Genomic DNA, 43,266 nt, shown 5'->3' with positions numbered 1-43,266 from the left:
TGACCGGTACGATCTTCGATTCTCTTTTTTTCACGGGCATATGTTACGAATGAGTCCTTTTAACGATCAAGCGAATCTCGGTTCGCGTGGTCGGGAGGTAAGCTGTCGCTGCAATCGGGAGAGCGATCACGAGCACGCCATCGGTGTAGCTCGCAACCACTTCGCCGTAATCGACCGCGACCGGGAGGGCGATACGCTTGGCAAAATCGCCGTACGAAATCTCTTTTTGAACGAACGAGCCGCGGTGCAGGCGATTCGCCGCCGAACGGCGCCCGCTGATGAGCAGATAGCGCTCGTCGACCGAGACGTGAAGGCTCTGCGGGTCGGCGCCGGCGACTTCAATCGCTACGACGACCTGCCCACGCTCCTCGTCGACGACGACGTCGGCGTTCGGCTCGAAATGCCCCAATCGGGGCCGCAGTACGAAATCCATGTATTAAGCTGAAACCCATACTTTTAGCACTCGGATGCGCACAGTGCTAGTGTACCCCGAAGGCGCCGCGGCGTCTACATCGAGGGGTCGGGGAGCGCTCGCCCGGCCGGCCAAGCCACGCACGGGTCGAGCCGGATATCCAGGCCGCCCAGGGCTGCCGCAGGGATATTGACTCGGAAAAATTGCTGGTATTTGGTGGCTACCCCGAGCTTCATCTCAGGCGGGAACGCCTTGAGGTCCTGATTCGGCAGATGCGTCGAGGAGAGCACCTGGTTGATCGCGGTGGCGTCGGCCGCCGACATATAGTCGCTCGTCCGCTGCCCGAGCCACGTGGTGCCGTCCTGCAACGTGTAGAGGTAGCCGATCACCTCGTCCTGCAGCATGCTGCTGGTCGAGACGACCTTATCGATCCGCACGATTTGCATCGACCGGACGGCCGGCGGCTGCAGGGCCAGCGGCACCGCCCGCGGCGAGTCCATGCAGGCCCCGTTATTCAGAATATCCGCCGGTAGCGGCGCGCTAGCCGCAGCCGGCGGCGCGATCGGCGGCGCGGCCTGAGCGAACGTCAAGTTGCCAAGGACCGCTGAAAGAAGCAGAGCAAAAACATGCATGCTTCCCTCATTCGCAACGCGCCGAAGAATTCCGCGCGCGGCCCAAGATCGTGAAACCGCCCAGTACTCCGTTTAGGTTACTACCCTCGATGAAAGCTACCGTGTATCATGGGGCGCGGGACGTGCGGCTCGAGAATGTGCCCGATCCTTCGATCAAGGAGCCGCTCGATGCGATCGTTCGCGTCGTCCGAGCTGCGATTTGCGGCTCCGATCTGTGGTTCTACCGCGGCGTGACGGAGTGGACGCCGGGCGACCGCACCGGACACGAGTTCGTGGGCGTCGTTGAAGAGGTGGGCGCCGGCGTTCGCAGCCTCAAGCCGGGCGACTACGTCATCGCGCCGTTCGTTGCGAGCGACGGAACGTGCGAATACTGCAATCGCGGCTTGCAAACGTCGTGCGTGCACGTGAGCAACTTCGGCGACGACGCGAACGGCGGGCAAGCCGAATTCGTGCGCGTCCCGTATGCCGATGGAACGCTGGTGAAGATGGCCGACGGCATGGCGTCGGATCCGCAAAAATTGGCCGCATCCGCAGCGCTCACGGACGTGATGGCGACGGGGCACCACGGCGTCGTGACGGCGGGCGCGCAGCGCGGCGGAACGGTGGTTGTCGTCGGCGACGGCGCGGTCGGCTTGTGCGGTGTATTATCGGCAGCGCGCGTGATCGGTGCGGAGCACGTCATCGCCGTCGGCCACAACGATGCGCGGCTCGCGCTTGCGCGCGAATTCGGCGCGACGCGCACGTTCAACTCGCATGCCGAAGGCGTCGGCGCGGAGATTCTCGAGCTCACGCGTGGCGGATCGCTCACCGTGGTCGAAGCGGTCGGCAACCAAGAATCGATGGAACTCGCGCTCGAAGTCGCGCGGCCGGGCGGCATCGTGAGCTTCGTCGGCGTGCCGCATAACGTGAAGCAAGTGCCGCTACGGTCGCTCTTCCTCAAGAACGTCTCGTTGCACGGAGCGCTCGCTCCCGTGCGAGCGTATATCGATACGTTGATGGCGCACGTGATGGACGGATCGATCGATCCGTCGCGCGTCTTCGACTTGCACCTTCCGCTCGAGGCCGTCGCGCAGGGATACCAGGCGATGGACGAGCGGCGCGCGATCAAAGTTCTGCTTGAAGTCGGCGCGTAGACTTGGTGGATATCGAGCGCGCATTCACCGAATACGGCGACCCGGCGAACCCCGCCATCGTCATGGTGCACGGCATCCGCCTGGGACGCGCGATGTGGGAGCCTCACGCTCGTGCGTTAGCGCGGCGATTCCACGTCATCACCCTCGACCTGCCGGGACACGGCGCACTGGTGGATGTATCGTTTACCGCCGAGCATGTCGGCGCCGTGCTCGACCACGCGGTCGCACGCATCGCCACGTCGCCGCCGCTGCTGGTCGGCTATTCGCTCGGCGGTTTCGCCGGGATGCAGTATGCCGCAGCGCTTCCCGAGCGCACGAGCGGACTCGTCTTGGCGGGTTGTACGCTCGATTTCGATGCGTGGAAGAGCTGGCCGTACGAAGCTAGCGTCGGCTTCTCGAGCCTGCTGCCGCAATCGTGGCTCGACTACGCGCTGGATCTCTCGCTGCATATGGTGCTGCCGCGCGAGTGGGCCGATACGATCGCGCGCATTCCGTTCAATCGCGACGTGCTGACCCGTACGAATGCCTACACGCGCGATCACGCGCGCTTCAGCACCTCACTCGCCGGCTACCCGGCGCCGATTCTCTTTATCAACGGCGAACACGACCTCGTCTTTCGCCTCGACGAACGCCGATATCGGGAATCGGCTCCCAACGCGGCGTTCCACTTGATTCGCGGCAGCGACCACACGGCGCCGATGCGCAAGCATCGCGAATTCGCCGCGGCCGTCGAAGGCTTCGCGAACGGGGTCTTCGCCCAAGAGGTGTTTGCCTAACCGACGCCAACCGCGCCAACACGGATGTCGACGCTACTGCGCCGTTTGGGCGTTCGCGATGCCGCCCTGATCGTGATGGGCGGTATTATCGGTTCGGGCATTTTCATGAACCCGTCCGTGGTTGCGCGCCACGTGCACAGCGTGTGGGCGATCATGCTCGCATGGATCATCGGCGGTGCCGTCGCCCTTTTGGGCGGCGGCCTCTTTGCAGAATTGGCGGCGCGGCGCCCGCACGACGGCGGCCTCTACGCCTACATTCGCGACGCGTTTCATCCGTCGCTGGCCTTCCTCTACGGCTGGACGCTGCTGATCGTTTCGCAGAGCGGCGGCATGGCGGCGTCGGCGGTGACGTTCGCCGCGTACTTCGCACCGCTTACCGGCCTACAGGTCGATCCGCGCATCCTTGCGGTACTCACGATCGGGGGCTTCACGCTGATCAACTGCTTGGGCGTGCGCGAAGGCGCATCGACGCAGAATGTGTTCATGGCCGTCAAGATCGCTGCGATCGCGGCGTTCGTATTGGTCGGCCTGTTCGCACCGCACGCCGCGCCCGTCGCTGCCGTGGCGACCGCCTATCCGTCGGGCGGCGTGCTCGCCGCGATGGGGTTGGCGCTGGTTCCGGTGTTGTTCGCATACAGCGGGTGGCAGACGTCGAGTTTTATGACCGCGGAGATGAAAGATCCGGCGCGCACGCTTCCGCGCGGATTGATCGTCGGCGTCGTCGGCGTGGTCGTGCTCTATCTTGCGGTAAACGCGGTGAGCGTTATGGCGCTCGGAACGGGCGGCCTTGCTGCGACCGATACGCCCGCCTCCGCAATCGCGCAGCTCGCGTTCGGGCCGATCGGCGCGCGCATCATGGCCGCCGTCGTGGCGCTTTCGACGCTCGGATTTTTGAGCAATCAAATGCTGGTCTCGCCGCGCGTATACTTTCAAATGGCCTCCGACGGGATTTTCTTTCGCCAACTCGCGTGGGTCAACGCGCGGACGCGCGTACCGGTCTTGGCGATCGCGCTGCAAGGCACCATCGCGATTGCCGTCGCGGTCTCCAACCGCTACGGCGCGATCCTCAATTACGTCACCAGCATCGACTACGTGTTTTTCGGGCTCGCCGCGATCGCGCTCTTCGTCTTTCGAGCGCGGGACGCGCGCGATCCGCAAGCCCCGGCCCCGGGCTTTCGCATGCCCGGGCACCCGTATAGCACGGCACTCTTTCTAGCGGTTGCTTGGGGTGTCGTCGCCGACGTGCTCTTCAAGGCGCCCCGCGATGGAGCGATCGGCTTGGGCATCCTCCTCAGCGGTCTGCCCGTCTATGCGATCTTCACGCGGCGCCGCCGTACTTCGACGTAAGTAGAACGCGAAGGGCTCGCGCTTAACCATCGGGCGGATGCCGGCGGCGGCCGGATACGATAACGTCCCTCTATGGAGAAGCTGAATGCGGGCGATACGGCCTGGGTTTTAATAAGCGCAGCGCTGGTCATGCTGATGACGCCGGGGCTGGGCTTTTTCTACGGCGGCCTCGTTCGGCAAAAGAACGTCCTCTCGACGCTCATGCACAGCTTTTTTGCGCTCTGCGTGATCTCGGTGCAGTGGGTGCTCTGGGGATATACGCTCGCGTTCGGCCCGGATTGGCACGGTGTTATCGGCACCTTCGCGTTTCTCGGTTTCAACGGCGTGGGCGCGGCGCCGAACCCCGATTACGCTGCGACGATCCCTCACGCGGCCTTCGCGTTATTTCAGATGATGTTCGCGGTGATTACGCCGGCGCTGATTACCGGGGCGTTCGCCGAGCGCAAGCGTTTCGCGGCGTTCGTGCTCTTCACGATTCTCTGGGCGACGCTGGTGTACGATCCCATCGCGCATTGGGTGTGGGGGCATGGCGGTTGGCTTGCGTCGCTCGGCGCGCTCGATTTCGCCGGCGGCACCGTCGTGCACATTTCCTCCGGCGTCGCGGCGCTGGTCGCAGCGTGGGTCCTCGGCCCGCGCATCGGGAGCGGCAAGGAACACGCACCGCACGATCGCACGATGATGCTGCTGGGCGCGTCGCTCGTATGGTTTGGATGGTTCGGCTTCAACGCCGGTAGCGCGCTTGCGGCCAACGGCCTTGCAGCGATCGCCTTCGTGAACACCAATGTGGCCGCCGCCATGGGCGCCCTTGCATGGATGACGATCGCGTGGTGGCGCGAAGGCGCACCGAGCGTCACCAGCGTCGCCGCCGGCTCCATCGCGGGCCTCGTCGCGATCACGCCCGCAGCGGGTTACGTGACGCCGGCGGCGGCGATTCTCATCGGCGGCATCGCCGCAGTCGGTTGTTATATCGCGGTGCGCTTTCGCGAGCGCATGCACGTCGACGACGCGCTCGACGTCTTTCCGGTGCACGGTATCGGCGGGACCATCGGCGCGCTGCTCACCGGCGTCTTCGCAACCACCGCCATCAATGCCGCGGGTTCGAACGGTCTGCTGTACGGCAACCCGCGCCAACTGCTGATCCAACTGCTTGCAGTAGCGGTCGTATGGATCTACACCGGCGTCATGACGTACGCCGTGCTCAAAATCGTCACGTCGATCATGCCCCTGCGCGTGACCGAACGCGAAGAGCAACTCGGGCTCGACGTTTCACAGCACGCCGAAGCCGCATACGCCAACTAACCTGAAAGGAGGTTCATCGTGGATATCGCCCTCGCACTCGGCAGCTTTCTCGTACTGATCGCCGCGTGGGTCGCAATCGGCCGCCGCGCGGAGCCGTTGCAACTCGTCGCCGCGCTCGAAGAAGAACAGCTCGATGCTGCATAGCTAGCCTGCCCGGCAACCGCCCGTAGGCCAGCTCGGTTTACGGGGGTATGCTGCGACGGCTTGGAAGTATCGATGCCGCCCTGATCGTAATGGGCGGCATCGTCGGGTCTGGAATTTTCTTGAATCCGGCGATCGTCGCCGGTGAATTACACTCCGCGCGAGCAGCCATTGCGGCATGGATCGTGGGTGGGCTGATCGCGCTGCTGGGCGCCGGGCTCTTTGCCGAGCTGGCCGCACGGCGGCCGAGTAACGGCGGATTCTACGCCTATCTGCGAGATGCGTTTCATCCTAGCGTCGCGTTCGTGTACGGGTGGACGCTGCTGCTCGTGGCACAGAGCGGCGGCATCGCGGCGGGAGCGGTGACCTTCGCCATCTACGTCGTGCCCGCATTGGGTTGGCACGTTTCAACCGGCGTTGTGGCCGCGGTCATCATCGCGCTCTTTACCGGCGTAAACTGCATCGGCGTGCGCCAAGGCGCCACGACGCAGCATCTATTCATGGGGCTCAACGTCGCGATGATCGTGCTGATCGCGATCTTGGCGTTCGGATTCGCGCACCCGGCACATGCGGCAGCGCTGCCGCCGGTACCGCCGACTGCGCTGCTGGGAGCGATGGGGCTCGCTCTGGTCGCGGTGATGTTCGCGTACGACGGCTGGCATACGGCGAGCTTCGTTTCAGCGGAGATGCGCAACCCGCAACGCAGTTTGCCCCGCGGGCTCTACATCGGCGTGATTGCGGTGGTCGCGCTCTATCTCATCGCAAACGTCGCGTTCGTTCACGGCCTGGGGCTGGCCGCACTCGCGCGTTCGCAGACGCCCGCCGCCGATCTCGCATCGCTTACGCTCGGCCCCGTCGGCGCAAAGATCGTCACGCTCCTGGTAGCGGTCGCAACGATGAGCACGATGAGCCAGCAGATGCTCGTTTCGCCGCGCGTGTATCATCAAATGGCGAGCGACGGCACGTTCTTCTCCTGGCTGGGATTCATCCATCCGCGCACGCACGTGCCGGTCGTCGCGGTCGTCGCACAGGGGACGACCGCCATCGTCGTCGCGCTCTCGGGTAGCTACAACCAAATCCTCAACTACGTCGAGAGCGTCGATTTCGTCTTTTTCGGCCTGGCCGCAATCGCGCTGTTTATCTTCCGCAAGCGTGACGGCGGCGCGAAGGCCGCATTCTCGATGCCCGGCCACCCGTGGACGACCGCGCTGTTCTTGGGCGTCTCGTGGGCGATCGTCGCCGATGTTGCCTGGACTTCACCCAGGGATACGCTCGCAGGCTTGGGTATAATGACTCTAGGGTTACCGGTTTTTGCATGGTTTTATCGTAGGAGAGAGACATCATGATCGACTCTACAGCGCCTTCGGCGAACGACCGCGTAGCTGCGATGCTCACCCACCTCGGCGGGATCTTTTTCGGGTTCATCCCCTCGCTCGTCGTGTTACTGGTGGCGAAGGATTCCACGCCGTGGCTGGTCGCGCAGGTGAAGGAAGCGCTGAATTTTCAATTGACGATGCTCATCGCGCTCATCGTCTCCTGCATCTTGATCTTCGTGCTCGTCGGCATCTTTCTGATCTGGGCGGTCGGTATCGCCATCGTCGTCTTTAGCATCATCGCCGCCGTGAAAGCCAATCAGGGCGAGGCGTACAGCTATCCGCTCACGATCCGCATGGTGAAATAGGGCGGTTTATACCGCCATCAATTTCGTCCAGTCGTCACGCCCGATGCGCAGTTCCTCTTCTTTGAGCTGCGCTAAGGGCGTTTGGGGCAGATGCTCGCGTTCGCAGAGATCCGGCACACCGGTATCGACGTACAACAGGCCGGTGACGAGTTCGCCCCGGGCGCGCGTCTCGCCGATGGTGCGCAGCGCCCCGATGCGATCGGTCACGTCGTACTCGCGCTCGAGCTTACGCAGCAATATGTGCGAGCCGTCTTCAAATTCGATATCCTGCACCGCGCCGGGCTCGTAATCGACCACGATTTCTTCGCTGCCGCGAATGAAATCCGGCGTGTGCAGTAAGAAGCCGTGCTCCTTCACGTACGAGTAACTCTTGGTCGAACCGACGTGATCGTTGAACGTCACGCACGGGCTCACGATATCGAGAACCGCCGTGCCGCGATGCGAGAGCGCCGCTTCTAACAGCGGTACGAGTTGTTTGCCGTCACCCGAGAACGAACGCGCGACGAACGTCGCGCCTAGTTCTACCGCCAGGCCGCACACGTCGATCGTCGCGTATTCGTTCACGGCGCCGTTCTTCTGCTTCGACCCGGTATCGGCGGTGGCCGAGAACTGCCCTTTGGTCAGGCCGTACACGCCATTGTTTTCGACGATATACGTAAGATCGACGTTGCGGCGCAGCATGTGGACGTACTGGCCGAGGCCGATGCTCGCCGTGTCGCCGTCGCCGCTGATGCCGAGCACGATCAAGTCGCGGTTCGCCACCTTCGCGCCGGTCGCCGCCGAGGGCATGCGGCCGTGCACGCCGTTGAACCCGTGGGCTTGTTCGACGAAATACGCCGGTGTTTTCGAGGAGCAGCCGATCCCGCTCATTTTAGCGAGCATGTGCGGCGCTACGCCGTATTCGTACAGCGCCTTGATGAGGTGATTGGTAATCGAGTTATGCCCGCAGCCCGCGCAGAGCGTGGTCGGGAGGCCTTTGTAGACCTCGCGCGTGAGCCCGATGAGGTTGACGTTGGTGGCCGTCATATCAGCAGTTCCTTACTCCGCCACGACGGCGGGTGCGCGCTCGGCGGCAAGCAGCGGGTCGACGACCGCGTAGGCGTCGATCGGCACGCCGTTGTAGTGCCGCACCGAGTGCAGCTTCGCGAGCAGATGCGTCGGCAATTCCTGGCGCAGGATGCCGTAGAGTTGGCCGTCGCGGTTCTGTTCGATCACGTACACGCGTTCGTGCCGGGCGATAAAGCTTGCCAGCTCGGCGGAAAACGGTAACGCGCGCAACCGCAGATAATCGAAATCGATCCCCTTCTCGTGCAAGATGTCGCGCGCTTCGAGCACTGCGTGGTGGGTCGTGCCGTAGGCGATGATACCGGCGGATTGTCCGCTCTCCTCGACGACCGGCGCGGGAACGTACGTGCGCGCCGTTTCGTGCTTGCGAACCAACCGATCGAGATTGCGGAGCCACACGTCGGGCAATTCGGAGTATCGCGCTTCCTCGTCGTGGCCCGTGCCGCGGGTAAAGAATCCCGCATTCGGATGATTGGTACCCGGGAGCGTACGATAGGCGATGCCGTCGTGGTCGATGTCGCGGTAGCGTCCCCACGATTGCACCTTGTTCAGATCTTCGGCATCGAGTACCTTACCGCGGTCGAAGGGCTTCTCCGGATACGGCAGCGGCTGCGTCATCCAGGCGTTCATGCCCAGATCCAAATCGCTGAGCACGAAGACCGGCGTTTGGAAGCGATCCGCCAGATCGAAGGCGTCCATCGCGCATTCGTACGCCTCGCGCACCGTCGCCGGAAGCAGCACGATGTGTTTGGTATCGCCGTGCGAGAGCGTGTACGCAAACGCGACGTCGCCCTGCATGGTGCGCGTCGGCAACCCGGTCGACGGGCCCGCGCGCTGCACGTCGAAAATGACGGCCGGCAGTTCGGCATAGTATCCGTACCCGACGTACTCCGCCATCAGCGAAATGCCGGGGCCGGAGGTGGAGGTCATCGCGCGCGCGCCGGCCCACGTGGCGCCGAGCACCATGCCTATGGCCGCAAGTTCGTCTTCGGCCTGGATGATGGCCGCGCGCCGTTCGCCCGTCGCCGGATCGGTTCGATAGCGATCGGCGAGCGCGATGAACGATTCGCAGAGCGACGACGACGGCGTAATGGGATACCACGCGGCAACCGTGCAGCCGCCCATGACGCATCCGAGCGCCGCCGCGCGGTTGCCGTCCATGAACATCGTGCCGTCGGTCTTTCCGCTCATCGGCTCGAGGCGATACGGGTCGCGCTTGGTGAGATGTTCGCGCGCATACTCCATGCCGAGCACGACCGCTTGCATATTCGTCGCTACGGCCGCCGGTTTGCTGCGAAACTGTGTGCCGATTGCGGCTTCGAGCGTCGCCGCATCGATATCGAGCAGCGTCGCGACGACGCCCACGTAAATCATGTTCAGCAAGTACTTCCGCAGCGCGCCGTTTTCGATGTGCGCCTTCGCGAGTTCGTTAAACGGCACCGCGTAGTAGGTGATGTCGTCGCGCAGCGTTTCGCCCGCTACCGGATAAGCGGCCTCGTGAATAACGACGCCGCCCGGTTTAATGCTCGCAATGTCGGTCCGCCACGTCGCCGCATTGAGCGCGACGAGGATATCGACCTCGCGCGTTCGGCATTGATAGCCCTTCGCGGTGACGCGAACGTCGAACCACGTCGGCAACCCTTCGATGTTCGAAGGGAACACGTTCTTCGGCGCAACCGGAATGCCGAGGCGAAAAATGGCGTTGGTGAGTACGAGATTCGACGACTGGCTGCCCGAGCCGTTGACCGTCGCTACTCTGATCGTAAAATCGTTGACCGCGCGGTGCTGCATAAAGACGAGGTTACACGAAGCAGCCCGCTATCCTCGAAGCGTGTGAATGTGGCGGCCGAGCGGAGCGTGCGCCCGGCGCGGCACGGACGCCGGAGCAACGCTCCGAACGGCAAAGGCTAGAGCGAGGGTCAGCGCAGCCAGCACGACCCCGACGGCAAAGGCCGCCGTGAATCCAAAGGCAACGCTGGCGGCCGCGGCCGAGGCAACGCCGATGCTCATTCCCACCTGGAGCGTGCTGCTGAGCATGCCGGACGCCATGCCGCTGTCCGCGGGGTCCACGCGCGCGAGCGCGGAGATGACGCCGACTTGGTACGCCAGCATACCGCCGAACGCCAACAATACCGTTCCTGGAAGCAGGCCCGCCCAGTAGGGCGTCGCCGGTTGCATTGCCATCAGACACGCCAAGCCTGCCACCATTGTCGCACCCCCTAGCACGCAGGTGGCGCGGGCTCCCACCCGACGCATCATCGGCGCGGTGAGCGGCCCCGCGATCACCGTGGTCGCAAGCGCCGACGGCATGAACGCCATGCCCGTCAGCAACGGCGAGAAGTGGTTGACTTGCTGTGCGAACGAAGCGCCGAAAATCATGGCAGCCGCATACGCACCGCCCTGAGCCAGCACGACCGCGCATCCGACGAGCAGCGCGGGGTATCCGAACATCCGTAACGGAACCAGCGGCGAATGCGAGCGCAGTTCCGACGTGACGAACCCGCCCAACAGCGCTGCGGCAATCGCCAAACTCATCCACGTATCGGGGCCGGCGACGCGATCGGCCAAGCTTTCGATCGTGTATACGAGCAACACCAACCCGCCGCTCAGTAACGCCGCGCCGATGAGATCGAGCTTCGAACGCTGCGATGCCGGAACGTCGGCGGGCAAGATGCGCGAGATGACGCCGAGGATCACGATCGCTACCGGAACGTTGACGAAGAAGATCGCACGCCAGCCCGCAAACTGCACCAACGCTCCGCCGACGAGCATGCCGACGGCGATCCCTGCGGTGCCGATCGTATTCCACCACCCGATCGCGCGATTGCGTTCCTCGCCGCTGTAGAGCGAAGCTACGATCGCCAGCGCGCACGGCGTCACGATGGCGGCGCCTAAGCCTTGCAGCGCGCGCATCCCGATCAAAACGGCGATATTCGGCGCGAGCCCCGCGCCGCACGACGCCACGGTAAAAGCCGCCAGACCGATCGTAAAGAGCCGCCGGCGGCCGTAGAGATCGCTGAGCCGTCCGCCGAGAATCTCAAATCCGGCGAGCGCGATCGCATACGTGCTGATCACCCACTGCATCGTCGAAGCCGCGGCGTGCAGGTCGGTCTCCATCGACGGAAGCGCGACGTTCACGATCGAGAAATCGAGCAACATCAGAAAAAACGTCACGCAAAGCAGCGCAAACGACAACCGAGAATTCATCGCCCGTGCGTTCGTCACCATGCGTCACAAGGCCCCGTACGACCGCCGCTAAGGAGCCCGCAACGCACGACAACGAAGCCCGTGCCATGAAAAAACAAGCCCCGCATTACTGTGGGACTTGTTCTGTTTCGCAAGTGCGATTGCGACATTTGGGCCCAAGGGGCCCGGATTGGGGCGGCCTGTCGTGGCCGCCCCAATCCCTACATCATGTCGTAGCCGCCCATGCCGCCCGGCATTCCGCCGCCGGCACCGCCGCCGTCCTTCTTCGGTTCCGGCTTATCGGCGATAAGCGTTTCCGTCGTGAGGACGAGGGCTCCGATCGAGGCTGCGTTCTGCAGCGCCGAGCGCGTGACTTTGAACGGTTCCACGATACCGGCTTTGAACATGTCGACGACGTCGCCCGTCATCGCGTCGAAGCCCAGCGGAGCGTTCTTCAGCTTGATGTTGTTGACCTCAACCGAGCCTTCAAAGCCCGCGTTGTACGCGATCTGACGAAGCGGCTCTTCGAGCGCCTTCTTGATGATGTCCAGGCCGATCTTCTCGTCCACCCAGGTTGCGCCGTGACCGTTGGTCTTCGGTGCAGTCGCGATGTACTTCTCGATCGCCTTGATCGCGTGGACGAGGGACGAACCGCCGCCCGGGATCATGCCTTCTTGCACGGCAGCGCGCGTCGCCGAAAGGGCGTCTTCGATGCGGTGCTTCTTCTCTTTGAGTTCGGTCTCGGTTGCGGCGCCGACTTGAATGACGGCCACGCCACCGGAGAGCTTGGCAAGACGCTCTTGCAGCTTCTCGCGATCGAAATCGGAGTCGGTCTCTTCGACCTGACGCTTGATCATCTCGATGCGGCCCTTGATCTCTTCTTGCTTGCCGCCACCGTCAACGATGGTCGTCTCTTCCTTGGTAACCGTGACGCGCTTGGCGGTGCCGAGCTGGTCCGGAGTCACCTTGTCGAGCTTGAGGCCGAGCTCTTCGGAAATCACGGTCGCGCCGGTGAGCGCGGCGATATCCTTGAGCATCTCTTTGCGGCGGTCGCCGAAGCCCGGCGCCTTGACCGCAACCGACGTGAACGTGCCGCGCAGCTTGTTGACGACCAGCGTCGCAAGCGCTTCACCTTCGACATCTTCGGCGATAATGAGCAACGGCTTCTGAACCTGAACGACCTTCTCGAGCAGCGGAAGAATGTCGGCAATTGCCGTGATCTTACGCTCCGTCACGAGAATGAAGGGGTTGTCCAGAATCGATTCCATGCGCTCGCTGTCGGTCGACATGTACGGCGAGATGTAGCCCTTATCGAACTGCATGCCGTCTTTGGTTTCGACTTCGGTCTTGAGCGTACGCGATTCTTCGACGGTAATGACGCCGTCTTTGCCGACCTTCTCCATCGCTTCGGAGATCAGGTGGCCGATTTCCTTATCGTTCGCCGAGATCGATGCGACCTGAGCGATCTTCTCTTTGGTGTCGACGATCTGCTTGAACGATTCCATCTCGCCGACCGCGACTTCGACGGCCTTCTCGATGCCGCGCTTGATGAGCAGCGGGTTGCTGCCGGCGGTCACGTTGCGGAGGCCTTCGCGGATGATCGCCTGAGCGAGCACCGTTGCGGTGGTGGTGCCGTCGCCGGCGATATCGTTGGTCTTGGAAGCGACTTCCTTAACCAGCTGCGCGCCCATGTTTTCGAACACGTCGGGCAGTTCGATTTCTTTGGCGATGGTGACGCCGTCGTTGGTGATCGTCGGCGAGCCGAATTTCTTGTCGAGGACGACGTTACGACCCTTGGGGCCGAGCGTCACCTTCACGGCGTCGGCGAGCATGTTCGCGCCGCGCTCGAGCGCGCGACGCGCATTTTCGTCAAATATGAGTTGCTTTGCAGCCATGATTTAGTTCAACACTCCTTAAGCGTGAGCCGGGACTTTGTCAACGATGGCGAGGACGTCTTTTTCAGACACGATCAGCAGCTCTTTGCCGTCGATCTTGATCTCGCTACCGGAATACTTGGAATAAATGACGCGATCGCCGACCTGGACGCTCATCGGAAGCGTCGTGCCGTTGTCGAGCACGCGGCCGGTGCCAACCGCACGAACCATGCCCTCTTGCGGCTTTTCTTTAGCAGTGTCGGGAAGGAAGATACCACCGGTGCTCTTCTCATTCTGTTCGACGTGCTCGATGACCACGCGATCGCCCAAAGGCTTGAGATTCACGAAAACCTCCAAACGAAGTTACAAATACTTAGCATTTCTTTGCATTGGCAGTCTTAGCAAAAGAGTGCCAGCCCAGCGATTCTAGCAGACTCGCTCGGTGACTGCAAGCTCTTAATGTCGGGCGGAAGGAGCGTTTTGCGGGGCGATTAGACCGTGAGGTGGGCGAAGCTGGGGCTGCCCAGCACGAAGCCGGCCACCAGAGCCACCGCAAAGACAATGAGGAAGACGCGCGGGAGGGCGCGGGGGCTGGCAAACCCGATCAGCACGAGGCCGACGCCCAGCGCGACGATCCCGGCGGTGAGCACCTGCATGGCGGCGCTCTCTCGCAGGGCCATCCACAGCACGAAAGCGCTGCCTAATCCGAGGACTGCCGCCAAGAGGCCCGAGGAGCCCCAAATCACCATGTCGGTTCGAGCGCGTAAGGGTTCGCGTTCCATCATAAGGCCATGGTACCCAACCAACCCTGCGCTAATCCTTAGAGCAACGTAAACCTGAGAGCAAGCATGGGCACCGGGCGTCAAGGCGCATCGAACGCCTGGTCGAAGCATCGGCTCATGGCTACTTCTCGCGCCCTACCCTGGGGCTCCATCATCACGCAGGCCGTGGTTGCCGGCCTCGTCGCCGGCATTTTCATCGAGGCCTACCTCTGGGCCACTATCATCGTCCCCGCCCACGGCAGCCTGCTGCAATCGTGGCAGTGGGTCGCCTCGACGGTCATCGGCAAGCAAGCGTTCACCAGCCTCTCGTTTGCCTGGCTTGGCCTGCTGATCCATCTGCTAGTCGCTATCGGCTGGGCCGGCGGCTATGCCTACCTCGCATCGACGCGCCCGTATATGAACGAGCGCTGGTACATTTCCGGGCCGATCTATGGCTTCGTGGTGTACATGTTCATGGAAATCGTGCTTTTGGGCGACAACAACTTCGTCTGGCCCGCATCGCTGCCCGCATTCTTCAACTATGCGATCGGCGCGCACGTCATCTTCTTCGGCATGCCGCTCGCATTCGTCGTGGCGCGCATGGATCGATGATCGGACGGCTCGAGATTTCGCTGCCGGCGCTGCGTCGCAACGCAACCGCGCTGGCAGCGCTCGTCGGAGGCCGCAACCACGCCGCATTCGTCGTGAAGGCGAATGCCTACGGGCACGGCGCCGTGCAAACCGCGCTCGCCGTGGAAGCCCTGGGCACGAAGCTTTGCGTCTATGCGTTCGAAGAAGCGCTCGCGCTGCGCGAGGCCGGCATCACCGCTCCCATCTTGGTGTTGGGCCCGGTCCCGCCCGACGCGCTCGAAGCGGCCGTCAATGCGAAGCTGGAATTGGCGCTCTGGGATACCAAGCACTTCGCCCATCAACTCGCGGCGGCGGCGCGCAAGCGTGCGCGGCTCGCGCGCGTGCACGTCAAAATCAACACCGGGCTGAACCGTTTGGGCATCGAGCCGAGCGATCTTGCCGACACGGTGGAAGACTACGTGCGCATCGCCGATATCGAAATTGCCGGCATCTTCTCGCATCTCGCCGCGGCCGAAGAGATCGATTCCCCGTACACGATGTTCCAACTCGAGCAATTCGACCACGCGTGCGCGCAAGCGCACGCCGCGCTCAGCACGCGCCACTTCACGCCGACGCGACACATCGCGGCATCGGCAGCCGCGATGCTGTGGCCGGCGACGCGCCTGGATATGACGCGCTTCGGCATAGCGCTTTATGGCCTTTGGCCTTCGCCGCAGACGCGCGAAGGAATGGCCGGGCACGGCTTAGCGCTCGAGCCGGCGCTCTCGTATCGTTCTTCGCTGGTCGTCACGCGAACGATCGCCGCCGGGGCCGCCGTCGGCTACGGCAACACGTTTCACGCGCCGCGCGAGATGCGCATCGGCATCGTGCCGCTCGGATATGCCGACGGCATTCCGCGCGCGCTCTCCAGTCGCGGAGCGTTTGTCGTCGACGGCATTCGCTGCCCCATCGTCGGGCGCATCGCCATGAACATGACATTCGTCGATATCACGCACGCGCCGCGCGCGCATGTGGAAACGCCGGTGACGCTGATCGGCACCGACGGCGAAGCGAACGTCTCCGCAGACGATTGGGCGCACTGGGCCGAAACGATCAACTATGAAATCGTCGCACGCTTACCAAGCGAACTCCCGCGCGTCTACCTTACCGGCTAACGGCCGCGATCGCCTCGGCGAGATCCATCGTTCCCTTATAGAGCGCGCTGCCCACGATGCACGCATCGACGGCAGCCGGCGCTTGTGCGGCAAGGAGCTGCAGGTCGGCCAGATTGCGCGCACCGCCGCTCGCGGTAATCTTCACGTCCGCGGCCGCCGCCACCGCGCGCAGCGCGTCGATATCGTATCCTTCGCCCATACCGTCGCGCGCGATCTCGGTGAAGATGACGCGCGTCACGCCCCATAACGCGACCCGTTTTACCAGGGAATCGCGATCGACGGGCGTGCGTTCGCTCCAGCCGCGCGTCGCGACGAACGATCCGCGCGCGTCGATGCCGGCGATCACGCGGTCGCCCAGCACGGCGATGATGTTCCGCGCGGTGCGCTCCTGCTCCACTAAAATCGTGCCGATGATGACGGCCGCGGCGCCCGCATCGAGACGCGCCTTCGCGTGGTCGAGCGTGCGAATGCCGCCGCCCGTCTGCACCGGCACGTCGACCGCCTTACAGATGCGCGCGATCGCCTGCGTGTTCTCGCCCGAGCCGAACGCCCCGTCGAGATCGATCACGTGCAAACGCTGCGCCCCGGCTTTGACGAACGCCTTCGCGCGTTCGACGGGATCCTCGTCATAGACCGTAGCGGTGGCCAACTCGCCCTGCTCCATTCGCACGCATTTACCGGCTTGCAGGTCGATCGCGGGTATCACCATCATGGTCGTCATTCTCCTCGGACAATTGCTAAAAAGTTACGCAACAGCGTCGCGCCGGTCGATTGGCTCTTCTCGGGATGAAACTGCGTCCCCATCACATTCCGTTGCGCGACCACCGACGAAAAGCGCTCGCCATGCTCGGTGATCGCGGCCGTCGCCGGCCCAACCGCCGCCCGGTACGAGTGCATGAAGTATGCGTACTCGCCATCGGCCAGCCCCGCGACAAACGGATGATCGCTCGTGGTTTCCAGGCGGTTCCAACCCATGTGCGGGATGCGCGGCGCATCCTTGAAACGCTCGATCGGGCCGGGCAAAATGCCCAAACCATCCACCGTACCGAACTCCAGCGAACGCTCGAAGAGAATCTGCATGCCGACGCAGATCCCCAGAAACGGGCGTTCGTCCTCGATCGAACCACGAATCGCATCGTCGAGGCCGCGCTCGTGTAGAGCCGCCATCGTCGCACCGAACGCGCCGTCGCCGGGAAACATCGTCGCGCGCGCCGCGCGCACGACCGCGGCGTCGCCGCTTACGGTGTAGTCGACACCTTCGCGTTCGAGCGCGGCCAGCAACGACCCGAGGTTTCCGCCGCCATAATCGATGACGACTACTTCCGAGGCACGCAAATGCTACTCGATAACGCCCTTGGTCGATGGGACATCGGCCGAAGAGCCAACGCGCTTGGCCTGCGCGAAAGCGCGCGCGAATGCTTTGAACGTCGCCTCGCACACGTGGTGCGCGACGTGCCCGTTCATCTGCACCAGATGGAGCGTGATTTTCGCGTTATCGGTGACCGCGCGAAAGAATTCGCCGATCATCTCGGTGGGCAGCGCGCCCAAATCCTCGCGCAGAAACTGCACCTGGAAATTCAGATACGGCCGGCCCGAAATATCGACGCTGGCGGCGATGAGCGCCTCATCGAGCGGCACCATCACCGACCCGAACCGCTCGATTCCGCGCTTCTCTCCGAGCGCCTGATGGATGGCCTTGCCGAGCGCGATGCCGACATCCTCGATCACGTGATGGTTGTCCATGCCGTCGCCGGTCGCGCTCACGCGCAGCCCGCAGCCGGAGTGCTTCGCAAACGCCGCGAGCATATGATCGAGAAAATCGACGCTCGAAGCGACCTCGACGGCGCCGCCGTCAAGATCGATTGCAAGCTCGATCGTCGTTTCGCTCGTGGCGCGGGAGACCGCGCCGACGCGCCCCCCGCCGGGCACCGTTTACGCCCCGGCCAGCGCTGCGGAGCGCTGCTCGATTGGAATGAACGGCCCGGGCGGCGGGCCGGTGTAGGCAGCTTGCGGCCGAATCAGACGATTATCGTGTAATTGTTCGAGCGCATGCGCGCCCCAGCCGGCGACGCGGCCGCACGCAAAGAGACACGTGAACTCATCGCCCGGCAACCCGAGATCCGCCAGCACCGGAGCCGTGTAGAAATCGACGTTCGCGTAGATCTTGCGATCCGGCTTGGCCTCTTGCAGTACTTTGTTGCTCGCGTCTTCGAGCGAGCGCGCGATCGCGTACCAATTCGTATCGCCGCGATAGTTGCTGAGCTTCTGCGCGATCGCTTCGAGATGGCGCGCGCGCGGATCGCGCACGCGATACTCGCGATGCCCCATCCCCATGATGCGATTGCCTTTGGCCAGTTCGTCGCGAACGAACGCCTCGGCGCGAGCGGGCGACCCGATCGCAACCAAATTGTTGTACGAGGCGCTGGCGGCGCCGCCGTGGAGATCGCCGTTGAGGGTGGCGAGCGCCGAGGTAACCGACGCGTAGAGGTCGGCGCGCGTCGACGCGGTCACGCGGGCCGCGAACGTCGAGGCGTTGTACGAGTGGTCGGCCAGCAGCACCAGATACGTGTTGACCGCCGCCTCTTCGATTTGAGCCGGCATCTTGCCGGTGCGCATGTAGAGGAAATTGGCGGCGTGGGAGAGATCGGCGCGCGGTTCGACCGGTTCGAGCCCGCGGCGAATGCGATCCCACGATGCCAAGATCGTGGTCATCTTGGCGATCAGCTCGATCGCACCGTGAATATCGCAGACGTGCTCGCCTTTGTTGTTCACCGGGGAGAAGAGCGCGAGCCCGCTGACGATCGTGCGCAGAACGTCCATCGGCCAGGCCGTCTTCGGCACGCTCTGCATCGCCGCGACCAGCGGCTCCGGCAACGCCCGCCGGGATGCGAGTTCGTGCTTGAGCGCGTCCAACTCGTCTCGCGTCGGAAGGTGACCATACAAAAGCAAGTGCACGACTTCTTCGAACGACACGTTCGGGGCGAGATCGTCCATATCGTAGCCGCGGTACGTGAGACGACCGATCGTCCCTTCGACATTACTCAGGACGGTGGAACCGACAACCACACCTTCGAGCCCACGATCGACGACCAAACCGGTGGTAGACAAGCATTCCTCCAGCGGGCATATCCCCCGCGATTAGCTAGGCAGCATTCGATAATTTTGAGGGTCGCAAGGCGCGAGCCTCCTTAGCATGATACCCGCTATCAATGCTAACGGGTAATGCTACTTTTGTTGCACGATGGCGAAAACGTGCAAGAACGTGACGCTCTCACGGTAAAGTTCCCCCGCATGAAGCCTCTGAACCTCACCAAGAGCCCGCCCCGGAGCCCTCAAGAGAAGCTGGGCGGCCTGCTCATGCTCGCCCGAACCATCGATAAGCTCCGCGCATCGCTGCCCGGCGGCGACCTCGGCGCCTACCAAGTCCCAGGCTTCAGCACCCGGCTGCTCAGCGAGCTCGGCATCGCCGAAAGCGCGCTCCAGGAAGCGGTCGCCAAGGCGGAGACCGAGGACGAAGTGGTCGCATTCGTGCACGCGAATAGCGACGCGTCGAAGTACCCGGGCATCAACGAATCGTTCGCGAGCCTGCGCATCGCGGATCGCCTCGGCAACGAGAGCTTCGTCGCCAAGTATCCCATCACGCAGAAACTCCCGCCCGAAACGTCGCTCCTCGAAATGCTCGAGTACGACGACTGCGACGCCTTTCTGCAGTAGGGGCTAGACCGCCAACTCGCCGATATCGATCCGGGCTCCGGCCCGCATCAGGAGGACGGGCAACGCCTCGATCGCATCGATATTGCTCGACGGATCGCCGCTGAAGGCGACGATATCGGCGCGTTTACCGGGCGCCAGCGTCCCGCGATCGTTCGCGCCGATGAGCGCGGCCGCGTTGCTCGTCGCCGACCTGAGCACGTCGATGGGATGCATGCCCATGCGGACCAACAGGCCGAAATCGCGCTTGTTTTCGTGATGCGGAAAGACGCCGGCGTCGGTGCCGTACGCAATCGGAACGCTCGATGCGATGGTGCGTTGCATGCCTTCGTCGCGCAGTTTCTTCGCGTACTCGGCCTTCTGTAGCGACCCCGGCGCGATGTGGTTGGGGTTGCCGGGCTGTAAAATCGAATCGAGCGCCCAGATCGTCGGGGTCATGTGGGTGCCGCGCTGCTGCATCTTGGCCAGCGTCTTCTCGCTCACGCCGGTGCAATGCTCGACGCAGTGCACGCCGCCGTCCACCGCTACCGCAATGCCCTTGTCGCCGTGCGCGTGCGCGGAGACTTTGCGACCGAACTTGGTGGATTCGTCGACCACGGCCTGAATCTCGTCGAGATTCATTTGCGGAACGTCCCACACGTCGCCGTACGAGAGCACGCCGCCGGTTGCGAGGATTTTGATGTGATCGACGTGATTCTTCACGTGCTCGCGGACGATTTCGCGAAAACCGTACGGCCCGTACGATACGGCGCCGAACCCGACGCCGGAATCTTCGTGGACCCAGTCGGGGATATCGTTCGTATCGCCGTGACCGCCGGTGATCGAGAGTGCGGTGCCGGCGGCAAAGATCGCCGGGCCGACGATCGCGCCGTCGGCGATCGCGTTGCGCAGCGCTAAATCGATACCGGCACCGCCGCCGACATCGCGAACCGTGGTAAATCCGTTGCGCAGCATCGTCTGCGCGTTGCGAATGCTGTAGAGCGTGGCTTCGGGCACGTTATCGGCAGCCGAGTTCTTCCCCATCATCGAAACCATGTAGTACGACGGGACCACCCGCGCCGCAACGTGCGTGTGGCAATCGATCAGTCCCGGCATCAGCGTCGCGTCACCCAGATCGATGACGTGCGCGTCGCTCCCCGCATCGCCCGCATGCATCGAAACGATGCGGTCGCCCCGCAGCACCAAGACGCCCGGCACGTGCAACGCACGGCCATCGAAAAGACGAGCGGCTTTGAGCACCGTCACCTGCTCGGCTGCGCGCGCGCGGCCCGGAATCAGCAACGACGCAACGGCCGCGCCGGCTCCCGCTAGAAACGTTCGGCGGCCGAAGGCCTGCGTCGCCTCGCTGAAGATGCGGCCGGAGTAGGGAACGTGCGGGCAACGGCAATCGAGCCCGTGAGTACTATCGTGCATGGTGTTCCTCCAGAGAGAGAGCGGCGTTAAGCAATCTGCCGGACGTCGGTGCGCGCGAGCGCGTACCCGATCAGTCGTTCGACCAGCGCTTCGTAAGAAATGCCGATTGCGGCACAGGCATCGGGAACGAGGCTCGTTGGGGTGAGCCCGGGCAACGTATTCACTTCCAGGATGTACGGGCGTCCTTCCGGGCTGACGATGAAGTCGGTGCGCGAGTAGTCGCGCAAGCCCAGCAGCCGGTGCACCGAAAGCGCGAGCATCTGCAGACGCGCCGCTAAATCTTCGTCGATCTGCGCGGGCACGATATGCGTGCTTCCACCGGGTTGGTATTTCGCATCGTACGAATAGAATTCACCGCCGTTCGCTATGATTTCGATCACCGGTAGCGCTTCTTCGCCAAGTACGACGCACGTAAACTCGCGCCCCGATAAGAATTCCTCGGCCATGATCTGCGCGTAATTGCGCGCGGCGCCGATCATCGCGTTGGTCCATTGCTCGTGCGTGGTGACGATCTGCACGCCGACCGATGAGCCTTCAAAGCGCGGTTTCACCACCAACGGCAGATCGAGTACTCCCGGTAACAGCGGCAACGTCCCACCCGAGAGATCGAACAGGTCCCAGGCTGCGGTCGGCAGGCCTTCGGCGGCGAGCAATTTTTTCGTGAGGTGTTTATCCATCGCGAGCGCCGACGCTTCGACGCCGGACCCGGTGTAGGGAACGCCGAGATACTCGAGGATGCCTTGAATTTGGCCGTCTTCGCCGCCGGGGCCGTGCAAAGCGTTGAAGACCACGTCGGGTTTGATTTCGCGCAGCGCGTCGATGAAGCGCGCGTCGTAGTCCAGCGAGTGCGCCTCGTATCCGAGCGACAGCAGCGCGCGCATCACGCCCGACCCGCTCTGGATCGAAACTTCGCGCTCCGAACTCGAGCCGCCCATAACGACCGCCACTTTGGCTTCGCGGATCTTCACGTTCGCGCTATCGTAACCCATATCGCGCCTTACTCCTCTTCACGATCCACAAAAACCCCTACTAGGTGCACTTCCAATTGTAACTCTACGCCGAATCGATCGTTGACGGCACGCCGTATGCGAGCCAGCAACGTCGCTACGTCCTTCGCGCTCGCGCCACCGGTGTTGTTGATGAAATTTGCGTGGAGGGGGGATACTTCCGCACCACCGGCGCGCCACCCCTTGGCGCCCGCCGCCTCGATGAGCCGGGCCGCTTTATCGTCGGGCGGATTGCGGAAGCACGATCCCGCGTTCGGGAGCGCGATCGGCTGCGTGCTCTTGCGCCGCACCAAGCGTTGCTGCATCTCTTCGCGCACCGTCGCGACGTCGCCGCGCTCGAAGCACAGCGTCACGCGCGAAACGATCGCGTCGCGCGCGAGCGTGGTGTGGCGATAGTAATACTGCACCGACACCGCATGCGGTTCGGGCCGGCTGGGCGATTGCACCCACACGTCGCGGACGAAATCGCCCATCTCACGATCGGTGCCCGCGTTCATGCGGAGCGAACCACCGGCGGTGCCGGGAATGCCGGCCAGCGAGCCGATGCCCAGCGCGCCCGCCGAAGCGGCTTTTGCGGTCATCGCGGCCATGCCGGCCGACGCTCCCGCTTCCACCAATACGGTATCGGCTTCGGTGCGTACCGCGACGTCGGCGAACGCACCGCCGAGCCGAATGACGATACCGCGTATGCCGCCGTCGCCGACCAAGAGATTGCTGCCGCTCCCGAGCACGAACCACGGGAGTTTGCGCCTGAAGCACAGGCGCATCACCGCCGCCACGTCGTTCTCGCTGTGGCAATGCACCAACGCATCGGCAGGGCCGCCGATTTTCCACGAAGTGAACGGCGCGAGCGATTCGTCGAAGCGCACGCGGTCGCCTAATATCGCTTGCAACGCTTGGCGATCGCCGTCCTCGAGCAGGCTGGCCGTGGCCGAAGCGGTGGTCGCGCTCATGCCGGTGCGCCCACGCCGTTAACGCGCTGTGCTAGACGGGCCGCGATTTCGGTGATGTTGCCGGCCCCGAGCATGAGCACGAGCGAACCGGGAGGCGCTTCGTCGAAGATGCGCTCCTCCAAATCGTCGACGCGCGCGACGTAGCTCACGCGCGTTCCCAGCGCTCCAAGCAACTCTCCGATCGAGCGTTCGCTCACGCCCGGGATCGGCGCCTCGGATGCGGCGTAGATCGGCGCGAGATAGACGCGGTCGGCCCCGCGCAGCGAATCCGCGAAATCGCGCGCCAGAAACGCCGTGCGCGAATAACGATGCGGTTGGAACGCGACAACGACCGGGCCGCGGTGGTACTGCCGCGCGGCCGCGATCGTCGCGCGGACCGCGGTCGGGTGGTGCGCGTAGTCGTCCACTACCATCATGCGATCGCTCCGAGCCAAAATATCGAAGCGTCGCCGAACCCCGCGAAACGCGCGCAACCCGTCGGCGATGCGCGGGAACGGCACTTCGAGTTCGCGCGCCACCGCGATGGCCGCGAGCGCGTTTTGCACGTTGATTTCGCCGGGGACTTGCATCTCGATCGTGCCCAGGCATACGCCACGCACGATCGCATCGAACGTCACGCCCAAGCCGTCGAACCGTAAGTTCACCGCGCGCACGTCGGCTCGCGGGCCGAACCCGAACGTGACCGTTCGCGAGCGACGTGCGCTTTCAACCAGCGAAGCGGTGAGGGCGTTATCGACGCCGACGATGGCGGTGCCGTCATCGGGCAATTTCGCAAGAAAGGCTTCGAAGGCGCGCACCAAATGCGGCAACTCGTCGTCGCTCTGCAAGTGATCGTTTTCGATGTTATTGAGGACGGCCATCGCCGGTTCGAGCAACGCGAACGATCCGTCCGATTCGTCGGCCTCGGTGACGAACCAAGGTGACGCCCCGTCGTGCGCGTTCGTGCCGAGCGCGCCGTCGATCCCGCCGAGCACTAAGCTCGCGTCGATTCCGCCGGCCCGCAGCACCGCGTGCGCCATCGCGGTCGTCGTGGTCTTCCCGTGCGTACCGCAGATCGCGATGCCGCGCCGTTCGCGCACGAGCTGCGCGAGCATCTCGCCGCGGTGCAGGATCGGGACGCCCGAACGCTGCGCCGCGACGTACTCCGCGTTGCGACGATCGATCGCCGAGCTGACGATGACGGTGGTCGCGCCGGCGATATTTTGCGCGTCGTGCCCGATGGTTACGAGCGCGCCCTCTTGGCGCAGTTGTTCGAGCAGCGGGGTAGCCTTCATATCGGATCCGCTCACGCTCTGGCCGCGCGCCAATAGAATGCGCGCGATCGCGCTCATGCCGATCCCGCCAATACCGATAAAATGCCAGCTCGCCGTCCCCATTACCCGAGCGTCTTTCGCGCCGCGAGCGCATCTATCCGGGCGAGAATCGTCGCAATCGGCGAACCATTTTGCAAGCCCAGCGCGGCGGCGCGCATCGCATGCAAGCGTTCGGGCACGATCGCGCGCTCGAGCGTCGCCGCAAGCTGCCCGGCGGCCAGTTCCCGATCGGTCATCAGGATGGCGGCGCCGGCCTCTGCGAAGACTTCCGCGTTGCGCGTTTGATGGTCGTCGGCAGCGTGCGGATACGGTACGAGGATGGAAGGAAGCCCGACGGCCATGAGCTCGCCGAGCGTCGACGCGCCCGCACGCGCGAGCACGAGGTCGGCCGCGGCGTATGCATCGGCAACGTCGTTCAGGTAGGGGCGCACCGCCGGGCCCGCGTCGGCGCCGAGCGCGGTGCGAACGCGATCGTACTCGCGCTCGCCCGTCACGTGGATCAGTTGCCACCCCGACGGAAGCGCGTGCCTCGCAATCAGGCCGGCGAGCGCGTCGTTGATCGAGCGGGCTCCTTGGCTGCCGCCCATCGCCAGCAGCGTTTTGCGTTCGGGCGAGAGCCCGAGGCGCGCCAGCGCCGCCTCGCGCTGCGGCAGCCGCGCGAGCGAAGCCCGCACCGGGATGCCGGTATGCACGTACTTGCCCGCAAAGCGCGGGTCGGCCTCGCGAAAGGCACCCCACACTTCGTCGACCAGCGGAGCCAGCAACCGGTTGGTCAGCCCCGGGCGAGCGTTGGGTTCGAGCAGCGCGATCGGCGCGTGAAGCCTCCGCACGATATGCAACCACCGCGCCGCGAGTACGACGGGGAAACAGACGTAGCCGCCGGTCGCGATCACGAGGCGCGGCTTTAAACGAGCGAGTAAAAAAGCGCTCTGCCACGCCCCGCGCGCGTTCGCGACGAGCGTGCGCAGGAGTTCGAACGAGAGTTTGCGCGTGAGCGGACGGCTACGCACGGTATAGAGGCGGTAGCCGGCCTCGGGAACGATCGTGGCCTCGAGCCGATCGGCCGTTCCGATGAAAGCGATGCGATCCGGCGACCCCAACGCCTGCGCGATGGCGATCGCGGGATAGAGATGCCCGCCGGTTCCGCCGCCCGCAAACACCACCGCGCCGTCACGCGCGTTCATTCAGCGCTGACGCGGCGGTGGCGGCCGACGTTCGCGATGAGTGCGACGGCGACCAGATTGACGATCAGCGAACTTCCGCCGAACGAAATAAACGGGAGCGGCACGCCGGTTACCGGCCACGACGACGTGACGACGCCGATATTGATGAAGGCTTGAATCACGATCAGGGCCGTGCAGCCCGCCGCGAGAAAGAAGCCGAAGCGATCGGACGCGGCAATCGCAATGCGAATCGCGCGGTAGGCGAAGAGCAGAAAGAGCGCGACGACGGCGAGCGCGCCGAGCAACCCCAGCTCCTCGCCCAAAACGGAGAAAATAAAATCGGTGTATTGCTCGGGCAGGTAGAAGAATTTCGCACGCGAGGCGCCTAAGCCGACGCCGAACAGGCCGCCGCTCCCGAGCGCGAGCAACGACTGCACGATGTGAAAACCGGTGTTGAGCGGGTCGCGCCACGGGTCGATGAACGCGAAGATGCGCGCGCGCTTATACGGGCTGGCAAGGATCGTTAGCACCACCGGCGGTACCGTCGCGAGAAAAATCGCGAACAGGTGCGCGATGCGCGCTCCCGCCGCAAAGAACATCGCAAACGCGATCATCGCGAGCAAGCTGGCAGTGCCCATATCCGGCTCTTTGAGGATCAGCACCGACATGATCGCCACCGGAATGCAGAGCGGAATCAGCCCCTTGGCAAGCGATACGATGCGTTCGCCTCGCTGCGCCAGCATCGCGGCCAGGTAAACGACCAGCGCGAGCTTCGCAAATTCCGAGGGCTGGAAGCTGAGCGAATGAATGCCGATCCAACGCCGCGCTCCGTTGACGACGAGCCCGACGTGCGGCACCAATACCAGCAACAGGCTCAAGATCGAGGCCACCAAAATGTACGGCGCCGCGCTCTTGAGTTTGTGGTAATCGATGCGATAGGCGCCATACGCGACGGCCGCACCCACGACGAGCCATACGAATTGGCGCTTGACGAAATAGGCCGTATCCCCGTTCTGCGCGTACGCGGTCGCGCTCGATGCGGAGTAGATCATAACCAGGCCGATACCCACCAGCGCCACCACGGCGAGAAAGAGGAGCGTATCCGGCGGCGTCGCGATGTACGGGCGCGAGGTTGTCGTCGTGCGTTGCTCGCGCGCGGAACGCGGCTGAACGCGCGCGGCGTTACGCATCGGCGTGCTCCTTGAGCGCTCTTACCGCGCGGCTGAATTGGTCGCCGCGATCCTCGGCCGAACGAAACATATCGAACGACGCGCAGCCGGGCGAGAGTATCACCACGTCGCCCGGCTGCGCGAGCTCCGCGGCACGCGCGACCGCGGCAATCATCGTCGCGGCGCGCTCGGTCGGGACGCCTTGTGCGCCGGCCGCAATCTCGTCCGCCGCCTCGCCGATCGCTACGAGTGCCTTGGCGCACCGGCGAATCTCGGCGCCCATTTCGGCAAAATCCGTGCCTTTCGAACGCCCGCCCGCAATCAACACCACGGGCCGATCGTAGGCATGCAATGCCGCGACGACCGAGCCGGGATTGGTGGATTTGGAATCGTCGACGTAGAGCACGCCGTCCACTTCGGCTACGGGTTCGAGCCGGTGCGGCATCGCCCGGAAGGTTTTGACGCCCTCGCGCAACGCGCGTATATCGCAGCCGATCGCCAACGCCGCCAGCATCGCCGCCATCACGTTCTGCACGTTGTGTTCGCCCGCGAGCGGAATTTCGCCGCGCTCGATTGCAACGATGGGGCGCGGGTCGCCGGCGATCGGCGCGTACACCACCGCATCGCCGTGGCAGTACATCGTTGCGGGGTCGCGGCGTTCTCCCAGCGTGAACCACAGCGGCCGGGCTTGCAACCGCGATTCGGTCGCGGAGTTCTGCAACGCCGCGATGCGCTCGTCGTCCAAGTTGCCGACGAACGTATCCGTCCGCGACTGGTTGGCGAAGATGCGAAACTTCGCTTCGGCATATTCATCCATCGAGAAATAGCGGTCGAGGTGATCGGGCGCGAGGTTGAGCAGCACCGCGACGCGCGGCTTGAACGAGCGGATCGTTTCCAACTGGAACGACGAGACCTCGGCTATCACCCACTCGTCGGGTGCGGCATCGACGACCTCGGCGATCAACGGGTTGCCGATGTTTCCGCCCACGCGCACGCGCAGGCCGCAGGCACGCAGCAAGTGGCCGATCAGCGCGGTCGTGGTGGATTTGCCCTTCGTCCCCGTTACCGCAATCATCGGCGCGCGGCAGAGCCGGTAGGCCACTTCGATTTCGCTGAATACCGGAACGTTCGCGGCTTGCACCGCGCGTACGACCGGCGAGGTGAGCGGGACGCCCGGCGAGAGCACGGCGGCGGTGAACGACGGCAGCAACGGTGCGAGCGCGCCGGCTGCGACAAACTGCGCGCCCGCGCCTTCGATCCGCGCGATGGCATCGGCGAGCTCGGCGGCCGGTTTTTCGTCGGTCGCGTGCACGCTCGCGCCGCGCTCGCGCAGCACCCGCGCGCTCGCAAGGCCGCTCTTCCCGATGCCGATAATCAGCACGCGCTCCGACGCGCCAAAGGTTCCGAGCGCGCTCATCGCACCACCGCCAGCGCGACGACGGACAAGAGGAACGACGCGATCCAAAAGCGCGCGGTCACCTTGGTTTCAGCCCATCCGCCGAGCTCGAAATGATGGTGGAGCGGGCTCATGCGAAAGATCCGCTTGCCGCCGCTGGCCTTGAAATACAGCACTTGCACGATCACCGAGAGCGCCTCCGCGACGAAAACGCCGCCGATCAGGAGCAGCAGCAGCATCTCGCCTTCCACGATCGCGATACCCGAGAGCAGCGCTCCCAGGGCCAGCGACCCCGTATCGCCCATGAACATGCGCGCCTTGTAGCGATTGTAGATGAGAAAGCCGCAACCCGCGCCGATGCCGAGCAACGCCGCTTCCGTCGGCGCGCGCAGCCCAAGTTCGAAGCCGACGACGGTGAGGACCGCGAGCGGCGGCAACATGGTGCCGGTTGCCAAGCCATCCAAACCGTCGGTGAGATTGACCGCGTGAATCGTCCCGGTTACCGCAAGGATGCCGAGCAGCAACCACAGCCAATGCGGCGCGACCAGCGAGTAGGTGCCCGCGTGAAAGAGCACGTCGCGCGGAAAGAAATCGTACGATTCCGAGAGCGCGCGCAAGAACACGATCGCGATGAGCGCCGTCGCCAGGTACTTCGTGCGCGCGCGCAGCCCGCGGTTGCGTCCGAAGCGGATGCCCAGATAGTCGTCGATAAATCCCACGGCGCCGCAAGCCAAGACGAGCAGAAACAGTTCCAGGGCAAATGGGATTTTCACCCCTGCGAGCATTGGTAAGAGCGCAACGATGAAGAGGATGCCGCCCATGGTGGGCGTGCCGGTCTTTCCTTGATGCGTCTCCGGCGCGTCTTCGTAGGCGCGCTGGTTGAACTGCAGCCGGCGCAGCGCCGCCAGCAGCGCCGCGCCGCCGAACGCCGCAATCAGAAACCCCACGGCGAGCGAGACGAGCATCCACGGAATCGTCATGGCGCCGCCTCGTACAGCGGGTTCGCGCCGGCGCCACGCCATTTGAGCACGACGATCGGCGTTTGTTCGTCGGCGTTGCCGTGCGGGTTATCGAGCAAGGCGTTCTCGACGACGGTACGCCGGACGTCGAGCGACGCGCCCAGAATTTTCGCCTTCTCCAAATCGTTGGCATCGACGACGACGCAGCCGATGCCGGTGCGTTCGAGGACCGATTGCGCGAACGCGTCCGGTTCGCGCGGGGCCAGCACGATGGCGCGCTCGAACGGCGGCAGCGTACCGGTATATCCGTCGATGGCCGTAATCGCTTCGCCCATCACTTCGTAGAAGACGCCGCGTTTGCCGCGCAGGCGCCCGAGGACGTGAGCGACCGCCGCATAGAGGACGCGCCATTGGCCGACTTCGTCGATAACCAATTGCAGCGACTCCGGCTGGTTGACCGTTGCGAGCGCGCCCGCGCGCCGCGCGAGCACGTACGCGAGCTTCGAGGGCCGCACGAATTCCGCCGGAACGAACGCGCCCTGCGCGATGGCGACCGCCGTCTCGGAAATCGCGATCACATCGCCGGGGCGCGCGATGCCTTCGACGGCACGCTCGACGATGCCGATCAAATCGTCGCCCGAGCGCACGAGTTGCGTGCGCACCGGGAGCGCGACCAGCCCGGCGGGGACTTCGGAGCGTGCGACCAACAGAGGGCGGCTCATACCTGCAACCCCTGTAAGACTTCCTCTAACTTGTACTTGCGCGAACCTTTGAGCAACACCACGTCGCCGGTGCGCGAGCGCTCTCGTAGCCATCGCACCGCGTCATCATTCGTCGCGAACGTGGCGATGCGCTCCCAGGAGAGCCCTGCGTCGCGTGCGCCGCGCACCAACTCCTGCGCGTACTCGCCGCCGGCAAGCAACCAATCGACGTTCGCCGCCGCGGCATGCGCGCCGACGCGCTCGTGCAACGCGGGCGCTTCACTCCCTAGCTCCGCCATGCTGGCAAGCACGGCGATATGCGTGGCGCCCGGTTCCTGCGCGAACGCATCGAGCGCTGCCATCATTCCGCTCGCGTTCGCATTGTACGCATCGTAGATCACGCGCACGCCGTTGCGCAGCAGGACCGATTCAAAGCGGCCGGGCGGAAGATGCAGGCCCGGCACGAGCGGGAGCATGGCCTCAACCTCAACCCCGAGTTCGCATGCCGCGGCGAGCGCGGCCGCAAGGTTGTACCGATTATGCTTGCCGGGCAGTAGCACGTCGATATCGTAATCGCGTACGCGTTGCCCATCGCGTTCGCGCAGGAGCGTGCGCCCGACCAGCGTGGTCGAACGTCCCGGAAACTCGAGCGCCGCGTCGGTATCGAGCGCCGCGAACCAGTGCGCATCCCGCGGGAGCGACGAGGCTCGCTCGCGGGCGACGGCATCGTCCAGATTCAGCACGGCGCGCGCGCCTTCGCCAAAGATCGCCCATTTCGTTTCGGCCAAGCGCTCGCGCGACCCCATGATTTCCAAGTGGGCTTCGCCGACGTTGGTGAGGATGCCGACGTGCGGCCGCGCGATCGCCACCAACGCGGCGATATCGCCGTAGTTACGCGCGCCCATCTCCACGACGAGCACGTCGTGCTCTTCGTTCGAGGCCGCCAGCAGCAACTTGCTCACGCCGATTTCGTTGTTTTCGTTGGCCGGCGAGGCGAGCACGCGTTCGCCGAATCGTGCGGCCAACAATTGCGCGGCCAGCACTTTGGTCGTCGTCTTGCCGGTGCTTCCCGTGATCGCCAGCACGCTTCCACGAAAGGCCGCTCGCGCCGCGCCGGCCAGCGCCATGTAGGCTCGCAGCGTGTCGGGTACCAAGAGCGTCGCCGTGCCGGGGACGCGTGCTTGCGGGTCGTCGATGATCACCGCCGCCGCACCCTTGGCGATCGCTTGCGCCACATACGCGTGCCCGTCGAAGTTTTCTCCGCGCAGCGCCAGAAACGTATCGCCGCGCTCGATCGTGCGCGTATCGGTGACGATGCGCAGCAGCGCGGGTGCTAGAGCTCCGTCGAAGAGCTCGGCCTTCGTCGCCGAGAGGGCGCTATCGAGCGAAAGGCTCATCGTTGGAGCACCTCGCGCGCGACCGTTGCATCGTCGAACGGCAGAACGTCATCGCCGACGAGCTGATACGATTCGTGGCCCTTCCCGGCGATCAGCACGACATCGCCCGGGGCGGATTCATCGATCGCCTGCGCGATCGCCGCGCGCCGGTCCAACTCCGCAACGAACGCGTGGGAGCCCAGGCCCGGAATAATCTCGTCGAGAATCGCACGCGGATCTTCCGAGCGCGGATTGTCGCTCGTAATGTAGATGCGATCGGCGACGCGAGCCGCAACGGCCCCCATCTCGGGGCGCTTTCCGCGGTCGCGATCGCCGCCGCAGCCGAATACCACCGCTAACTTTCCGGTCGATGTCTCGCGCAACGCGGCCAGCGCATTTGCCAGCGCGTCGGGCGTGTGCGCGTAATCGATCACGACGTCGATATCGCGTCCGCGCAAGTGTTCCATGCGCCCGGGCACCCGCACCAACTCCGCCAATCCGCGCGCGCTGGCCGCATCGCCGACGCCGAGCGTGCGCGCCACGCCGATGGCGGCGAGCGCGTTGGCAACGTTAAAACGCCCCGGCAGCTTGACCGCGAACGCCGTACCGTCGAGCGTGAACGTGCTGCCGTTTGGTGCGATGCGCACCGCGGTAGGATGCAGATCGGCCGGCGCATCGAGCGCGTAGGTGAGGGTGGGAATGCGCGCGCCCACATCGGTGTGCCACTGCCTGCCGTGCGCGTCATCGAGGTTCAATACGGCAGCATCAGCCATGGTGAAAAGGTGCCGTTTCGCCGCGGCGTATGCTTCGAGCGTTTGGTGAAAATCGAGATGGTCGCGCGTCACGTTCGTGAGCGCCGCCACCCGAAAATGGACGTCTTCGACGCGGTCGAGCGCGAGCGCATGCGAACTCACCTCCAACGCCACGGCCCGCGCACCCGCGCCGCGCATCTCGGCCAGGATCGCGTGCAGCTCCGGCGGCTGCGGCGTCGTGTGTTCCAGCGGCCACCGCCGCTCGCCGAGCTCCGCGCCGACGGTGCCGATGATGCCGCACGAAATCCCGCCGGTTTCGAGAATGGCCGCGATCATGCGCGTGGTGGTGGTTTTGCCGTTCGTACCGGTAACGCCGATCACGTCGAGCTCGCGCGACGGATCGCCGTAAAAGGCGGCGGCGATGGCCGAGAGTGCGCGACGCGCGTTCGGCACGTACAGGTAGGTGACGTTCGGGCGCTGCGGCACCGACGCGCCCATCTCGAGCACGATGGCGGCCGCACCGCGCACGAGCGCCTGATCGACGAACGCGTGCCCGTCCGCGTGTTGCCCTCGCAACGCGACGAAGAGCGCGCCGATCACCACGCGCCGCGAATCGATCTCCAGCGACGTGACCGCGCGATCGCGGTCGCCCACCACCAGCGTGCTCGCCGGAAGGCGCTGCAACACATCGGCAACGCGGACGCTATTGGGCATGCGGCGTCACCATCACTTGCGTACCGTCGTCCGCGCGCATGCCGGTGGGCAAGATGCCATCGTGCAACATCGCCGCGCGCGCGATGCGCACGAACGCCGGCGCCGCGACGACGCTGCCGTAATACGACCCGACCGGGCGCGAAATTTTCACCAAGATTACGTACTTGGGATGATTCGCCGGAATCATGCCGATGAAGGATGCGACGTACGCGCCGGGTTGGTATACGCCGTTCTCCACCATCTGCGCGGTGCCGGTTTTGCCGGCGGTCGTGTACCCCGGGATCTGCGCGGACGGATCGCCCGTACCGCGCACCACCACGGCGCGCAAATAGCCGCGCAGAATCGCCGCCGTCTTCGCCGAGAAGATGCGCCGTTCGATTTCGGGCCCGTATTGATAGATGAGGCGGCCCTTCGCGCTGAGGACCGCGTGCAAGATGCGCGGGCGCAGCAAAATGCCGCCGTTCGCGATCGCGCAATAATAACGCGTGAGCGCCAGCGGCGTGATGGAGACGCCCTGCCCGAACGACATCGTCGCAAGCGACGAATCGCTCCACTGCGACGGCGGCGGGACGATGCCGGGGTTTTCGCCGGGCAAGCCGATGTGGGTGGACGTGCCGAAGCCCGCTTTCCGCTCCATCGCATAAAACGTGTGCGCGCCGATCGACATGCCCACTTCGGCCGCGCCGACGTTATGCGAGTATTCGATGATCTGCTCGAGCGTCTCGCTGCCGCCGGTGCCCGCCATGAAGCCGTCTTCCGCGTTGTGGATGACGTGGCCGCCGACGGCAAGCGTATCGTGCGCCGGGAAGCGCGATTGCGGCGTTACTTTACCCGACTCGATCGCGGCGGCCGCGGTAACGAGCTTGAAGGTGGAGCCCGGCTCGTAGGCATCCATCACCGCGCGGTCGCGCTCTTGGTTGTACGAGTACTTCCAGAAATGATTGGGATCGAAGTGCGGGACGTTCGCCATCGCCAGCACCGCGCCGGTCTGCGGATCCATCACGATCGCGGTGCCGTCGCTCGCGTGGAACTTGCGCACTTGCTGATCGAGCGCTTCTTCGGTTTCGAATTGCAGATACGAATCGATCGTGAGTTCGATATTGAGCCCGGGCTGCGCGGGCTTGATGATCGTCTCGCGCCCGAACGGGAGCGGACGGCCATACTCGTCGGTCTCGAGCGTTACCTTGCCGGAGCGACCCTTGAGATAGCGATCGTAATAATATTCGACGCCGTCGAGCCCGTTCTCATCGGTACCGACGAAGCCCAAGATCGTGGAAGCCATATCGCCGACGATATCGATGCGGCGGCCGGTATCTTCTTGCTTGAGCTGGATGCCCGGCATATCGAGCGCGCGCACCTTGACCGCGACATCGTGTTTGACCTTACGCGCGACCCAGTAGAACCAGACCCGCTTATCGTGGATGGTGGCGACGAGCGTAGGATCGAGTTTGCCGAAGATGCCCTGCAGCTTTTGGACCGCGAGATCGGGATCGGTGATGTCGTGCGGGACGACATACACGCTTTCGGACGGCAACGAACGCACGAGCACGGCGCCGTTGCGATCGAGAATGCTGCCGCGGCGCGCGAACACATCGACGGTATCGGAGCGTTGCGCGAGCGCCTCGCGCGCAAGCACGGGGCCTTGCATCACCTGAACGCTATAGAGCCGCCATGCAAGAAAGACCGCGACGGCGGCCATGATGTAGAAAAAGACTTTCGCGCGCATCGGTGCGATGCGCGCGAACGCACGGTTATGCACTAGGCGGCGCTCCGGCGCGTGATTTTACCGCTCCTGCACGTGCGGATTGCGATGCAGCCACCCGGCGAGCGACGAGAGCATGGTAAGGTGTGCGGTGCTCTGCGCGACTACCGGCGGCGTGCCCAGGGTGACCAAGGCGAATTGCTGCGGTTCGTGCATGTGCAACTGGCGGGCGATGCGAGCGAGCCGTTCCTCGGAGCGCAGATCGGCCAAGCGATCGTCCAAGCGAGCGGTCTGCTCCTGGAGCGCGTCGCGTTGCTCTCGAGCGTTTGCCAAGGTGTACGTCATGCTCGTGACATTCGACGTGAGCATCACGTAGCCCATCAGCATCGCCAACACGACGCCGAGCACCGCGCTGACGCGGACGATGTTCGCATATCGGGCCCGCCCGTTGCGAACGATGCGCGTTTGCGTAGCGGTGCGGGCGCTGCGCGGATTGCGAATCCGCGGTTCGGCCTCCAGTTGCCTTGCGTGTACCATTAGCTCGCCTTCCGTTGCGCCGCGCGCAGCTTTGCGCTGCGTGCGCGGGGATTTTCGCCGATCTCATCGTCGCTTGGGCCGATCGGTTTTTTGGTTAACACCTGTAGGCGCTCGTCGTCGCGGAACGTCTGCTTGACGATGCGGTCTTCGAGCGAATGAAAGCTGATCGCGACGATGCGCCCCGCTTCGTGCAGCGCGCCGGTCGCCGCATTCAAGCCCTCTTTGAGCGCCCCGAGCTCGTCGTTGACGGCGATGCGCAACGCTTGAAAGACGCGCGTCGCCGGGTGCACGCGCTCGCGATGCCCCGGCCGATGCACGACGCCCGCGACCATCTGCGCAAACTCGGTGGTGGTTTCCGGAAGCCGCCCGGAATTGCGCCGATCGACGACCGCGCGCGCGATGCGCCGCGCCGCGCGTTCCTCGCCGAAGTGAAAGAAAATATCCGCAAGTTCCGTTTCGCTCGCGGTTGCAAGCACATCGTAGGCGCTGCGCCCTTCATAGGGATTCATGCGCATATCGAGCGGCGCAGACTTGGAGAATGAAAAGCCGCGTTGCGCTTCATCTACTTGCATCGACGACACTCCTAAATCGAAGAGCACCCCATCGACCGACGGAATGTTCAGGCCCGAAAGGACGCGCGAGAGTTCGCGGAAGTTGGCGTTGACGAAGGTGAGACGCGGGTGCGCGATCTGCGCTGCGCGTTCGGCCGCACCCGGGTCGGCATCGAGCGCAATCACTCGCCCACCCGAGATCCGCTGCAGCATCGCCGCCGTGTGCCCACCCGCACCGAAGGTCGCATCGACGTAAATCCCATCCGGCCGGATCGCTAAATACTCCAGCGCCGGTTCGAGCATGACGGAGATATGACTCATGCGCGCACACTAGTACAACCCGAGGTCGGCCATGAATTCGGCCACCTCGCCCTCCGGAGCGGCGTAGGCGTTATAGCGTTCCTTGGCCCAGATTTCGACACGGGTGAGGGTGCCGATGGAGATAACCTCGCGGTCGATCGAGGCGTAGGCGCGGAGCTGGGCGGGGATGAGCAGCCGCCCCTGGGCATCGCACGTGACTTCCTCTGTATGGGCGAACAGATGGCGCACGAACCGGCGGAAGCGCTCGTCCTTACGAGGGGCCTCCTCTAAGCGGGTGCAGAACGCGGCCCAGGTGGCGCTAGGAAACAGGGCCAGGCACGGGTCGGGCTCGGCGATCGTGAGCACGAAACCGGCCCCCAACCGCTCGCGGAAGCGGGCAGGAACGATCAGACGCCCTTTTTCATCAAGAGCGTGTTCGACCGATCCCGTAAACCGCGGTAGCTCCGCGTGCACCTTACCCCTCCCTGTGGCACCACTTTCCACCACTGCCCACCACTATACGGCTTGCGGTAGGCGAAGGCAAGGCTGGGTGTGAAGATCAGAAGTCGGTGCGACTGAACAGAAGAGGATGCGACTGTACAAAAGTCATGCGATTGGGCAAAATTTAGCGGCAGAATCGCGCGAAAGGGCGCTTGCCCAGAGCGACCATGGATAAATTCGTGTGAAATCCCGAAGAGCACGTCACTGCGCTAAAGTAGTTGGCATTTTCCAAAGACGGTGTCCCTGGGTAGTTGTGGATCACAGAAGCTTCTGAGACTCTACAGAACTACCGAGAGATACACGCCGTCACCGAGAGCGCAGTCAAAAGCATGCCCCGAACTCGTGGCCGATCGTCATAGCTGACCGCTCCTAACATACACGGCGCGTTCCTCAACCACGAAGAGTCCGGCCTGCGGGGCCGGATGTCGATCCGCAGCCTTACCAGCGCCGGTGGCGCCTGGGCGTATGGCTCGCCTCGCCGGAGGGGCGTAACCTGGATGCCCTGCTCGGCAGCAAACCGCAAGGTGCGCTCGTTGAATACTCGGAGCGTCTCCGCGATCTTCGTGCGAGTCGTTGCGTTCGCGTCGGGAATCAGCGCTGAGAAAATTTGGTCGTCCACCTCTTGCTCCCATCTAGCGTTATACCGACTATTCCAGGTTTGACGCTAAAGTCTCGGTCTGACGTTTAATAGGCGCGTAGTCCCGTTTAATCGGCCCGGTGGGATTCAACCAGCACTTAAGCGGCGGCGGTAAAATATATTTGCCAGACAGGCGAAGATGCGCTATGCTGTGGGGGAGAGTGTGAAAAAGATTTTACGCTCCCCCGTCTTTTTACCTGAGGTGACCACTATGGCTGTCCGAAATTGCCTCCAGCGCGTCCGTGAGGAGCAGGGCTTATCTCGCGAGGAGGTAGCGGTGCGCGCGAATGTGACGCGGCAAACCATCCGACTCATCGAACAACATCGAGTGAGTCCAACGATCGACGTGGCGTACCGCATCGCGGCGGCCGTCCATCTCTCGATCGGGGAACTCTTTGAATTCACTGACGAGCCGAGCCCAAGCCTGGCGAAGAAGTTACTAAAAACGGCAAAAGGTGTAGGCGAGGGCTTGCTGGTTTCAGTCGCAATGGTTGTCGCCGTGTTCCTCGCTGGTGTCGCGGTCGTTAGCGTACAGGCTAAGCAAGCGTATGCGGCCGGGGATTACCAGGAGGCATCAATAGACGATCAGGTCGTAGGGACGCTATGGGATCCATTTCGCACGCGGGCCGAATACCAGGCTCTCCACGCGGGTAGTCGGATGCACATAGGGATCGATCATAATGCTCGTACGCCGGTGCCGTCGCGGGCCTCCTGTTCGACGTGGCTCGGGCGATATGGCCCTGTCGTTGATCGATCGAAGGTGAGCGGACTTCTTGGCCGCGTGTTGCACGCGGATGCTGCAGATTGCCTAGACAGAGTCGGTGCAACGCAGGCTGCGTTTCAGGAGCGAGAAGCACTGATCGCGCATCCCGGAATGGTGTTAGCGCGGTCGGCGGCAACGGATTTTGCTGAGGAATTTCAATCGGCATTTGCCGCAGAACAGATGCGCGATAACGCGGATGCGTTGCAGTTCTTGGAACTAGCCCATACGTTGCACCCCGCCCTATTTGCGCGCGTATTTGGGCCACAAAAAGGCAAGTCACCCTACGAGTTGCAGCAGCTCCAACCTCTCGTGAAGTCGAAGTTTGCTAACAATCGCAAACAGTCGACGGCGGGAGCATAACGCGGCGATGCATTTCAACGAATTCTGGGATGTCGTGAACATCGTTTGTCAAATCGCAGGTTTGATGTCGGCGGGTGTCTGTTTGTTGATCGCTGCGCATTTTTGGGCACCGACGCGCGAATGGCTCACTAATGCAACCCCGATTACGCTGCTGGTCATGTCGCTCGTAGGGCTTGTCATCAGCGTCGCGTTTTATGTGCATGGGAGCGGCGTACTATGGCCGCTGACCGCAAGCGATGTCATGATCAGCTTCCCGCCCGCGGATACCGATGTGCTCATCGCGCGAATCCTCGTTTCGTGCGGCGGACTTGGTATTGTTGGGGCGAGCGCAACAGGCTTGTACGGCTTCCATCGGGTCTTCGGTGTTTTCTCCCGCATGTTCGGCTAGTTGTGTTCGTCGCACAGAGCGGGCGTGTAGGCGCTACTGGTGCCGGATGTTGCGGCCGCGATAAGGTGAACCCACTTCCGCCGCGGTAAGGCGGACCCACCTCCGACCCGGGCCGGTAGCCCGGAAACGGGACGAGCCCCCTCCGAATACAGGCTGATGTGTCTAGCATCGCCTACGGAAGGAGCTCGCCATCACTCGTTCGGAGCGTTGGATGGATTTTCATACTCTACGGATACAGGGCCTCAGCATCCGCAAAATCGCCGCCCTGCGCGGCGTCAGCCGCAACGCCGTACGTCGTGCGTTGCGTAGTGCGCAGCCGCCGACCGGCAAGCGCAAACGGCTCAAGGGCCTCAAACTCGTGCCCTACGTGGATACGATCTCGGCGTGGCTCGCCGATCCGGTCAAATCGCTGTGGACCGGCGAACGGATATTCGATGAACTGCAGTTGATCGGCTATACCGGCGGCCGCACCGCGCTCAAAGATCATCTGCAACCGCTACGGCGTCGCCCTCAGCCGGCCGAACAGCGATTCTTCGTGCGGCCAGGTCAGCAGATGCAAGTTGATTGGGGTGAGCTCGGCGTGATCGACTGCGGCCCGCAGCGCATGAAAGTCTATGTCTTCGTCGCAGTGCTTGCGTGGTCGCGCGCACTCTTCGTGCGTTTCACGACCGACATGCAGATGCTGACTTGGCTCGATTGCCATCGTCATGCCTTCACATTCTTCGGTGGTGTTCCCAACGAGGTGCTGGTCGACAACCTCAAAACGGCGGTTGCTTCTCGGGCTGGTAAAACCGTCGTCTGGAACAAGCAATACGAAGAGTTTGCCGTCGCCCATCAGTTCATGCCGAAAGCCTGTTGGCCCGCGCGTCCGAAAACCAAAGGCCGCGTTGAACGCATGGTGCGTTACGTGCGCGAACGGTTCTTTATCGGCCGCAATGCACGTGATCTCGACTTGCTTAACGCCGAAGCCGAGCAGTGGCTGGTCGAACGGGCAAATCGTCGGGTTCATCGCATCACCAAACAAACGCCACAAAGCCGTCTCGCCTCCGAACAACCGCTCTTGAAGAGCGTGCCAGAATACGATCTTGTTCTCGAAGAGCCGCGTGTCGCCGACGCCTACGGCCTAGTGCATTACCGCGGCGTTCGCTACTCGGTTCCTGAAGAATTCGCCCGCATGCCGGTCATGTTACAACTACGTCGTGATGGCCTTACGATCATGGCCGATGGAAAGGCTATTTGGCAGCATCACTATGCGCCGATCGGCGCGCTTCTCGTGCAGGACCCGTCCCATTTACCCAAACCGCTTGCGCCGCGGCATGATCGTTTCGCTGAGTTGGCGCAGCATATTGCCCGTGAGTTCGGTGATCTCGGCCACTGCTACGCCGCTCTCGTCGAGAAACGGGCGCCGCATGCGCCGCTAGCCGTACTTCGCGAAGTGCTCGACCGTCATGACGAGTTCGGCCGCGATGTCGTCGCGCCGATCTTGCAAAGCTTCGTCAATGCCGGCGTCGCAAAACGCGGCCTGCTTTCACAACTGTGCTATCGCCGGTGCCCCGTTCCCAGGCTATCGCGGCGATCCACCCGCATTCCGGCCATCGCCGTAGAGCAAAGGTCGCTCGCCGTCTATGATCAGGTGGCCATATGAGCGAACTACTCCTCCATCGCGTGCGCCGTCAACTCGAAACGCTTAAGCTCACAACGGCGAGAGAGCGGCTGGACGAGCATCTACAGCGTGCTGCGCAACGCGAACTCTCGCACCTCGATGTACTCGACTCGCTGCTCGGCGACGAACTCGCGCTCCGCGCCGAACGCGGCTTAGTCACCCGTACAAAACTTGCGCATTTCCCAACGCTCAAAAGCCTGGATACATTTGATATCGATGCCCAGCCATCGCTCGATCGCAAGGCGCTCACCGAACTGCGCAACATGGCGTTCATCGAACGCGCTGAAAACGTCGTGTTGCTCGGCCCTCCAGGCGTCGGCAAAACACATTTGGCGATCGGCCTCGGCTTGCGCGCAGTTCAAGCCGGCTACCGTACCTATTTCGTTACCGCTCAAGATCTACTTGATCTCATCCGCATCGCGCAGCTCGACGGCATTCCGGGACACAAGCAACGCCATCTCGTCAACGTGCCCCTCCTCATCATCGACGAGATCGGCTACGTGCAATTTGATCGCCCAGCGGCAACGTGGCTTTTCCAACTCATCGAGCGCAGGTACGAACGCCACTCAACAATCGTCACCAGTAATAAAAGCTTCGCCGATTGGAGCGACATTCTCGGCGACACGACGATGGCAGGCGCATTGCTCGACCGCCTCCTCCACCATAGCCATGTTCTCAATCTCAAAGGCGAGAGCTACCGCCTTCGTAAGCGCAAGGGAGGTGCGAGCGCTTCTACGCCGTAGCCTGGCGCCCAGGTGGGTTCGCCTTAACGCGACCAAACTGGGTCCGTCTTATCCAGGCGCCAACACCGGAAGCGTCATGGGCTCTCTACCATGATTGCATTCACCGTGAGAATGAGCGCACGGGAAGCAAACCGCAAAAGGAGCGGCGAGATCAGGTAACTGGAACGTAAAGCGTGGCCGGTACGCGTTCGCGGCGATTGCAATAGACGGTCGTTCCTTGCTGATCTGTCGTCTTCATGCGATTTGGGCTTACCCAGCGGATCGTCAGCTTGAAATCCCCGTTGTACGGCGTATCAACATCGAGACGATTTCCTCGATACACGTACCTGCCACCGGCGGCCGGGCGCTCGCCGGCGGCGGTCAGGTACGTTGCTGCCCGCCCATCGGGAAGAAGTAGCATATACATATACTCCGAATCCCCGAGATCACAAAGCCAGCCGCCCACGACGCGAGGCTGCGCGCTCACAGGGTGAATCGAGCAGAGCGTAAGAGCGACAGTCGCGAGAAGCATCCGTATCGATCGAGTCATATCAGAGTAGTTGTCCGTGAGTTGCCGATCGCCCCCTCGGCTATGTCCGCATGGACGTGACCATTCCTACTGGCCAGGTGGACGGCTAGGAGATTCAGCGGAAGAAGACGCCCTCGTTAGCACGTCGTCATCTATGGCAAAACTACGTCAGCGAAGCAGGGCGCCGCTTCTTTTCCGCCGCGCGCTCGAGATAGTCGGGATCGTCGCGTCCGAAGATCTTACACTCGGTGTGCGGTTGAGTATCCGTCAATACAAAATCGGGGAGCCGATCTGCTCCGCCGAGCCGCAGTGGCTTGTAGAACCGCCGGCCTTCCGCTACGGCGCGTGCCATGCATGGAAGTTCACGCCTTGCGGCGCGTACTAGAGGATACGGAGGCGGCAATTGCAGGACTGTGCATGATTAGGCGGCGGCATCGCTGTTGCGCGGCCTTGGAGATAATGTATCGAATAGCTCTATTGGCTTTGGGAATCAAACAGTGTCTGGAGATCGCATTCAGCGCCGACGATATCAGATAGCACGGACATCGCTATTGCGATTCCCATCGGCGACACCGTGCATTTCTGGAGCGGGATGACGCCTCGTTTTATGTCGCCGTGTGAGCGCTCGGTTATTTTTTTGATTAGCTTGGTGGTATTGGGGTCTTCCCAAGGACCCGGAAAATCAATGACCGTGCTTGAAAGAACGCGTGGGGTACCGAGGCTCATCATAGTCGCAGTATCGTCGTATTGTATTACTCCCAGGGCACGAAGGTGCTGGAGATCGAAGTCTCCAACGGGCGTTTCAACCAACGGTTCAACATAAACATGGAGCGAGCTCGCAAAAATGGAACGTTCAGTCGCAACGTTATTGTCGTTAATTTCGCGACCAGCCATTAGATTCATATGCAGCAAATGGATCAAGCCAACAAGACGCAATTCATTTACGGTCAGATCCCGAATCGCAGCTATTGCTAAGCGAGTGACCTTCGCCGCGAGGCCTTGCTCATCAGAAGCCAGCCGTTGAGCCACAATTCCGGCCAGGGCGGCTTGTTTGAGAGATTGATCTGTTTCGACTGCACAGTCGAAAGCACTGCCAAGTGCTGCGGTAATACCAGGCTGGCGAAACCTCTTATCAAGATCATTCGCGTCGAGAAACCCCAGCTTCTCAAGTCTTTCGATTCGGCTGTCAAGCAAGTGGGTGAACGAATCGAGCCGTTCTAAAGCGAGAGTTATTTCGTCCTCGGGGGCAAGCAGAAATCGTAGCTTGAAAAACCGAGCGAGCACAACTCCGCCCTTCTTGACTCCCAGATTTACCAGCGCATCCGTTGCAGAGCTGAGGGCGTCGCTGCCAATCTGGTGAACTAGCGGATCATTGAGTATGGGGCCGATTAGATCAGGCATTTGCGGAAGGTTCTCCATCGTGGCTGGTCCGAAAAGCTTCGCAGCGTGCGGTCACGGAGCTTCTTGTATGACAGAACCAGTTCTGGGCAGGGGCGCCTTATGCTCCAGTGGATGACTGGTGGACAAGAAAGGCTAGATTAACTCAGGGTCGAGATTTAGGGGCGCTTGTTCGAATTGAAAGATCCGGCGGGCAGTATTCGCGTAGTTCCACCTTCGGAGGCAGCGCGATCGAAAACGAAGGTCTGTAGAAGCTTCGCGAGATCGCGCGGTGGCCTTTCTTGCGTTCGAGTTTTCGAATCGAACGACCGGCTCCGATTCAAGCTCAGATGTGTTTGCTGCAGCGATGGCGGCGCAAACGCCATAGAAGGCTGCGAAGCCAGTCACCACCAATGTGGGAACGGCACCCTAGATTTGACCCCTTTCCGGCATCGGGCTTTTGACCCCCCAAGCGAAAAAGCGGAGCCTCCTCTCGAATCGGTAGGTTACTACACACCACCGACCGAGAGGGGCCCCAGGGGAGTTGATTCCATTGA

General features: G+C 63.2%; 44 protein-coding genes. 14 read left to right on the top strand and 30 right to left on the bottom strand.

The genetic code is table 11. The features are described from left to right. Window positions 1–43: 43 nt before the first annotated feature. Together VMW12_02145 and VMW12_02140 are read right to left on the bottom strand one after the other, a co-directional pair. Entirely contained in the window at window positions 44–433 is a 390-nt protein-coding gene (locus VMW12_02145; GenBank protein ID HUZ48523.1) for an Hsp20/alpha crystallin family protein, read from the bottom strand. A 74-nt stretch (window positions 434–507) separates the two neighbouring features. Then, the gene (locus VMW12_02140) at window positions 508–1,044 is read right to left on the bottom strand and encodes a hypothetical protein (protein HUZ48522.1); all 537 of its coding nucleotides are present in this window, start codon (window positions 1,042–1,044) and stop codon (window positions 508–510) included. 89 nt (window positions 1,045–1,133) lie between these two features. Between VMW12_02140 and VMW12_02135 the strand changes: the two genes are divergently transcribed. The 7 genes from VMW12_02135 (at window position 1,134) to VMW12_02105 (ending at window position 7,421) form a co-directional block, all read left to right on the top strand. Beyond that, window positions 1,134–2,177, top strand: a complete 1,044-nt coding sequence (locus VMW12_02135) for an alcohol dehydrogenase catalytic domain-containing protein (GenBank protein HUZ48521.1) — start codon at window positions 1,134–1,136, stop codon at window positions 2,175–2,177. Between the two features lie 5 nt (window positions 2,178–2,182). Continuing rightward, entirely contained in the window at window positions 2,183–2,953 is a 771-nt protein-coding gene (locus tag VMW12_02130) for an alpha/beta fold hydrolase (protein ID HUZ48520.1), read from the top strand. Window positions 2,954–2,977: 24 nt separating this feature from the next. Then, window positions 2,978–4,300, top strand: a complete 1,323-nt coding sequence (locus tag VMW12_02125; protein ID HUZ48519.1) for an amino acid permease — start codon at window positions 2,978–2,980, stop codon at window positions 4,298–4,300. Between the two features lie 72 nt (window positions 4,301–4,372). Continuing rightward, window positions 4,373–5,599 (top strand): ammonium transporter, encoded by a 1,227-nt coding sequence (locus tag VMW12_02120; protein HUZ48518.1) that lies wholly within the window; start codon window positions 4,373–4,375, stop codon window positions 5,597–5,599. 18 nt (window positions 5,600–5,617) lie between these two features. Continuing rightward, window positions 5,618–5,743, top strand: a complete 126-nt coding sequence (locus tag VMW12_02115; protein ID HUZ48517.1) for a hypothetical protein — start codon at window positions 5,618–5,620, stop codon at window positions 5,741–5,743. A gap of 47 nt (window positions 5,744–5,790) precedes the next feature. Continuing rightward, window positions 5,791–7,086 (top strand): amino acid permease, encoded by a 1,296-nt coding sequence (locus tag VMW12_02110; GenBank protein ID HUZ48516.1) that lies wholly within the window; start codon window positions 5,791–5,793, stop codon window positions 7,084–7,086. Then, on the top strand, window positions 7,083–7,421 hold the full coding sequence (locus tag VMW12_02105; protein HUZ48515.1) for a DUF4870 domain-containing protein: 339 nt from the start codon (window positions 7,083–7,085) through the stop codon (window positions 7,419–7,421). Before VMW12_02110 ends, VMW12_02105 begins: the two co-directional genes overlap by 4 nt. A 6-nt stretch (window positions 7,422–7,427) precedes the next feature. Here VMW12_02105 and VMW12_02100 read toward each other — a convergent pair whose 3' ends face one another. The 6 genes from VMW12_02100 to VMW12_02075 form a co-directional block, all read right to left on the bottom strand. Then, window positions 7,428–8,447, bottom strand: coding sequence for a 2-oxoacid:ferredoxin oxidoreductase subunit beta (locus tag VMW12_02100; protein ID HUZ48514.1), 1,020 nt, complete (start codon window positions 8,445–8,447; stop codon window positions 7,428–7,430). 12 nt (window positions 8,448–8,459) lie between these two features. Then, window positions 8,460–10,277, bottom strand: coding sequence for a 2-oxoacid:acceptor oxidoreductase subunit alpha (locus tag VMW12_02095; protein ID HUZ48513.1), 1,818 nt, complete (start codon window positions 10,275–10,277; stop codon window positions 8,460–8,462). A gap of 27 nt (window positions 10,278–10,304) precedes the next feature. After that, a complete protein-coding gene (locus tag VMW12_02090; GenBank protein ID HUZ48512.1) occupies window positions 10,305–11,693 on the bottom strand; it encodes an MFS transporter in 1,389 nt (462 codons plus the stop codon). A gap of 200 nt (window positions 11,694–11,893) precedes the next feature. Continuing rightward, window positions 11,894–13,567: a chaperonin GroEL gene (gene groL / locus VMW12_02085; protein ID HUZ48511.1), complete on the bottom strand. Its 1,674-nt coding sequence runs from the start codon at window positions 13,565–13,567 to the stop codon at window positions 11,894–11,896. A gap of 18 nt (window positions 13,568–13,585) precedes the next feature. Then, a complete protein-coding gene (gene groES / locus VMW12_02080) occupies window positions 13,586–13,891 on the bottom strand; it encodes a co-chaperone GroES (protein ID HUZ48510.1) in 306 nt (101 codons plus the stop codon). A 146-nt stretch (window positions 13,892–14,037) separates the two neighbouring features. Then, window positions 14,038–14,331: a hypothetical protein gene (locus VMW12_02075; GenBank protein ID HUZ48509.1), complete on the bottom strand. Its 294-nt coding sequence runs from the start codon at window positions 14,329–14,331 to the stop codon at window positions 14,038–14,040. Window positions 14,332–14,445: 114 nt separating this feature from the next. Between VMW12_02075 and VMW12_02070 the strand changes: the two genes are divergently transcribed. Both VMW12_02070 and alr read left to right on the top strand, forming a co-directional pair. Beyond that, a complete protein-coding gene (locus tag VMW12_02070) occupies window positions 14,446–14,919 on the top strand; it encodes a hypothetical protein (protein ID HUZ48508.1) in 474 nt (157 codons plus the stop codon). Further along, entirely contained in the window at window positions 14,916–16,052 is a 1,137-nt protein-coding gene (alr, locus tag VMW12_02065) for an alanine racemase (GenBank protein HUZ48507.1), read from the top strand. Before VMW12_02070 ends, alr begins: the two co-directional genes overlap by 4 nt. Here alr and hisA read toward each other — a convergent pair. From hisA to VMW12_02045, 4 genes are read right to left on the bottom strand one after another with little or no spacing between them, the layout of a single operon-like run. Beyond that, on the bottom strand, window positions 16,042–16,764 hold the full coding sequence (hisA, locus tag VMW12_02060) for a 1-(5-phosphoribosyl)-5-[(5-phosphoribosylamino)methylideneamino]imidazole-4-carboxamide isomerase (GenBank protein ID HUZ48506.1): 723 nt from the start codon (window positions 16,762–16,764) through the stop codon (window positions 16,042–16,044). The genes alr and hisA overlap by 11 nt on opposite strands. 5 nt (window positions 16,765–16,769) lie before the next feature. Further along, on the bottom strand, window positions 16,770–17,387 hold the full coding sequence (gene hisH, locus VMW12_02055; protein HUZ48505.1) for an imidazole glycerol phosphate synthase subunit HisH: 618 nt from the start codon (window positions 17,385–17,387) through the stop codon (window positions 16,770–16,772). Between the two features lie 3 nt (window positions 17,388–17,390). Then, entirely contained in the window at window positions 17,391–17,981 is a 591-nt protein-coding gene (gene hisB / locus VMW12_02050; protein HUZ48504.1) for an imidazoleglycerol-phosphate dehydratase HisB, read from the bottom strand. A gap of 3 nt (window positions 17,982–17,984) precedes the next feature. Further along, entirely contained in the window at window positions 17,985–19,160 is a 1,176-nt protein-coding gene (locus VMW12_02045) for a citrate/2-methylcitrate synthase (GenBank protein HUZ48503.1), read from the bottom strand. A 183-nt stretch (window positions 19,161–19,343) separates the two neighbouring features. On the opposite strand from VMW12_02045, the gene VMW12_02040 reads away from it, so the two are divergent. Next, window positions 19,344–19,766, top strand: coding sequence for a DUF5069 domain-containing protein (locus VMW12_02040; GenBank protein HUZ48502.1), 423 nt, complete (start codon window positions 19,344–19,346; stop codon window positions 19,764–19,766). 3 nt (window positions 19,767–19,769) lie between these two features. Here the strand turns inward: VMW12_02040 and VMW12_02035 are convergent, their stop codons facing one another. From VMW12_02035 to mraZ, 15 genes are read right to left on the bottom strand one after another with little or no spacing between them, the layout of a single operon-like run. After that, the gene (locus VMW12_02035; protein HUZ48501.1) at window positions 19,770–21,176 is read right to left on the bottom strand and encodes an amidohydrolase family protein; all 1,407 of its coding nucleotides are present in this window, start codon (window positions 21,174–21,176) and stop codon (window positions 19,770–19,772) included. Between the two features lie 26 nt (window positions 21,177–21,202). Beyond that, entirely contained in the window at window positions 21,203–22,165 is a 963-nt protein-coding gene (locus VMW12_02030; protein HUZ48500.1) for a D-alanine--D-alanine ligase, read from the bottom strand. A gap of 8 nt (window positions 22,166–22,173) precedes the next feature. Beyond that, entirely contained in the window at window positions 22,174–23,136 is a 963-nt protein-coding gene (gene murB / locus VMW12_02025; protein HUZ48499.1) for a UDP-N-acetylmuramate dehydrogenase, read from the bottom strand. Further along, on the bottom strand, window positions 23,133–24,512 hold the full coding sequence (murC, locus tag VMW12_02020; protein HUZ48498.1) for a UDP-N-acetylmuramate--L-alanine ligase: 1,380 nt from the start codon (window positions 24,510–24,512) through the stop codon (window positions 23,133–23,135). The genes murB and murC overlap by 4 nt, the downstream gene beginning before the upstream one ends. Then, window positions 24,512–25,633 carry an undecaprenyldiphospho-muramoylpentapeptide beta-N-acetylglucosaminyltransferase gene (murG, locus tag VMW12_02015; GenBank protein ID HUZ48497.1) on the bottom strand — a complete coding sequence of 374 codons (1,122 nt, stop codon included), beginning with the start codon at window positions 25,631–25,633 and terminating at the stop codon, window positions 24,512–24,514. The genes murC and murG overlap by 1 nt, the downstream gene beginning before the upstream one ends. Beyond that, a complete protein-coding gene (ftsW, locus tag VMW12_02010) occupies window positions 25,630–26,802 on the bottom strand; it encodes a putative lipid II flippase FtsW (GenBank protein ID HUZ48496.1) in 1,173 nt (390 codons plus the stop codon). The genes murG and ftsW overlap by 4 nt, the downstream gene beginning before the upstream one ends. Then, window positions 26,795–28,198 carry a UDP-N-acetylmuramoyl-L-alanine--D-glutamate ligase gene (murD, locus tag VMW12_02005; protein HUZ48495.1) on the bottom strand — a complete coding sequence of 468 codons (1,404 nt, stop codon included), beginning with the start codon at window positions 28,196–28,198 and terminating at the stop codon, window positions 26,795–26,797. The genes ftsW and murD overlap by 8 nt, the downstream gene beginning before the upstream one ends. Next, entirely contained in the window at window positions 28,195–29,157 is a 963-nt protein-coding gene (gene mraY, locus VMW12_02000; GenBank protein ID HUZ48494.1) for a phospho-N-acetylmuramoyl-pentapeptide-transferase, read from the bottom strand. The genes murD and mraY overlap by 4 nt, the downstream gene beginning before the upstream one ends. Then, window positions 29,154–29,858 carry a coenzyme F420-0:L-glutamate ligase gene (locus tag VMW12_01995; protein ID HUZ48493.1) on the bottom strand — a complete coding sequence of 235 codons (705 nt, stop codon included), beginning with the start codon at window positions 29,856–29,858 and terminating at the stop codon, window positions 29,154–29,156. The genes mraY and VMW12_01995 overlap by 4 nt, the downstream gene beginning before the upstream one ends. Further along, window positions 29,855–31,234: a UDP-N-acetylmuramoyl-tripeptide--D-alanyl-D-alanine ligase gene (gene murF, locus VMW12_01990; GenBank protein HUZ48492.1), complete on the bottom strand. Its 1,380-nt coding sequence runs from the start codon at window positions 31,232–31,234 to the stop codon at window positions 29,855–29,857. Before murF ends, VMW12_01995 begins: the two co-directional genes overlap by 4 nt. Next, on the bottom strand, window positions 31,231–32,679 hold the full coding sequence (locus tag VMW12_01985) for a UDP-N-acetylmuramoyl-L-alanyl-D-glutamate--2,6-diaminopimelate ligase (protein HUZ48491.1): 1,449 nt from the start codon (window positions 32,677–32,679) through the stop codon (window positions 31,231–31,233). The genes murF and VMW12_01985 overlap by 4 nt, the downstream gene beginning before the upstream one ends. Next, window positions 32,669–34,438: a penicillin-binding protein 2 gene (locus VMW12_01980; protein HUZ48490.1), complete on the bottom strand. Its 1,770-nt coding sequence runs from the start codon at window positions 34,436–34,438 to the stop codon at window positions 32,669–32,671. The genes VMW12_01985 and VMW12_01980 overlap by 11 nt, the downstream gene beginning before the upstream one ends. A 24-nt stretch (window positions 34,439–34,462) precedes the next feature. Continuing rightward, window positions 34,463–34,918, bottom strand: coding sequence for a hypothetical protein (locus VMW12_01975; GenBank protein HUZ48489.1), 456 nt, complete (start codon window positions 34,916–34,918; stop codon window positions 34,463–34,465). Continuing rightward, entirely contained in the window at window positions 34,918–35,790 is an 873-nt protein-coding gene (gene rsmH / locus VMW12_01970) for a 16S rRNA (cytosine(1402)-N(4))-methyltransferase RsmH (protein ID HUZ48488.1), read from the bottom strand. Before rsmH ends, VMW12_01975 begins: the two co-directional genes overlap by 1 nt. Before the next feature lie 9 nt (window positions 35,791–35,799). Then, a complete protein-coding gene (gene mraZ, locus VMW12_01965) occupies window positions 35,800–36,243 on the bottom strand; it encodes a division/cell wall cluster transcriptional repressor MraZ (GenBank protein ID HUZ48487.1) in 444 nt (147 codons plus the stop codon). An 827-nt stretch (window positions 36,244–37,070) separates the two neighbouring features. On the opposite strand from mraZ, the gene VMW12_01960 reads away from it, so the two are divergent. The 4 genes from VMW12_01960 (at window position 37,071) to istB (ending at window position 40,824) form a co-directional block, all read left to right on the top strand. Further along, the gene (locus tag VMW12_01960) at window positions 37,071–38,030 is read left to right on the top strand and encodes a helix-turn-helix transcriptional regulator (GenBank protein ID HUZ48486.1); all 960 of its coding nucleotides are present in this window, start codon (window positions 37,071–37,073) and stop codon (window positions 38,028–38,030) included. A 7-nt stretch (window positions 38,031–38,037) separates the two neighbouring features. Further along, on the top strand, window positions 38,038–38,418 hold the full coding sequence (locus tag VMW12_01955; GenBank protein HUZ48485.1) for a hypothetical protein: 381 nt from the start codon (window positions 38,038–38,040) through the stop codon (window positions 38,416–38,418). 211 nt (window positions 38,419–38,629) lie between these two features. Next, window positions 38,630–40,063 carry an IS21 family transposase gene (gene istA / locus VMW12_01950; GenBank protein HUZ48484.1) on the top strand — a complete coding sequence of 478 codons (1,434 nt, stop codon included), beginning with the start codon at window positions 38,630–38,632 and terminating at the stop codon, window positions 40,061–40,063. Further along, window positions 40,060–40,824 carry an IS21-like element helper ATPase IstB gene (istB, locus tag VMW12_01945; protein ID HUZ48483.1) on the top strand — a complete coding sequence of 255 codons (765 nt, stop codon included), beginning with the start codon at window positions 40,060–40,062 and terminating at the stop codon, window positions 40,822–40,824. Before istA ends, istB begins: the two co-directional genes overlap by 4 nt. A gap of 151 nt (window positions 40,825–40,975) precedes the next feature. Here the strand turns inward: istB and VMW12_01940 are convergent, their stop codons facing one another. The 3 genes from VMW12_01940 to VMW12_01930 form a co-directional block, all read right to left on the bottom strand. Further along, on the bottom strand, window positions 40,976–41,224 hold the full coding sequence (locus VMW12_01940; protein HUZ48482.1) for a hypothetical protein: 249 nt from the start codon (window positions 41,222–41,224) through the stop codon (window positions 40,976–40,978). 271 nt (window positions 41,225–41,495) lie between these two features. Next, window positions 41,496–41,684 carry a hypothetical protein gene (locus VMW12_01935; GenBank protein HUZ48481.1) on the bottom strand — a complete coding sequence of 63 codons (189 nt, stop codon included), beginning with the start codon at window positions 41,682–41,684 and terminating at the stop codon, window positions 41,496–41,498. A gap of 122 nt (window positions 41,685–41,806) precedes the next feature. Further along, window positions 41,807–42,733: an LPO_1073/Vpar_1526 family protein gene (locus tag VMW12_01930; GenBank protein HUZ48480.1), complete on the bottom strand. Its 927-nt coding sequence runs from the start codon at window positions 42,731–42,733 to the stop codon at window positions 41,807–41,809. Window positions 42,734–43,266 lie beyond the last annotated feature (533 nt).

Source organism: Candidatus Dormiibacterota bacterium (assembly GCA_035532835.1).
Taxonomy (GTDB): domain Bacteria; phylum Vulcanimicrobiota; class Vulcanimicrobiia; order Vulcanimicrobiales; family Vulcanimicrobiaceae; genus DAHUXY01.
This window is presented reverse-complemented; position numbering and strand designations above follow the sequence as displayed.

Excerpts from the sequence above, each read along its gene's own strand:
- VMW12_02145 (HUZ48523.1), bottom strand. The coding sequence starts at position 433 with ATGGATTTCGTACTGCGGCCCCGATTGGGGCATTTCGAGCCGAACGCC.
- VMW12_02140 (HUZ48522.1), bottom strand. The coding sequence starts at position 1,044 with ATGCATGTTTTTGCTCTGCTTCTTTCAGCGGTCCTTGGCAACTTGACG.
- VMW12_02135 (HUZ48521.1), top strand. The coding sequence starts at position 1,134 with ATGAAAGCTACCGTGTATCATGGGGCGCGGGACGTGCGGCTCGAGAAT.
- VMW12_02125 (HUZ48519.1), top strand. The coding sequence starts at position 2,978 with ATGTCGACGCTACTGCGCCGTTTGGGCGTTCGCGATGCCGCCCTGATC.
- VMW12_02120 (HUZ48518.1), top strand. The coding sequence starts at position 4,373 with ATGGAGAAGCTGAATGCGGGCGATACGGCCTGGGTTTTAATAAGCGCA.
- VMW12_02110 (HUZ48516.1), top strand. The coding sequence starts at position 5,791 with ATGCTGCGACGGCTTGGAAGTATCGATGCCGCCCTGATCGTAATGGGC.
- VMW12_02105 (HUZ48515.1), top strand. The coding sequence starts at position 7,083 with ATGATCGACTCTACAGCGCCTTCGGCGAACGACCGCGTAGCTGCGATG.
- VMW12_02100 (HUZ48514.1), bottom strand. The coding sequence starts at position 8,447 with ATGACGGCCACCAACGTCAACCTCATCGGGCTCACGCGCGAGGTCTAC.
- VMW12_02095 (HUZ48513.1), bottom strand. The coding sequence starts at position 10,277 with ATGCAGCACCGCGCGGTCAACGATTTTACGATCAGAGTAGCGACGGTC.
- VMW12_02090 (HUZ48512.1), bottom strand. The coding sequence starts at position 11,693 with ATGAATTCTCGGTTGTCGTTTGCGCTGCTTTGCGTGACGTTTTTTCTG.
- groL (HUZ48511.1), bottom strand. The coding sequence starts at position 13,567 with ATGGCTGCAAAGCAACTCATATTTGACGAAAATGCGCGTCGCGCGCTC.
- VMW12_02075 (HUZ48509.1), bottom strand. The coding sequence starts at position 14,331 with ATGATGGAACGCGAACCCTTACGCGCTCGAACCGACATGGTGATTTGG.
- VMW12_02070 (HUZ48508.1), top strand. The coding sequence starts at position 14,446 with ATGGCTACTTCTCGCGCCCTACCCTGGGGCTCCATCATCACGCAGGCC.
- alr (HUZ48507.1), top strand. The coding sequence starts at position 14,916 with ATGATCGGACGGCTCGAGATTTCGCTGCCGGCGCTGCGTCGCAACGCA.
- hisA (HUZ48506.1), bottom strand. The coding sequence starts at position 16,764 with ATGATGGTGATACCCGCGATCGACCTGCAAGCCGGTAAATGCGTGCGA.
- VMW12_02040 (HUZ48502.1), top strand. The coding sequence starts at position 19,344 with ATGAAGCCTCTGAACCTCACCAAGAGCCCGCCCCGGAGCCCTCAAGAG.
- VMW12_02035 (HUZ48501.1), bottom strand. The coding sequence starts at position 21,176 with ATGCACGATAGTACTCACGGGCTCGATTGCCGTTGCCCGCACGTTCCC.
- VMW12_02030 (HUZ48500.1), bottom strand. The coding sequence starts at position 22,165 with ATGGGTTACGATAGCGCGAACGTGAAGATCCGCGAAGCCAAAGTGGCG.
- murB (HUZ48499.1), bottom strand. The coding sequence starts at position 23,136 with ATGAGCGCGACCACCGCTTCGGCCACGGCCAGCCTGCTCGAGGACGGC.
- murC (HUZ48498.1), bottom strand. The coding sequence starts at position 24,512 with ATGGGGACGGCGAGCTGGCATTTTATCGGTATTGGCGGGATCGGCATG.
- murG (HUZ48497.1), bottom strand. The coding sequence starts at position 25,633 with ATGAACGCGCGTGACGGCGCGGTGGTGTTTGCGGGCGGCGGAACCGGC.
- ftsW (HUZ48496.1), bottom strand. The coding sequence starts at position 26,802 with ATGCGTAACGCCGCGCGCGTTCAGCCGCGTTCCGCGCGCGAGCAACGC.
- murD (HUZ48495.1), bottom strand. The coding sequence starts at position 28,198 with ATGAGCGCGCTCGGAACCTTTGGCGCGTCGGAGCGCGTGCTGATTATC.
- mraY (HUZ48494.1), bottom strand. The coding sequence starts at position 29,157 with ATGACGATTCCGTGGATGCTCGTCTCGCTCGCCGTGGGGTTTCTGATT.
- VMW12_01995 (HUZ48493.1), bottom strand. The coding sequence starts at position 29,858 with ATGAGCCGCCCTCTGTTGGTCGCACGCTCCGAAGTCCCCGCCGGGCTG.
- murF (HUZ48492.1), bottom strand. The coding sequence starts at position 31,234 with ATGAGCCTTTCGCTCGATAGCGCCCTCTCGGCGACGAAGGCCGAGCTC.
- VMW12_01985 (HUZ48491.1), bottom strand. The coding sequence starts at position 32,679 with ATGCCCAATAGCGTCCGCGTTGCCGATGTGTTGCAGCGCCTTCCGGCG.
- VMW12_01975 (HUZ48489.1), bottom strand. The coding sequence starts at position 34,918 with ATGGTACACGCAAGGCAACTGGAGGCCGAACCGCGGATTCGCAATCCG.
- rsmH (HUZ48488.1), bottom strand. The coding sequence starts at position 35,790 with ATGAGTCATATCTCCGTCATGCTCGAACCGGCGCTGGAGTATTTAGCG.
- VMW12_01955 (HUZ48485.1), top strand. The coding sequence starts at position 38,038 with ATGCATTTCAACGAATTCTGGGATGTCGTGAACATCGTTTGTCAAATC.
- istA (HUZ48484.1), top strand. The coding sequence starts at position 38,630 with ATGGATTTTCATACTCTACGGATACAGGGCCTCAGCATCCGCAAAATC.
- istB (HUZ48483.1), top strand. The coding sequence starts at position 40,060 with ATGAGCGAACTACTCCTCCATCGCGTGCGCCGTCAACTCGAAACGCTT.
- VMW12_01940 (HUZ48482.1), bottom strand. The coding sequence starts at position 41,224 with ATGCTACTTCTTCCCGATGGGCGGGCAGCAACGTACCTGACCGCCGCC.
- VMW12_01935 (HUZ48481.1), bottom strand. The coding sequence starts at position 41,684 with ATGGCACGCGCCGTAGCGGAAGGCCGGCGGTTCTACAAGCCACTGCGG.
- VMW12_01930 (HUZ48480.1), bottom strand. The coding sequence starts at position 42,733 with ATGCCTGATCTAATCGGCCCCATACTCAATGATCCGCTAGTTCACCAG.